At 70.9% G+C, this 54,847-nt stretch carries 58 protein-coding genes and 3 pseudogenes (1 of these 61 running past the window's edge); 37 read left to right on the forward strand and 24 right to left on the reverse strand.

Going from position 1 to position 54,847, the window contains the following annotated elements:
* The 3 genes in view from ABZ801_RS34080 to ABZ801_RS34090 are tightly spaced (at most 16 nt apart) and all read left to right on the forward strand, a layout consistent with a single transcriptional unit that may run on beyond the window.
* Positions 1–1,040, forward strand: partial view of an NAD(P)-dependent alcohol dehydrogenase gene (locus ABZ801_RS34080; protein ID WP_360705947.1) — the 3' portion only. The gene continues 10 nt to the left of window position 1, outside the view; only the last 1,040 of its 1,050 coding nucleotides appear in the window; its start codon lies off the left edge, out of view; its stop codon occupies positions 1,038–1,040.
* A gap of 9 nt (positions 1,041–1,049) precedes the next feature.
* Complete coding sequence (locus tag ABZ801_RS34085; protein ID WP_360705950.1) at positions 1,050–1,859, forward strand: DeoR/GlpR family DNA-binding transcription regulator; 810 nt, start codon at positions 1,050–1,052, stop codon at positions 1,857–1,859.
* 16 nt (positions 1,860–1,875) lie between these two features.
* Positions 1,876–2,877, forward strand: coding sequence for a zinc-dependent alcohol dehydrogenase family protein (locus tag ABZ801_RS34090; protein ID WP_360705953.1), 1,002 nt, complete (start codon positions 1,876–1,878; stop codon positions 2,875–2,877).
* A 12-nt stretch (positions 2,878–2,889) separates the two neighbouring features.
* Here the strand turns inward: ABZ801_RS34090 and ABZ801_RS34095 are convergent, their stop codons facing one another.
* Positions 2,890–4,110: an MFS transporter gene (locus ABZ801_RS34095; protein ID WP_360705955.1), complete on the reverse strand. Its 1,221-nt coding sequence runs from the start codon at positions 4,108–4,110 to the stop codon at positions 2,890–2,892.
* A 16-nt stretch (positions 4,111–4,126) separates the two neighbouring features.
* On the reverse strand, positions 4,127–4,675 hold the full coding sequence (locus ABZ801_RS34100; protein WP_360705958.1) for a CGNR zinc finger domain-containing protein: 549 nt from the start codon (positions 4,673–4,675) through the stop codon (positions 4,127–4,129).
* Positions 4,676–4,962: 287 nt separating this feature from the next.
* On the opposite strand from ABZ801_RS34100, the gene ABZ801_RS34105 reads away from it, so the two are divergent.
* Positions 4,963–5,592: an alpha-ketoglutarate-dependent dioxygenase AlkB gene (locus tag ABZ801_RS34105; RefSeq protein ID WP_360705961.1), complete on the forward strand. Its 630-nt coding sequence runs from the start codon at positions 4,963–4,965 to the stop codon at positions 5,590–5,592.
* A gap of 479 nt (positions 5,593–6,071) precedes the next feature.
* Here the strand turns inward: ABZ801_RS34105 and ABZ801_RS34110 are convergent, their stop codons facing one another.
* Positions 6,072–7,073 (reverse strand): pyridoxal-phosphate dependent enzyme, encoded by a 1,002-nt coding sequence (locus ABZ801_RS34110; RefSeq protein ID WP_360705964.1) that lies wholly within the window; start codon positions 7,071–7,073, stop codon positions 6,072–6,074.
* Between the two features lie 100 nt (positions 7,074–7,173).
* Between ABZ801_RS34110 and ABZ801_RS34115 the strand changes: the two genes are divergently transcribed.
* Together ABZ801_RS34115 and ABZ801_RS34120 are read left to right on the forward strand one after the other, a co-directional pair.
* A complete protein-coding gene (locus ABZ801_RS34115; protein WP_360705967.1) occupies positions 7,174–7,689 on the forward strand; it encodes an Lrp/AsnC family transcriptional regulator in 516 nt (171 codons plus the stop codon).
* 98 nt (positions 7,690–7,787) lie between these two features.
* Positions 7,788–8,327, forward strand: coding sequence for a hypothetical protein (locus ABZ801_RS34120; protein WP_360705970.1), 540 nt, complete (start codon positions 7,788–7,790; stop codon positions 8,325–8,327).
* 583 nt (positions 8,328–8,910) lie between these two features.
* Here ABZ801_RS34120 and ABZ801_RS34125 read toward each other — a convergent pair.
* Positions 8,911–9,234 carry a hypothetical protein gene (locus ABZ801_RS34125; RefSeq protein ID WP_360705973.1) on the reverse strand — a complete coding sequence of 108 codons (324 nt, stop codon included), beginning with the start codon at positions 9,232–9,234 and terminating at the stop codon, positions 8,911–8,913.
* Positions 9,235–9,501: 267 nt separating this feature from the next.
* Here ABZ801_RS34125 and ABZ801_RS34130 point away from each other — a divergent pair, with 267 nt between their 5' ends.
* Positions 9,502–10,044, forward strand: a complete 543-nt coding sequence (locus ABZ801_RS34130) for a HEAT repeat domain-containing protein (protein WP_360705976.1) — start codon at positions 9,502–9,504, stop codon at positions 10,042–10,044.
* 29 nt (positions 10,045–10,073) lie between these two features.
* Here the strand turns inward: ABZ801_RS34130 and ABZ801_RS34135 are convergent, their stop codons facing one another.
* A complete protein-coding gene (locus tag ABZ801_RS34135; RefSeq protein WP_360705979.1) occupies positions 10,074–10,250 on the reverse strand; it encodes a hypothetical protein in 177 nt (58 codons plus the stop codon).
* A 551-nt stretch (positions 10,251–10,801) separates the two neighbouring features.
* Between ABZ801_RS34135 and ABZ801_RS34140 the strand changes: the two genes are divergently transcribed.
* On the forward strand, positions 10,802–12,004 hold the full coding sequence (locus ABZ801_RS34140) for an erythromycin esterase family protein (RefSeq protein ID WP_360705981.1): 1,203 nt from the start codon (positions 10,802–10,804) through the stop codon (positions 12,002–12,004).
* On the opposite strand, the gene ABZ801_RS34145 is transcribed toward ABZ801_RS34140, so the two are convergent.
* Positions 11,982–12,536 carry a CGNR zinc finger domain-containing protein gene (locus ABZ801_RS34145; protein ID WP_344945708.1) on the reverse strand — a complete coding sequence of 185 codons (555 nt, stop codon included), beginning with the start codon at positions 12,534–12,536 and terminating at the stop codon, positions 11,982–11,984. The two genes, ABZ801_RS34140 and ABZ801_RS34145, sit on opposite strands and share 23 nt — an antisense overlap.
* Before the next feature lie 26 nt (positions 12,537–12,562).
* On the opposite strand from ABZ801_RS34145, the gene ABZ801_RS34150 reads away from it, so the two are divergent.
* From ABZ801_RS34150 to ABZ801_RS34160, 3 genes and pseudogenes are all read left to right on the forward strand, one after another.
* Positions 12,563–13,048 (forward strand): GNAT family N-acetyltransferase, encoded by a 486-nt coding sequence (locus ABZ801_RS34150; RefSeq protein WP_360705985.1) that lies wholly within the window; start codon positions 12,563–12,565, stop codon positions 13,046–13,048.
* A gap of 372 nt (positions 13,049–13,420) precedes the next feature.
* Positions 13,421–13,756: pseudogene (locus ABZ801_RS34155) on the forward strand (MFS transporter); the annotation flags it as partial.
* 181 nt (positions 13,757–13,937) lie between these two features.
* On the forward strand, positions 13,938–14,177 hold the full coding sequence (locus tag ABZ801_RS34160) for a hypothetical protein (protein WP_360706202.1): 240 nt from the start codon (positions 13,938–13,940) through the stop codon (positions 14,175–14,177).
* A 221-nt stretch (positions 14,178–14,398) separates the two neighbouring features.
* On the opposite strand, the gene ABZ801_RS34165 is transcribed toward ABZ801_RS34160, so the two are convergent.
* Positions 14,399–15,430 (reverse strand): saccharopine dehydrogenase NADP-binding domain-containing protein, encoded by a 1,032-nt coding sequence (locus tag ABZ801_RS34165; protein ID WP_360705988.1) that lies wholly within the window; start codon positions 15,428–15,430, stop codon positions 14,399–14,401.
* A gap of 112 nt (positions 15,431–15,542) precedes the next feature.
* On the opposite strand from ABZ801_RS34165, the gene ABZ801_RS34170 reads away from it, so the two are divergent.
* The gene (locus ABZ801_RS34170; RefSeq protein WP_360705989.1) at positions 15,543–16,523 is read left to right on the forward strand and encodes a helix-turn-helix domain-containing protein; all 981 of its coding nucleotides are present in this window, start codon (positions 15,543–15,545) and stop codon (positions 16,521–16,523) included.
* Positions 16,524–16,615: 92 nt separating this feature from the next.
* Here ABZ801_RS34170 and ABZ801_RS34175 read toward each other — a convergent pair whose 3' ends face one another.
* Positions 16,616–17,458 carry a helix-turn-helix transcriptional regulator gene (locus ABZ801_RS34175; RefSeq protein ID WP_360705992.1) on the reverse strand — a complete coding sequence of 281 codons (843 nt, stop codon included), beginning with the start codon at positions 17,456–17,458 and terminating at the stop codon, positions 16,616–16,618.
* A gap of 225 nt (positions 17,459–17,683) precedes the next feature.
* On the opposite strand from ABZ801_RS34175, the gene ABZ801_RS34180 reads away from it, so the two are divergent.
* From ABZ801_RS34180 to rox, 3 genes are all read left to right on the forward strand, one after another.
* Positions 17,684–18,715, forward strand: coding sequence for an aldo/keto reductase (locus tag ABZ801_RS34180; protein WP_360705995.1), 1,032 nt, complete (start codon positions 17,684–17,686; stop codon positions 18,713–18,715).
* A gap of 106 nt (positions 18,716–18,821) precedes the next feature.
* Positions 18,822–19,595: a hypothetical protein gene (locus tag ABZ801_RS34185; protein ID WP_360705998.1), complete on the forward strand. Its 774-nt coding sequence runs from the start codon at positions 18,822–18,824 to the stop codon at positions 19,593–19,595.
* Positions 19,596–19,998: 403 nt separating this feature from the next.
* On the forward strand, positions 19,999–21,426 hold the full coding sequence (rox, locus tag ABZ801_RS34190; protein ID WP_360706001.1) for a rifampin monooxygenase: 1,428 nt from the start codon (positions 19,999–20,001) through the stop codon (positions 21,424–21,426).
* 423 nt (positions 21,427–21,849) lie between these two features.
* Here rox and ABZ801_RS34195 read toward each other — a convergent pair whose 3' ends face one another.
* Positions 21,850–22,074, reverse strand: coding sequence for a hypothetical protein (locus ABZ801_RS34195; RefSeq protein ID WP_360706004.1), 225 nt, complete (start codon positions 22,072–22,074; stop codon positions 21,850–21,852).
* Between the two features lie 4 nt (positions 22,075–22,078).
* Between ABZ801_RS34195 and ABZ801_RS34200 the strand changes: the two genes are divergently transcribed.
* The 4 genes and pseudogenes from ABZ801_RS34200 (at position 22,079) to ABZ801_RS34215 (ending at position 24,614) form a co-directional block, all read left to right on the forward strand.
* Positions 22,079–23,254: a HEAT repeat domain-containing protein gene (locus ABZ801_RS34200; RefSeq protein WP_360706007.1), complete on the forward strand. Its 1,176-nt coding sequence runs from the start codon at positions 22,079–22,081 to the stop codon at positions 23,252–23,254.
* An 80-nt stretch (positions 23,255–23,334) separates the two neighbouring features.
* Positions 23,335–23,994, forward strand: coding sequence for a class I SAM-dependent methyltransferase (locus ABZ801_RS34205; RefSeq protein ID WP_360706009.1), 660 nt, complete (start codon positions 23,335–23,337; stop codon positions 23,992–23,994).
* Positions 23,995–24,167: 173 nt separating this feature from the next.
* Positions 24,168–24,474: pseudogene (locus ABZ801_RS34210) on the forward strand (IS701 family transposase); the annotation flags it as partial.
* A complete protein-coding gene (locus ABZ801_RS34215) occupies positions 24,471–24,614 on the forward strand; it encodes a hypothetical protein (protein ID WP_360706012.1) in 144 nt (47 codons plus the stop codon). The pseudogene ABZ801_RS34210 and the gene ABZ801_RS34215, both read left to right, overlap by 4 nt.
* Positions 24,615–24,701: 87 nt before the next feature.
* On the opposite strand, the gene ABZ801_RS34220 is transcribed toward ABZ801_RS34215, so the two are convergent.
* Both ABZ801_RS34220 and ABZ801_RS34225 read right to left on the reverse strand, forming a co-directional pair.
* Positions 24,702–25,118: a nitroreductase family deazaflavin-dependent oxidoreductase gene (locus tag ABZ801_RS34220; RefSeq protein ID WP_360706015.1), complete on the reverse strand. Its 417-nt coding sequence runs from the start codon at positions 25,116–25,118 to the stop codon at positions 24,702–24,704.
* A 423-nt stretch (positions 25,119–25,541) separates the two neighbouring features.
* Positions 25,542–25,901, reverse strand: a complete 360-nt coding sequence (locus ABZ801_RS34225; RefSeq protein WP_360706017.1) for a hypothetical protein — start codon at positions 25,899–25,901, stop codon at positions 25,542–25,544.
* Positions 25,902–25,991: 90 nt separating this feature from the next.
* On the opposite strand from ABZ801_RS34225, the gene ABZ801_RS34230 reads away from it, so the two are divergent.
* Positions 25,992–26,177, forward strand: coding sequence for a hypothetical protein (locus ABZ801_RS34230; protein WP_360706019.1), 186 nt, complete (start codon positions 25,992–25,994; stop codon positions 26,175–26,177).
* Positions 26,178–26,261: 84 nt separating this feature from the next.
* On the opposite strand, the pseudogene ABZ801_RS34235 reads toward ABZ801_RS34230, so the two are convergent.
* A pseudogene (locus ABZ801_RS34235) lies at positions 26,262–26,753 on the reverse strand (nuclear transport factor 2 family protein).
* A gap of 284 nt (positions 26,754–27,037) precedes the next feature.
* On the reverse strand, positions 27,038–27,832 hold the full coding sequence (locus ABZ801_RS34240; protein ID WP_360706020.1) for an AraC family transcriptional regulator: 795 nt from the start codon (positions 27,830–27,832) through the stop codon (positions 27,038–27,040).
* Between the two features lie 18 nt (positions 27,833–27,850).
* Here ABZ801_RS34240 and ABZ801_RS34245 point away from each other — a divergent pair, with 18 nt between their 5' ends.
* Positions 27,851–28,222, forward strand: a complete 372-nt coding sequence (locus ABZ801_RS34245) for a DUF4345 domain-containing protein (protein WP_360706023.1) — start codon at positions 27,851–27,853, stop codon at positions 28,220–28,222.
* Positions 28,219–28,446 (forward strand): hypothetical protein, encoded by a 228-nt coding sequence (locus tag ABZ801_RS34250; RefSeq protein ID WP_360706026.1) that lies wholly within the window; start codon positions 28,219–28,221, stop codon positions 28,444–28,446. Before ABZ801_RS34245 ends, ABZ801_RS34250 begins: the two co-directional genes overlap by 4 nt.
* Here the strand turns inward: ABZ801_RS34250 and ABZ801_RS34255 are convergent.
* Positions 28,413–29,828 carry a helix-turn-helix transcriptional regulator gene (locus ABZ801_RS34255; RefSeq protein ID WP_360706028.1) on the reverse strand — a complete coding sequence of 472 codons (1,416 nt, stop codon included), beginning with the start codon at positions 29,826–29,828 and terminating at the stop codon, positions 28,413–28,415. The genes ABZ801_RS34250 and ABZ801_RS34255 overlap by 34 nt on opposite strands.
* A 204-nt stretch (positions 29,829–30,032) precedes the next feature.
* Here ABZ801_RS34255 and ABZ801_RS34260 point away from each other — a divergent pair, with 204 nt between their 5' ends.
* From ABZ801_RS34260 to ABZ801_RS34275, 4 genes are all read left to right on the forward strand, one after another.
* The gene (locus ABZ801_RS34260; protein WP_360706031.1) at positions 30,033–30,302 is read left to right on the forward strand and encodes a hypothetical protein; all 270 of its coding nucleotides are present in this window, start codon (positions 30,033–30,035) and stop codon (positions 30,300–30,302) included.
* A 6-nt stretch (positions 30,303–30,308) separates the two neighbouring features.
* The gene (locus ABZ801_RS34265) at positions 30,309–30,509 is read left to right on the forward strand and encodes a hypothetical protein (protein WP_360706034.1); all 201 of its coding nucleotides are present in this window, start codon (positions 30,309–30,311) and stop codon (positions 30,507–30,509) included.
* 440 nt (positions 30,510–30,949) lie between these two features.
* Positions 30,950–31,999, forward strand: coding sequence for a ribosome small subunit-dependent GTPase A (gene rsgA, locus ABZ801_RS34270; RefSeq protein ID WP_360706037.1), 1,050 nt, complete (start codon positions 30,950–30,952; stop codon positions 31,997–31,999).
* Complete coding sequence (locus ABZ801_RS34275; RefSeq protein ID WP_360706040.1) at positions 31,996–32,502, forward strand: N-acetyltransferase; 507 nt, start codon at positions 31,996–31,998, stop codon at positions 32,500–32,502. The genes rsgA and ABZ801_RS34275 overlap by 4 nt, the downstream gene beginning before the upstream one ends.
* Before the next feature lie 37 nt (positions 32,503–32,539).
* Here ABZ801_RS34275 and ABZ801_RS34280 read toward each other — a convergent pair whose 3' ends face one another.
* The gene (locus ABZ801_RS34280; RefSeq protein ID WP_360706043.1) at positions 32,540–33,562 is read right to left on the reverse strand and encodes a polyprenyl synthetase family protein; all 1,023 of its coding nucleotides are present in this window, start codon (positions 33,560–33,562) and stop codon (positions 32,540–32,542) included.
* Positions 33,563–33,791: 229 nt separating this feature from the next.
* On the opposite strand from ABZ801_RS34280, the gene ABZ801_RS34285 reads away from it, so the two are divergent.
* Both ABZ801_RS34285 and ABZ801_RS34290 read left to right on the forward strand, forming a co-directional pair.
* Positions 33,792–34,883, forward strand: coding sequence for an undecaprenyl diphosphate synthase family protein (locus ABZ801_RS34285; RefSeq protein ID WP_360706046.1), 1,092 nt, complete (start codon positions 33,792–33,794; stop codon positions 34,881–34,883).
* Positions 34,880–35,830: a squalene/phytoene synthase family protein gene (locus tag ABZ801_RS34290; RefSeq protein WP_360706049.1), complete on the forward strand. Its 951-nt coding sequence runs from the start codon at positions 34,880–34,882 to the stop codon at positions 35,828–35,830. Before ABZ801_RS34285 ends, ABZ801_RS34290 begins: the two co-directional genes overlap by 4 nt.
* Positions 35,831–35,858: 28 nt before the next feature.
* On the opposite strand, the gene ABZ801_RS34295 is transcribed toward ABZ801_RS34290, so the two are convergent.
* From ABZ801_RS34295 to ABZ801_RS34305, 3 genes are all read right to left on the reverse strand, one after another.
* Positions 35,859–36,701 (reverse strand): ABC transporter permease, encoded by an 843-nt coding sequence (locus ABZ801_RS34295; protein WP_360706052.1) that lies wholly within the window; start codon positions 36,699–36,701, stop codon positions 35,859–35,861.
* Positions 36,701–37,690: an ATP-binding cassette domain-containing protein gene (locus ABZ801_RS34300; RefSeq protein WP_360706055.1), complete on the reverse strand. Its 990-nt coding sequence runs from the start codon at positions 37,688–37,690 to the stop codon at positions 36,701–36,703. The genes ABZ801_RS34295 and ABZ801_RS34300 overlap by 1 nt, the downstream gene beginning before the upstream one ends.
* 121 nt (positions 37,691–37,811) lie before the next feature.
* Entirely contained in the window at positions 37,812–38,777 is a 966-nt protein-coding gene (locus ABZ801_RS34305) for a YafY family protein (protein WP_360706058.1), read from the reverse strand.
* A gap of 153 nt (positions 38,778–38,930) precedes the next feature.
* On the opposite strand from ABZ801_RS34305, the gene ABZ801_RS34310 reads away from it, so the two are divergent.
* On the forward strand, positions 38,931–40,172 hold the full coding sequence (locus ABZ801_RS34310; RefSeq protein WP_360706061.1) for an amidase: 1,242 nt from the start codon (positions 38,931–38,933) through the stop codon (positions 40,170–40,172).
* A gap of 1 nt (position 40,173) precedes the next feature.
* Here ABZ801_RS34310 and ABZ801_RS34315 read toward each other — a convergent pair whose 3' ends face one another.
* Positions 40,174–41,937, reverse strand: coding sequence for an ABC transporter ATP-binding protein (locus ABZ801_RS34315; protein WP_360706199.1), 1,764 nt, complete (start codon positions 41,935–41,937; stop codon positions 40,174–40,176).
* Between the two features lie 128 nt (positions 41,938–42,065).
* On the opposite strand from ABZ801_RS34315, the gene ABZ801_RS34320 reads away from it, so the two are divergent.
* Positions 42,066–42,659, forward strand: a complete 594-nt coding sequence (locus ABZ801_RS34320) for a TetR/AcrR family transcriptional regulator (RefSeq protein WP_360706064.1) — start codon at positions 42,066–42,068, stop codon at positions 42,657–42,659.
* Between the two features lie 41 nt (positions 42,660–42,700).
* Complete coding sequence (locus tag ABZ801_RS34325; protein WP_360706067.1) at positions 42,701–43,930, forward strand: GNAT family N-acetyltransferase; 1,230 nt, start codon at positions 42,701–42,703, stop codon at positions 43,928–43,930.
* Positions 43,931–43,960: 30 nt separating this feature from the next.
* On the opposite strand, the gene ABZ801_RS34330 is transcribed toward ABZ801_RS34325, so the two are convergent.
* The gene (locus ABZ801_RS34330) at positions 43,961–44,791 is read right to left on the reverse strand and encodes an L-histidine N(alpha)-methyltransferase (RefSeq protein WP_360706069.1); all 831 of its coding nucleotides are present in this window, start codon (positions 44,789–44,791) and stop codon (positions 43,961–43,963) included.
* Between the two features lie 29 nt (positions 44,792–44,820).
* Between ABZ801_RS34330 and ABZ801_RS34335 the strand changes: the two genes are divergently transcribed.
* Positions 44,821–46,299 carry a PLP-dependent aminotransferase family protein gene (locus tag ABZ801_RS34335; RefSeq protein ID WP_360706072.1) on the forward strand — a complete coding sequence of 493 codons (1,479 nt, stop codon included), beginning with the start codon at positions 44,821–44,823 and terminating at the stop codon, positions 46,297–46,299.
* On the opposite strand, the gene ABZ801_RS34340 is transcribed toward ABZ801_RS34335, so the two are convergent.
* Positions 46,294–47,094, reverse strand: a complete 801-nt coding sequence (locus ABZ801_RS34340) for a site-specific integrase (protein ID WP_360706075.1) — start codon at positions 47,092–47,094, stop codon at positions 46,294–46,296. The two genes, ABZ801_RS34335 and ABZ801_RS34340, sit on opposite strands and share 6 nt — an antisense overlap.
* Before the next feature lie 483 nt (positions 47,095–47,577).
* On the opposite strand from ABZ801_RS34340, the gene ABZ801_RS34345 reads away from it, so the two are divergent.
* A complete protein-coding gene (locus ABZ801_RS34345; protein ID WP_344945801.1) occupies positions 47,578–48,435 on the forward strand; it encodes an SAM-dependent methyltransferase in 858 nt (285 codons plus the stop codon).
* 562 nt (positions 48,436–48,997) lie between these two features.
* Here the strand turns inward: ABZ801_RS34345 and ABZ801_RS34350 are convergent.
* The 3 genes from ABZ801_RS34350 to ABZ801_RS34360 all read right to left on the reverse strand — a co-directional run bounded on the left by ABZ801_RS34350 (position 48,998) and on the right by ABZ801_RS34360 (position 52,247).
* Entirely contained in the window at positions 48,998–49,780 is a 783-nt protein-coding gene (locus ABZ801_RS34350; RefSeq protein WP_360706079.1) for a DUF899 domain-containing protein, read from the reverse strand.
* Between the two features lie 969 nt (positions 49,781–50,749).
* Complete coding sequence (locus ABZ801_RS34355; protein WP_360706082.1) at positions 50,750–51,100, reverse strand: DUF1801 domain-containing protein; 351 nt, start codon at positions 51,098–51,100, stop codon at positions 50,750–50,752.
* Positions 51,101–51,422: 322 nt separating this feature from the next.
* The gene (locus ABZ801_RS34360) at positions 51,423–52,247 is read right to left on the reverse strand and encodes a metalloregulator ArsR/SmtB family transcription factor (protein WP_360706084.1); all 825 of its coding nucleotides are present in this window, start codon (positions 52,245–52,247) and stop codon (positions 51,423–51,425) included.
* Between the two features lie 249 nt (positions 52,248–52,496).
* On the opposite strand from ABZ801_RS34360, the gene ABZ801_RS34365 reads away from it, so the two are divergent.
* From ABZ801_RS34365 to ABZ801_RS34380, 4 genes are all read left to right on the forward strand, one after another.
* Entirely contained in the window at positions 52,497–52,844 is a 348-nt protein-coding gene (locus tag ABZ801_RS34365) for a metalloregulator ArsR/SmtB family transcription factor (protein WP_360706087.1), read from the forward strand.
* Positions 52,844–53,512, forward strand: coding sequence for a cation transporter (locus ABZ801_RS34370; protein ID WP_360706090.1), 669 nt, complete (start codon positions 52,844–52,846; stop codon positions 53,510–53,512). The genes ABZ801_RS34365 and ABZ801_RS34370 overlap by 1 nt, the downstream gene beginning before the upstream one ends.
* A gap of 532 nt (positions 53,513–54,044) precedes the next feature.
* Positions 54,045–54,323 carry a hypothetical protein gene (locus ABZ801_RS34375; RefSeq protein ID WP_360706093.1) on the forward strand — a complete coding sequence of 93 codons (279 nt, stop codon included), beginning with the start codon at positions 54,045–54,047 and terminating at the stop codon, positions 54,321–54,323.
* Positions 54,320–54,733 (forward strand): hypothetical protein, encoded by a 414-nt coding sequence (locus ABZ801_RS34380; protein WP_360706096.1) that lies wholly within the window; start codon positions 54,320–54,322, stop codon positions 54,731–54,733. Before ABZ801_RS34375 ends, ABZ801_RS34380 begins: the two co-directional genes overlap by 4 nt.
* Positions 54,734–54,847 lie beyond the last annotated feature (114 nt).

Raw genomic sequence — 54,847 nt, forward strand, 5'->3', positions numbered from 1 at the left:
CCATCCCCGGCACCCTTCCTGACACCATTCCCGCCACCATGCGGGTGTCGCTGCTGCGCGGGGTGCACGACCTGGTGCTGGACGAACGTCCCGTTCCCGAACCGGGGCCCCGCCAGGTGCTGGTACGGGTCAGCGCCGTCGGCACCTGCGGCTCCGACGTCCACTACTACGAGGAGGGCCGCATCGGGAACTTCGTGGTGCGCCGGCCCCTGGTCCTGGGGCACGAGTCCGGCGGCGTGGTCGCGGCGGTCGGGCCGGGCGTCACCCGCAACCACCCCGGGCAGCGCGTGTCCATCGAACCGGGCGTGCCGTGCTTCACCTGCGACCAGTGCCGCACCGGCCACTACAACCTGTGCCCGGACATGCGGTTCTTCGGCACCCCGCCGATCGACGGCGCGTTCAGCGAGTACGTCGTCGTGCACGAGGCCATGGCGCACCCGGTGCCGGACACCCTGTCCGACGAGGCCGCCGCGCTGCTGGAACCCCTGTCGGTCGGGGTGTGGGCGTGCCAGAAGGGGGGCGTCGGCCCCGGCTCACGCGTCCTGGTCACCGGCGCCGGACCGATCGGGCTGATCGCGGCGCAGACGGCGCGCGCGTTCGGCGCCGGCGAGGTCATGGTCACCGACGTGCGGCCGCACCGCCTGGAGCTGGCCGCCGACCTGGGCGCCGACGCCACCGTCAACGTCGCCGAACGTCCCGTGTCGGGCTTCGAACCCGACGTGCTGCTGGAATGCTCGGGCGTGCCCGCCGCGATCGGCGCGGCCATCCGCCTGGTCGGCCGCGGCGGCCGCGTCGTGCTGATCGGCATGGGCGGCGATGAGATCCCGCTGCCGCTGGACCACGTCCAGCGCCACGAGATCCAGGTCACCGGCACCTTCCGCTACGCCAACACCTGGCCGACCGCGATCGCGCTGGCCGCGTCCGGCAAGGTCGACCTCGACCGGCTCGTCACCCACCGCTTCGACCTGGCCGAGGCCGAACGCGCGCTCACCGTGGCGGCCCGCGACGAGACCGCGATCAAACCCGTCGTGCGCCCCTGAGAGGAGAGGGTGAACCGCAAGGGGCGTCCCTCCGAGGCCGCCGTGGAACGACGCCGCCAGGACATCCTGCGTCACGTCATGGAACGCGGCGAGGCGCGCATCGACGACCTGGCCGCGCGGTTCGGGGTCAGCCTGATGACCGTGCACCGCGACCTGGACGACCTGGTCGAGCGGCGGCTGCTGCGCAAGCTGCGCGGCCGGGTCGCGGCGCTGCCGTCGCTGACCGTCGAGCGCGCCGAACGGTTCCGCGAACGCCTGCACGCCACGGAGAAGGACGCCCTGTGCGCGGCGGTCGCCGGGCTGGTCCGTCCCGGCACCACCGTGCTGCTGGACGACTCCACCACCCTGCACCCGCTGGCCCGCCGCCTCGCCGGCGTCGAAGGGCTCACCGTGGTCACCAACTCGCTGGCGATCGCGATGATCCTCGGGCGCGCCGACGGCGTGGAGGTGGTGCTGCTCGGCGGCCGCTACCGGGGCGACTTCAACTCCTGCTCGGGCCCCGACGTGACCGCCGCGCTCGCCCGCATCACCGCCGAGCAGGCGTTCGTGTCGGCCACCGCCCTGCTGGAGGGCCGCCTGTTCCACCCCAGCCGCGACTCGGCCGAGGTCAAGGAGGCCATGCTCGCCGCGGCGCGCCGCAACATCCTGCTGGCCGACCACTCCAAGTTCGGCAAGACCGCCACCTACGCCTACGGCGACGCCGCCCGCTACGACCTGGTCGTGACCGACGCCGCCACCCCCGCCGAGGAGATCGACGCGCTGCGCGGCCTCGGCGTCCCCGTCCAGATCGTCCACCCGCCCGAAGATCCACCCCGCTGACAAGGAGCGTGCCGACATGCGAGCAGCGCTGATCGAGACCCCCGGAACCGTGGCCGTCACCACCGTGCCCGACCCCGCGCCCGGGCCCGGCCAGGTCGTCGTCGCCGTCGCCGCCTGCGGAATCTGCGGCACCGACCTGCACATCTTCGACGGCGACTTCGCACCCACCCCGTACCCGATCGTGCCCGGCCACGAGTTCGCCGGTGAGATCGTCGCCGTCGGCGCGGGCGTGGCGGGCCTGCGCACCGGCGACCGCGTGGCCGTCGACCCGTCGCTGTTCTGCGGCGCCTGCCACTACTGCGAACGCGGCCAGGGCAACCTGTGCGAGAACTGGAACGCCATCGGCGTCACCCGCGACGGCGCCTGCGCCGAGTACGCGCTCGCACCCGCCGCCAACTGCCACCGGCTCCCCGAACACCTGGACCTGTCGCACGCCGCGCTCATCGAACCGCTGTCGTGCGCGGTGCGCGGATTCGACCTGCTGCCCCGCCGCATGGGCGACCACTACCTCATCTACGGCGCCGGGACGATGGGCCTGATGATGCTGCAACTGGCCCGCCGCGCCGGAGCCGCCTCCATCTCGGTGGTCGACCTGAACGCCGCGCGGCTGCCGGTCGCGACCCGTCTCGGCGCCGACGCGGTGGCCGCCTCGGCCGACGAGTTCGACCGCCCGCAGGGCTGGGAGGTCGTCATCGACTGCACCGGCGTGGTCGCCGCCATCGAGGACGGCCTGACCCGCGTGCGCCGCGGTGGCACGTTCCAGCAGTTCGGCGTCGCGCCCGCCGACGCCACCGCCCGCTTCTCCCCGTTCCGCGTCTACAACGACGAGATCACCATCGTCGGCAGCATGGCCGTCCTGCACAGCTTCGGCCGCGCCGTGGACCTGATGGGCCGCGGCGTCATCGACCCCGACATCATGATCAGCGACCGGTTCGCCCTGGACCGCTACCCCGAGGCCCTCAACGCCTTCCGCGACGGCATCGGCCGCAAGCTGCAGATCCGCGCCGCGGCCGACTGAACGCCCACATCCTCACGTGCCGACGCCCGCCGCCCCGCGTCCCGGCGGCGGTGGCGGCGCGCCGCGGTGACGTGTCAGCAGCCGCATCGCGACGATCCCGCACAGCGGCCCCGGCGCCAGCACGGTGAACGCCCACTGCCACCCGACCGCGTCCGCCGCCGCCGGCACCAACCAGATCGTCACGCCGGTGAGGGTGAACCCGCAGGCCATCTGCACCGTCAGCGCGCTGCCGACGAGCCGCTGGTCGGCCAGCTCGGTGACCAGCGCCGAGAACTGCGGAGAGTCGGCGACCACCGTGAAACCCCACAGCAGCCCCGCCAGCGCCAGCACCCAGGGCGGCGCGTGCAGCAGCGAACCGATCAACATCGCGCAGGCCGCGGACCCGGCCATCATCCAGATCGCCGCGCGTTCACGGCCGAAGCGGTCGCCGAGGACACCGCCGACGTAGTTGCCCGCCCCGCCGGCCACGAAGACCGCGAAGGTGACGTAGGCGGCCAGCGCCGAGTCGTCCAGACCGCGCGGCCGCAGCGCCGCCGAGTAGAACAGCAGGAACCACGACCACATCGCGTACAGCTCCCACATGTGGCACAGGTAGCCCACCACCGCCAGCCGGGTGCCGCGGTCGGCCAGCAGCCGTCCGACGAGGCGCGACTCCAGACGGGCGCGCGGGAAGGGGTACGGGCCTTCGCGGACGGCGACCACCACGATCGTCCCACCGAGCGCGGTGAGCACCGAGGTCGCCCAGATGACGGTGTGCCAGTCCAACCCGCCCAGGCCGTTGACCAGATGCGGCGCCCCGGAGCTGACGGTGAGCGCGCCGACCAGCAGCCCCATGGCCGCGCCCAGGCCGGTCCGGTACCAGGTGGCGACGAGCTTGAGCGCCGGCGGGTACACGCCCGCGATGAAGAACCCGGTCGCGAAGCGCACCATGCTCGCCACGACGACACCGTCGGCGGCCAGCAACGCCGCGTTGGCCGCGGCCGCGCCCAGAGCACTGACGAAGATCAGCCGGACGGGAGCCATCCGGTCCGGCAGGCTCGTCGCCGCCGACACCAGCGCTCCGGCCACGAAACCCCACTGCACGCAGATGGTCAGCCAGCCGGCCGCGCCCGCCGACAACCCCCATTCGGCGCGCAACTGGGGAATCACGGCGGAGGCCGAGAACCAGGTCGACTTGAGCAGCAGCAGTGTCAGTGCGAGCGTGCACAGGTTGCGGCGGGCGGCACGGCTCATGGTCCTCCAGCGCGGTCTACGGCCCGGGCGTCCGCCGCCGGGCACGGAAGGCGGCGACGCCGCCGCGGTTGAGACAGGCCCGCGAGCAGTAGCGGCGCCGCCGTCCCCTGTTCAGGTCGGCGTACACCCGGTCGCAATCGTCCAGTGCGCAGACACCGAGCCGGTCGACGCCGTACTCGCACACCAGGGTCGCCAGCCCCATCGCGGTGTGCGCCCGGAGCCGGTCGGGCAACGCGGCACCGGACACCGCGTAGTGCATGTGCGGCCCCAGACCGTGGTCGGAGATGTGCGGCTGCATGGGGACGGCGGCCAGCAACCCATTGAGCAGGGCGACCGCCGCCGTCACGTCCTCGGCCTCGAAAACCGGCCGCAGGTCCCGGGCCCAGCGACGCAACGTCGATGCCTCCGGCGCCGACAGCTCCGCGGCCGCGTACTTGAAGGCCAGCAGAATCTCCCGCAGCCCTTCGTCAGAGGCGTGGGCGCCGCGGGCGGTGACCGCATTGACCAAGGCGACAGCGGTTCCCACCCCGTCGTTGCGGTACGCGTCCGCTCCCGAAGCACCCACACCGGCACCGTAATCGAATAGACGGCCGAAAAACCTTACATGGCCGGAAGCGGCCCCCCACGCACGTCGGCCACCCGAGTCACCTGACCGCGACCGGGCTGCTCAGGAACGATGACGCGGTGGCACCGACGGGATCACCCTTCGCTGGACGATGATGTTGCGGCATTCATCGAGACGCCGCATGCGTGGAACACCGCTCAGCCCCGAGCTCGGGGCTCGGACTCACGGGCCGATAGGGACTCCCAGGCCCTCGAACATGTGTTTGACCAGGTGGGTAGCATGAGCGCATGGAGAGCGCCCTCCAAGGTTCGATCTTCGACTCCTGGGACGAGGCGGGCCCGCGCGAACTCGGACATTCGGTCCGGCGCGTCCCGCTCACCCATGGGGCCTGGATCGACCTGCGTCCCAACTGGATCGCCGGCGCCGACGCGCTCTTCGAACGCCTGCTCACCGCGGTCCCCTGGCGGGCCGAGCGCCGCCACATGTACGACCGCGTGGTGGACGTCCCCCGCCTTCTCGCCTTCTACGACGAGGACGCCGAACTCCCCGACCCGCTCCTCGACCAGGCCAAGCGGGCCCTCAACGCCCACTATGCCGAGGAACTCGGCGAGCCTTTCCGCACCGCCGGTCTCTGCCTCTACCGCGACGGCCGCGACAGCGTGGCGTGGCACGGCGACACCATCGGCCGCGGCAGCACGGAAGACACGATGGTCGCCATCGTCTCCGTCGGCGCGCCCCGTTCCCTCCTGCTGCGCCCCCGTTCCGGCGGCTCCGCCCTCCGCTACGACCTGGGCCACGGCGACCTGATCGTCATGGGCGGCAGTTGCCAGCGCACCTGGGAGCACAGCATCCCCAAGAGCGCCAAGGACTCCGGCCCTCGAATCAGCATCCAGTACCGCCCAAGAGGCGTCCGCTGACAGACCGGGCACCGACGCCGGCGCGCCCCTCTGCTCGGCTCGCACGCGACCAAGGGAACGCCGCATCGGCCGCCTTGCCCGCCTGGCGACCGCCGGACGGTCCACCGCCGACCCGCAGACCAGGTCATGCCAGGTCACCAGTCCGCTTGCGCGGCGGCGGGCCCACCGTAGATCGGGGGCCTGGCGCGGACTAGGTGAGGTGATAGGGCAGTCCGGTGTTCGGAATGTCGAGCCTGTCGCAGTAGGCCGTGTTCAGTTCGTTCCAGCCATAGTTGACCGCGTCGGCGCCGCGAATGGGCGCGATGGGCGCCCCGTCGAGCAGGCGTTCCGCGACGTCGAGACCGTGCCGCGCCGGACGCGCGTCAGCCGTTCTCCGCAGCGCGGTAGGCGATCAGTTCCTCGGTCGTGTGATCGCCGAGAAGTCCGGCTCCGGCGGCCGCTTCACAGCAGTGGTCGCGCTCATGTCTTCTCCCTGTTGTTCAGAAGGTCGTGCGTCCGGCGGAACTCGACGTTCGCGCGGGGCACGTGAGCCGGGCCGCCAGCTCCCTGACCTGTTCGGGACGCGGGTTTGCGCCGGTCAGCACTGTCGCCAATCGGTCGCCGGCGACCGCACCCTCGGCGATCGCCGCCAGGCCCGCCGCCCCCGCCGGTTCCAGGACGATTCCGAGCGTGCGCGCCGCCACTTCCATGGCGGCGGCGATGGCCTCGTCGGTCACCAGGACGATCTCGTCCACCAGGACGCGGGCCCGCCGCACCGAAGCCTCCAGCGGACCGCGCACCGCGATCCCGTCGGCGAACGTGCGAGCGCGGTCGAGGCGGACCGCGCGGCCCGCGCGCAGGCTCTCCAGCATCGAGGGGGCGCCTTCGGCGTTGACCCCCACGATCCGGGTGCCGGGAGCGTGCTCCTTCATCCAGCGCCCCACGCCGTTGATCAGCGCACCGTCGCCGACCGGGAGCACGACGGCGTCGAAGCTCGGCTCACCTGCGTGGCGGGTCAATTCGAGTCCGATCGTTCCGGCGCCCTCGGCGATCGCCGCCTGCAGACCGTCCTGCAGGTAGACGCGGTCAGGATGGCGTTGGGCGTGGGCGGCTGCGGCCTTGCGTGCCGACGAACCGTCCGCCCCGGCCTCGACGACCCGGGCGCCGAGGGTCTCCATCCGCTCCCGCTTGGCGGGGTTGACCGTCTCGGGCACGAACACCTCGACCGGCATCCCGCGGGCCCGTCCCGCGTAGGCGACGGCCTGCCCGAAGTTGCCCGAGCTGGCGCATACCACCGGCGTGCCGGGGGCGAGTGCGCTCAGCATCAGATCGGCGCCCCGGCCCTTGAAGCTGCGCACCGGGTTGGCCGTCTCCAGCTTCACCGTCACCGTGCGGCCGCCCAGCGCCCGGCACAACTGCTCGTCGAGGTATTGCGGGGTGTTGAGGAACACCGGATCGATCACTCGCGTGGCCTGCTCGATCCGCGCCACGTCCAGGTCCATGCCTGTCGCCTTTCCTCAGCGGTTTGCCGACCCGGCCGACGTTATTCGAACTCCCGATCGAAGCGATTGAGAATATCGCGCCGCGACGCAATAATCTTGCATGCCCGAAGCACCGCCACCCCGCCTGGACGAGATCGACGCCCTGCTGCTGGACCTGCTCCAGCACGACGCCGGACGCACTCTGCACGACCTCGGGGAACAGATCGGGCTGTCACCGAGCGCCGTCCAGCGGCGGATCGCCCGCTACCGCAAGGACGGGCTCGTCACCAGGCAGGTCGCCGTCCTCGACCCGCACCGCCTCGGCCCCACCGTCCTGGCCACGGTCCTGGTGACCCTCGACCAGGAGTCCTTCGAGCACCACCGCGCCTTCTCCGAACGGATGCGCGCGGACCCGCAGGTCCAGCAGTGCTACCGGGTCGCAGGACCATGGGACTACGTGGTCGTCCTGGCCGCGCGGAGCATGCGCGAATGCGGCCGCCTCGGCGACCGCCTGTTCAAGGCCGACGACAACATCAGGCGTTACGAGACCCTGGTCGCCTTCGACACCATCAAGACCGGTCTGGCGCTCCCGCTACCCGCACCACAGTCCTCTCGCCCACAAGACGGCCCGCCATAAGCGAGAAGACCCTTGGACAGTTGGAAGCTGCGGCCGGATGGGGCGGAGCCCTGTAGCGTTCGTTGGTGGTCATGCACCCCTGCTGAGGGAGTGGCTCCTTGAACGTCGCGTATTCGCCGGTACCAGAGCTGAACCTGCTCATGGAGCTCCAACAACGGCTCGACGGCGAGTTCATCTCCGATGGGTTCGAGCTGATCGAGTTCGGCGAGCCCCGGCACGACGGGTGGTCGGACGCCCCCGAATTCCTGGAAGGCTTTCTGCCGTTCGCCTATGCCAACAGCTCCGGTTCGCTGTACGCGCTCTGGCGGATCGACCACCGCACCGATCTGGCGAGCCTGCCGATCGCCGTGTTCGGAGACGAGGGCGGCATTCACCTCACCGCTCTCAATCTGCGGGATCTTCTGCGGCAACTCGCGTGCGACCGGCCGATCTCAGTCGACTGGGGCGGGGCCGACTTCGGCGAGTATGAAGGCCACCACCGCGAGAGCGGCGGTCAGGGGCACCGGACATACCTCTCCTGGCTGGAGCAGCACTTCAGCCTCACCCCACCCGACGACCCCAACGACCTGGTGCGGGTCGCGCACGCGGAGCTCGGCGAACGGTTCGTCGGCTGGGTCGGGCGTTTTGTGGACCTCTGATCAAGAAAATGACAGCGGACGTCGGCACGTCGACGCCGCGTGCTGTCAGGAGACAACGAGCAGTTAGGAGCACCGGGCTCCGGTGCTCCGCGCAGGCCACGCGGCGCGCAGGTGCTGCGGGTGCGGGATGCGGGTGGTGCCCAGCGCCGTGTGCGCGAGTCGGCAAGGCGCTCGGTATCAGCCGAGGAGGTGGGGCTGACACACGTGTAAGGGCTGCCCCACACATTAGAGGTGCAGGAAGCTCCCGACCCTCCAGGTCGAGATGGAACTCGTGAGCCGAATCCCCGCTCGCCCTCTGGGAGAACCCGGTCATCCACCAGAGGACGGGGACGGATCTTGGAGGGCCACCTCGTCAACAACCCCGACCAGCCAGAAGACGACATGCAGACGGCGTCCCAACTGCGCGATGCAGCCGCTGCCGCCGTCCCCTCCGGGCGGGCGGCCAGACGGGGTCGGTCAGGCCGCGGCGGCGCCGCAGCCGCTGGTACCGGATCCAGGCGACCACGGTCAACGGGCCGCTGGCTCAACCACGCAGCAGCCGGGCCGGCGCCCCGTTCTGCAGAAGATCAGTGGGCGCCCTGGCCTAGCTGACCAGTCGGTCGACGGCGGGGTCCAGCTGTGGGGGCGCGGAGGAAGGGATCGGCTCGGCCGGTGCGGCGCGGCGGCGTGAGGAGCGTTTGGCGGTGACACCGCGGGCCTTGGCGTGGTGATGCGCGAGGTCGGTGTCGATCGCGGTGACGCCGGTGGTGGGGACCGGCGGGAGCCACGGCCAGGCGGTGACGCGGGCGGGTTCGGCCGCCAATGCGGGAGCCGGCGCTGCTTCCACGTCCCAGTCGGCGGGAGCGCCGCCGGGCAGGGTGGCGGTCAGCTGGTTGATGACGGCGGTGGCGGGCAACGCGTATCGCACAGCAGCTGCCCCGGCGCAGGTCGGCCAGTTCCTCGGCCTGGGCGTACAGCACCTGGCCGTAGCGGTCGGCGGCCGCGGCACGGCGAGCGTGCATCCGAGCCGGGGTATCCAGGACGGCTCCGACGCCGTGATCACATCAGCCACGCAGAGATCATCCCAGTGCAAGATCACGCACCGGGCCGCTTCGAGGGAAAGGGCTGTCTGCATGCCCCCGTAGGCGTGGAAAACCCTTTGCCGGGATTCGCCGGTTGACTCAAGACTGAGGTCATGCTCGGATTCGTCAGGACCGACAACGAAGCCCTCGTCTCATGCTTGGGCGATCCTCAGCGCACCGTTGCGGCATACCGAGAACTGCTGCGACGCGGGGAGAACGCAGTGAGCGCCATCCGCGCTGGCCTGCGTGACGAGAACCCGGCCGTCCGTGAGGGGTGCTGCCGCCTTCTCGACCACCTGGTCGACACCGAGTCGATGAACGAACTCGTCCTTATGGCAGACGATCCCGATGCACGTGTCAGGATCGCAGCCTTCCACGCTCTAGCCTGCGATCGGTGCAAGGGCGACACCTGCGCACCGGGCCCGGACCGGGTCCTCGAACCCGCGCTGCGCCACCTGGCCTCAGACCCCGACCCGCACGTCCGGGCCATGGCTGCCGAACTCGTCGGCAAGTTCGCCCATTCCGATGGGCGCGCCGTTGCTGCCTTGAGGGCGTCCCACGCCAACGACCCGAGTCCTGCGGTGCGCAAGAAAGCGGGTTGGTTCACGCCAGGCGGGACCATCTACGAACGAACCCTTCCGTCCGAGACCAGGTAACGGACAGCCCTTAGGGTGCGTCGTCAGTGTCATAGCCACATGTGTAGGGCGGCCAGGGTGACGGCGGTCTGGTAGGAGCAGGCGGTCTTGCGTTGGCGGGTGGCGATGCCGCGCCATTCCTTGAGCGGATTGATGCAGTATTCGACGACATTGGGCAGCCGGTAGACGCCCTTGTGGAAGGCGCGCGGGGCGGCTGCGCCGGGCACGGTTGCGGATCTGGCCGGCGCGTTGGGGAATGGGGGCGCTGATCCCGTGCTTGCGCAGCCGGGCACGGATGGCCTTGGCGCTGTAGCCCTTGTCCGTGATGAGGTGATCCGCGGGCCAGATGGATCTTGGTGGTCAGCGCGCCGCGGGACCGAGTCGGTAGCCGCATTTGCCTGGACTTGCTCGGCCGCCAACGCGTCGGCGGGGCCGGACGGGTAGCCGCAGACCGCCGCGCCCAGCCGGGGGCAACCACGCCTCACGACGAACGCCTCAACCGTGACTGGTGCCGCCGCACCGACGCGCCTGGGGCTGCTGGTCGAGTCGGTCGCCCAGCCGTTCTACCTCGGCTCCAAGTTGCGCAGCGCCGCCGCCTTCGACGTCCAAGCCCTCTAGCGGCCGTGGCCCCCCACCACCGCGGCGTCGGCAAGACCGCGCTGGGCCACGCGCTAGGCAAACCGGTCTGAGCCGTCCACCGGTTTGAAGGTTTTATCGAGAGTCCTGCTGGTTTTACTGAGCAAGTTTCACTCGAAAGTTCAACGATACTGTTGAAGGCATGGTAAGTGACATCAAGGACACCGCCCATGCCGTCGATGCCGCCGCCGTGATGAAACTGCTCCCGGCCCGGCCACGGGTGCTCGCACTGGGCGAGCCCATTCATGGCGAGGACACTCTGCTGGACCTGCGCAACGAGCTGTTCCGGCAGCTTGTCGAGCAGGAGGGTTACCGGTGGATCGCGATCGAGAGCGACTGCATGATGGGCCTGGTCGTGGACGACTACGTCACCTCGGGCACGGGCACCCTCGATGAGGTCATGGAGCGCGGATTCAGCCACGGGTGGGGCGCGTTCGCGGCCAACCGGGAGCTCGTGCGCTGGATGCGTGCCTACAACGACGGCCGGCCCGCCTCCGAACGGCTGCGATTCGCCGGTTTCGACGGCCCGCTGGAGATCACCGGCGCCGCGAGCCCTCGGCAGGCCCTCACCGCCCTGCACGCCTACCTCGCAACCTGGGTGGACACGGACCTGCTGCCCTGCACTACCGAAACGCTCGACCGCCTGCTCGGCGCCGACGACCGCTGGGCCAATCCCGCCGCGATGATGGACCCGTCCCGATCTGTGGGGCAGTCGGCCGAGGCCAAGCAACTGCGGCTACTCGCCGACGACCTGGTGGCCCTGCTCGACGCGCAGACCCCGCACCTGATCGAGGCGACCTCCCGGGACGACTGGGACCGGGCGTACCTGTACGGGCGCACCGCCATTGGCCTGCTGCGCTACCACTTCTGGATGGCCGACACCTCACCAAGCCGCATGACGAGGCTGGTGAGCGTGCGGGACCAGATGATGGCCGCCAACCTCCTCGCCATCGCCGAACAGGGCGCGACGCTGGCCCACGCCCACAACGGCCATCTCCAGCGGCACAAGTCCACGATGCGCATGGGCGACCTGCTGGCGGAGTGGTGGGGGGCCGGCGCGATCGTCAGCGCCCACCTGGGTCAGGAGTACGCCTTCCTGGCCACAGCCGTCGGCACGATCCGCCACCACGGCGTGGACGCCCCGCCGTCCGACACCGTCGAAGGGTTCCTCCACGCGTTCCCGGAGGACCACTGCCTTGTCGACACGCGTCGGCTGGCCGCCGCCTTCGGTGACGCGCGGCCCGCCCCCCGCGTGTCCCCCTACTACGGCTACTCCCCGCTGGACCCGGTGCACCTGGCCGGAAGCGACGGGACCGTGTTCGTCAAGGACGTTCCGCAGAGCTAGGCTCCCTCGCCGGCAGGCCGGCTCGCGCGCGGTGCCGGCGGACCGCGTCGCGGTTGGCGCACTGTTGGGTGCAGTAACGCCGCCGTCCTGTGCGGGACGTGTCGGCGAAGATCGTGGTGCATTCGGTCACGGCGCACCGCTGGAGCCGGTGCATGCCCCGTCCCACCAGATGCAGCGCGGTACCGACCGAGATCAGCGAGAACAGCACGGAGCCGAGCGGCTGCCCGTCGTCGCGGTAGTGCAGATGCCAGCCCTCGCCGGCGTGGTCGGTCAGCCTCGGATGGGAGGCGGACTCCGCCAGCATCCGGTTGAGCAGCTCGGCGCGCTCGTGCTCGTCGGTGGCGTCGACGACCCTTTCCCAGGCCGCCACCACGGTGCGGGCACGGTCCAGGTCCTGTGGCGTGACCGGGCACTCCAGCACGAGCCCGGCCGCGCGGCAGCGGTCCGCGAGCTCCTCGGCGCTCGCCGGGGGCCGGTTGGCCAGGTCCGCGGCCAGGTTCACGACCGCCTCGCCGTAAGGGTTGAGGTGCACAAGCCCATTACACCAGGCTGGTCGGCATGAGCACCGGAGACCACACCGACGTACGGCAGGCAGTCGAGGACGACGTCGCGGAACTGGTACGCCTGCGGGCACTGCTGTTCGAGACCCTCGGCGGCGACTTCTTCAACCCGCCGTCGGCGGGCGACGACTGGCGGGACGCCCTCGCCCGCGTCCTGGAGAAGAAACTGACCGAGGACGACGCGCGGATCCTGGTCGTGGACGGCGACAACGGTCTGGCCGCCTGCGGCATCGGCACCGTCGAGCAATGGTTTCCCGGCCCGCACTCGCACAACGGACGCGTCGGACACGTGATCGGCATGGTCACCGATCCGGCATACCGGCGACGGGGCCACGGCCGAGCGATCATGCATGGCCTGCTCGCCTGGTTCCGGCAGCGTGACGTCGCCCGCGTGGACCTGTACGCCTCCACCGACGGTGCTCCGCTCTACCGCGACCTCGGCTTCGTCGACCACCCCGACCCGTCGCTGTACTGGCGTCCGTAACAGACTGCTGGACCACTCCCAAGGCTCTGGCAGAACGCTCGCAGCTGTTTCTGCCCGACGAATGCAGCGCTGCCCGATAGGGCCCCTTCCCCTCCCCCGGACTCGGAGCGTGACATGCCCAAGGCACCCGCATCACCCTCGGCCGGCCCGGTGACATCCCAGCCGCGGCGAGGAGCCGCATGAGCGTCGGCGGCCCGCGATACCGCTGGATCGTCCTCGGCATCGCCACCTTCACCCAGGCCGCCTCCGCCTTCTTCGTTCAGGGCATCGGGGCGATGGGCATCCACCTTCAACGTGACCTGAACCTGAGCGCCGCCCCAGCTGGGGCTGCTGCTGTCGGCGGCCCAGCTGGTCCCGTTGATCGGGTTGCTCGTGGCCGGGGAGCTGCTGGACCGTTACAACGAGCGCTGGGTCGTCGGGGTCGGCGCCTGCGTGGTGGCCGCGGGCCTGAGCATGGGGAGCATGGCGCCGGGATATCTGTCGCTGCTGCTCGTCCTGCTGATCGTCGGCGCCGGGTACAGCACCGTTCAGCCCGGCGGAAGCAAGTCGGTGGCGTCCTGGTTCGGCGCGTCCCAGCGAGGGTTCGCGATGGGCGTCCGCCAGGCGGGCCTGCCGCTGGGCGGCGCGCTGTCGGCGGCCCTGCTGCCCTTCCTCGCCGAGACGTTCGGGTGGCGGGTGACGCTGGTGGCCGGTGGCCTGGTCGCGCTGCTGGGAGCCGGTGTCTTCATGGGCTTGTACCGTCCGCCGCCCACCCCGCCCGTCCTCCACGACGGGCCGCCGCACGCCTCGCTCACATCCCGGCTCGGCGCCCGGCTGCGGATGCTCCCGCCTTCTGTTCACCTGGCTCGGCTTCTTCAGCTTCGGCTGGTACGGCCCATGGGTTGCCTACGTGGCCGAATCGGCTCCACCCGCCAAGACGGGATTCGCTCTCGGCCTGGCCATGGCCGTCAACCAGATCGCCGTCATCCTCGCGCCGCCCGCGCTCGGCCTCCTCACCGATCTCACCGGCAGCTTCACACCGGCCTGGGGCCTTCTGTCCGCCATGACCGCGGTGGCCCTGACAGCCACTGCCCGCGCAGAACGCCTGAACACCGGACGAACACGCCGCAGCGAAACCGCTTCCCTCTAACGCGCCGCAACACCTCGCTCAGCCGAAAGGTGCGGGGCGCCCCGAAGGGCCGTCCGAACGGGACACGACCCCCCGGACCCGCCCCGCCGATCCGGATCGGCGGGGCGATCGACGCGACCGCCCGCGCCGCCGGGACGGGCGCTGGAACCGCGGCTTGGTTGCGGTGACGAAGACGTGCCGCAACCACAACCGCCCGGCGCGCAACGCGGGTGGTGGAGCCGCTACGAGCGCAGTTCCACGGAGATGTGCGGGGACAGCGCGCGGAGGAAGTCGGCGGCGTCGAAGATCTCGCCGGCGGAGGCGACGCCGACGGTCCTGGTCCGTCCGGTGAGGATGCGGTCGACCGCTTCCACCACGAGCGGGGCGGTGATGGCGTAGATGTCCTGGCCGCTTGCCACCGCGCGCCGTTCAGCGCCGCCGGAGCGCACGATGACGTCGACGAGGAAGGTCTGCGCGGATCGCCCCTGCTCGTCGGCCGGGGCCGGCGTCGGTGTGTCCGGGGCCGATACGTCCCTGGCCGCCTCGACCGTCATGTAGGTGCGCACTTCGGGGACTGACAGGTGGCTGGGGACGGTGACGACGTCGGCCATAGTGAACTCGCCGATGACGGCCCGCGGCCCCATCGGGTCCGGGAAGGGCCACTCCAGGGTGGGCGAGTCGTCGTCGCGGTACTCCAGCCCCCCGTTCGTGTAACGGACGCGTCGGCCGCCCCGCCGCTCCCGGGAGACCACGCCCGAGGCGCGCGTCCCGGCGGTGGGGTGCCAACCGCTCAGCCCGTACGCGATGTGCACCTCGTCGGCCGCCGTCCAGTCGCCCATCGCGGCGGTGGCCAGCAGGTCGCCGAGACCGCCGTAGAAGGCCATCGCGGGGACGATCGCCGCTCCGGCGGCGCGGGCGCGGTCGGTGAAGTGCGCGAAGGTGTCGACGTTGGCCTCGATCTCGGCCGCCACGTCCACATACGGGATCCCGGCGCGCAGTGCCGCCTCGATCACGGGGGCGGCCGTCGCGGCGAAGGGCCCGGCGCAGTTGATCACGGCCGCCGCACCGGCCAGTGCGCGGTCGAGCGAGGCCGGGTCGTCGACCGACGCCGGGCGCGCCTCCAGTCCGGATTCGGACTCCGCCAGCAGCTTCAGCTTGTCGGCGTCGCGGCCGGACAGAATCGGGACGAACCCGCGATCCCGCAGCTGCGCCACCACGAACCGGCCGGTGTGCCCGTATGCGCCGAACACCACCACCGTGGGCCCTGATCCCATGGGTTTCTCCCCCGTGCTCATATGACCTGCTGCGATCTGTCGTGAACATCCTGGCGAGGGCGGGCATCCCGCTGCGAGTGTCTGGAACGCCATGATCCGTACAATTTCGGACGTGGACACTGTCGCACTGGCCGTCACCGACGGAATGCTGCACTTCGAGCTGTCGTTGGCGTACGAGGTCTTCGCCGCCGCCCCGGCCGACGTAACGGTCCCCTGGTACGACGTCACCGTCTGCGGGCCGGTCGCCGTACGGGTCGGCCGGTTCCGGTTGGAGCCCGATCACGGCCTCGATGAACTCTCGCGCGCCGACACCGTGATCGTTCCGGGCTGGGCCGACGTCGATGTGGATCCACCCGCCGACCTGGTGGAGGCCGTGCGGGCGGCTCACGAGGCAGGTGCCCGCATAGCCTCCCTCTGCACGGGCGCGTTCGTGCTGGCCGCCGCCGGGCTGCTGGACGGGCGGCGCGCGACCACGCACTGGGCGCACACCCGGGACCTGGCCGCCCGCTACCCCCGGGTGGACGTGGACCCGGACGTCCTGTACGTGGACAACGGCAGCGTGCTCACCTCCGCCGGCAAAGCCGCGGCCATGGACCTGTGCCTGCACCTCGTCCGTCTCGACCACGACTCGTCGATCGCCAACACGGTCGCCCGCCGCCTGGTCGTGCCGCCGCACCGGGACGGCGGCCAGGCCCAGTTCGTCACCGCCCCGGTGCCCGCGCCGGACAACCACCCGCTCGCCGACCTGCTCCCCTGGGTGATCGAACGGCTGGACCAGCCGCTCACCGTGGAGGACCTGGCCCGCCAGGCGCGGATGAGCTCGCGCAACCTGGGCCGCCACTTCAGGTCGGTGACCGGTACCACCCCGCTGCAATGGCTGCTGACTCAGCGGATCCGCCACGCCCAGGAATTGCTGGAGACCACCGACGACAGCATCGACACCATCGCGGCGGCCACGGGCATGGGCACCGCCACGACCCTGCGCCGCCACTTCAACCGCACGGTCGGCGTGCCTCCGGACACCTACCGCCGCACCTTCCGCTCCCGGACCCGCCCCGGCCCGCACGACAGCAGGCAACGCCCCACAGTGTGATGGCCTTGACCCACTACGATCCAGCCGGGTGACCGCCCGTCAGGCGGGAGCGGTATCGCCACTGCGGGCGCCGGCGGACCGGGCGTGGCGGCTCAGCCGCGAGTCAGGTCCTGGAGGCCGACCACGCGCAGCAACGACAGCCGCTCGTAGGACGAGCTGCCCGGGCGGGCGGTGTAGACGATCAGCCGCTGGTCGTGCTCGGGACTCAGCAGTACCTCGCAGTCCAACTCCAGCAGGCCGACGACCGGATGCAGGAAGCGCTTGACGTCGGCGCGGCGCACGGCGACGTCGTGGGTGTCCCACAGCGCCGAGAACTCCTCGCTGCGGGCGCGGAGCCGGCGTACGAGCCCTGCCAGCCGCGCGTCGTCCGGGCGGCGGGCGAGTGTGGCACGCAGATCCGCCACCGCCGCGCGGGCGGCGCGGTCACGCTCCTCGGCCGGGAAGAGCTCCCGCGCGGACGGGTCCGTGAAGTAGTGCCAGACGACGTTGCGCTCCGCCTCCGGGCGGGCGGACACGTCACCGTGAAGTGCCTTGGCCATCGCATTCTGCGCGAGGACGTCGCCGCCGTCGCTCACCACCTGGGCGGGGGTGTCGGTCAGCCGGTCCAGGACGAGCAGCAGGCCGGGGCGGACATGCTGCGTGGCCTGCCGGTCCCGCGGCGGCTCCTCACCGGCCAGATGGAAGAGGTGGTCCCGTTCGTCGCCGGTCAGCCGCAGCGCGCGGGCGACGGCGGCGAGCATCTGACGGGACGGGCGCGAGCCCCTGGCCTGCTCCAGCCGCGCGTAGTGGTCGGTGGACATGCCCGCCAGCTGCGCCACCTCCTCCCGGCGCAGTCCCGGGGTGCGCCGCCGCGCGCCCTGCGACAGCCCCACGTCGGCAGGGGCGAGCCGGGCACGGCAGTGGCGCAGGAAGTCGGCCAGTTCGGTTCTGTCCACACCACCACCATGGCCCGGGACGCCGGACGCAGCCAGGGACTGCCCGTCCCCGGATAAGGGCGTCTCTCCCGCCAGCGCCGACACCGCAGCACGCTGGGACCCGGATCGGCGGACCGACGGCGCCGTTGCAGGGGTAACGAGACGAGCCACTGCAGGCCAGTTCTACGCGCGTCACCTGGGTCTGCCGACGCTACGAATTCCCCGGATCTCTTGACAAAGGAAGGCATGGTTCGCATGCAGTACCGCACGCTCGGCCGGACCGGTATCAAGGTCAGCCCCTACGCGCTCGGCGCACTGATGTTCGCCACGTCCATCGGCAACCCCGATCCCGACGACTCGGCCCGCATCATCCACAAAGCGCTGGACGCGGGAATCAACCTCATCGACACCGCCGATGCCTACGGCGACTCCGAAGAGGTCGTCGGCAGGGCGCTCAAGGGGCGACGGGACAATGTCGTCCTCGCGACCAAGGTGAGCCGCCCGATGGGTGACGATCCCAATCAGCAGGGCGCCTCCCGGCGCTGGATCATGACCGCGGTCGAGAACTCGCTGCGCCGCCTGCAGACCGACCACATCGACCTCTACCAGATCCAGCGGCCGGACCCCACCACGGACATCGAGGAGACACTCTCCGCGCTGTCCGACCTGATTCACAGCGGGAAGGTCCGTGCCATCGGAACGTCCACGATGCCGGCGTCCGACATCGTCGAAGCCCAGTGGGCCGCCGAGCGGCGCGGCCTGGAACGGTTCCACACCGAGCAGCCGCCGTACTCGCTGCTCAACCGCGCCATCGAACGCGAGGTACTGCCGGTCGCGCAGCGCTACGGGGTGGGCACCTTGGTGTGGGGACCGCTCGGGCAGGGACTGCTCACCGGGCGCGTCCGCAAGGGCCGGGAGAACGAACTGCGCCGCGCCGGCTTCTTCAAGCACCTCAACGACGAGCGCCGTCTCGACGCCGTCGAGCAGTTCGTCGCGCTCGCCGAGGAGGCGGGCCTGCCGCTGACCCACCTCGCCATGGCGTTCGCGATCACCCATCCCGGCGTGACCAGCGCGATCGTCGGGCCGCGCACGATGAGCCACCTCGACGACCTGCTCGCCGGCATGGACGTCGCGCTCACCGACGACATCCTCGACCGGATCGACGAGATCGTCCCGCCCGGCACCGACGTCGGCACGCTCGACCAGGCCTACGTGCCGCCGGCTCTCCAGCGGACCAGTCTGCGCCGCCGCCCCGCCGGCGAACGCACCGCCGCCTGACCCCCCCGCCCCCGACGGCCGGGACGCCGACGTCTTCGACGGCCGCTGCCTCGCCGTACCGAACAGCGGCCGGACCAGCCGGCCCGCTCCCGAGAAAGGCAGAATCATGCGCGAACTCGAACTCTCGTGCTTGATCGACGGTCGGCACTGTTGGCCTGAGCACCTCGCACGGGTTCAGCACGACCGCCATCTGCACGTCCTTCACGAGATGAAGCGCCTCGGCGCGGCAATCGGATATGCGGGAAAGTTCCTCTCTCACGACGACATCAACCGCCTGAGCGCCGAAGACGCACGCGAGGCGTGCATTGCGGCGCGACAGTCGTACGACGTGGACGGCATCAAGACCCTCTACAAGGAGCAACTGCGGATCTCCGACCAGATGTGGAAGGACGCCAACGACGCACCTGGTGCAGCTCCGATGCGGGCCGCCTTCGCCGATCTCACAGTGACTGGAATCACCATCGAAGAATTCCGCGAACACGCGACGGGCGGCGACTCCTTCCACTCGAATTACGCACGGATCAACCCTGACCACTATTTCCTGTATGGACACGAGACAGGCATGCGCGCCATGGAGACCTTCGGCATGTACGGCGGCCCGTCCGAGGTGAACGTCATCACCGACCCGGATATCAAGGTGCCCGTCGAGCGGGAAACCGGCTTTCGGCTGCTCACCGCCGGGTACACGACGTTGGCCGGCGACGGCACCGACATCAACGTCCTCGCGTACCACCAGTTCAAACCATTGGCCAACGGCCTGGCCGTCAGACTCGGCGCGTTCTTCCCGCCGAAGACGCCGAAGGATCTGGTCGACGGACACGCGGTGCACATGGCCATCGAGTTCTGGGAGACGTCGAAACTGCTCGCCGCGGCAGACTGATCTCGCCGCGGCCGGACGGAGAGCGCGTCGGGCGGCGACCGGCAAGCCGCACCCCGAGATGGGGCGACGTCGAACTTGGCTCTGAGCTGTCCGAGATAGCCGCGGAACGAAACGGTCGCGGACGTGGAGTTGGAAGCGCGTGGCACGGCGTCCCCAGCCCCGCGTCCGCACGCGCCGACACGTCCACAGCGCATGAAAAAAGGCAAGGAACCTACTCCTTGCCACTCTCAATGTATAGCGCACTGGGGGGCTTGCGGCAAGACCCGGGTCATGCCGCAGAATCTCCGGCTGAAGCCAGACCTGCGGAAATCGGGGATTCGCGAAGTACGTGTGCTCGCGGGTGTGCGCCGCCGAACCGTGCGGGGCAGCTGGCCGAAACGCACCCTCAGTGATTGGGCGATTCATGTTCGACGTGATCATTGCCGGCGGCGGACCGACCGGCTTGATGCTGGCCGGCGAGTTGCGGCTGCACGGTGTGCACGTGCTCGTGCTGGAGAAGGACGCGGAGCCGACCAGACATGTCCGCGCGCTCGGCCTGCACGTGCGCAGCATCGAGGTGATGGACCAGCGCGGTCTGCTGGAGCGGTTCCTCGCGCACGGCCGGCAGTACACGCTCGGCGGTTTCTTCGCCGGCATCGACAAGCCCTCGCCCGACCGGCTGGACACCGCGCATGCCTACGTCCTCGGTATCCCGCAGCCCATCACCGAACGCCTGCTGGCCGAGCGCGCCACCGAACTCGGCGCCGAGATCCGGCGCGGCTGCGAGCTGGTCGGGCTGGACCAGGACGACCACGGGGTGACCGCCGAACTGGCCGACGGCACGCGGCTGCGCTCGCGCTACCTCGTCGGTTGCGACGGCGGCCGCAGCACAGTGCGCAAACTGCTCGGTGTCGGTTTCCCTGGCGAGCCCACCAAGGTCGAGACGCTGCTCGGCGAGATGGAGGTGACCGAGGATCCGGCGACGGTCGCCGCCGTCGTCGCGGAAGTCCGCAAGACCCAACTGCGCTTCGGTGCCATGCCCCTCGGGAACGGGGTGTACCGCGTGGGCGTGCCCGCCGAGGGAGTGGCCGAAGACCGCACGGTCCCGCCGACTCTCGAGGAGTTCAAGCAGCAGTTGCGGGTGTTCGCCGGCACGGATTTCGGCGTGCGCTCACCGCGCTGGCTGTCCCGGTTCGGCGACGCCACCCGGCAGGCCGAGCGCTACCGGGTCGGCCGGGTGCTGCTGGCCGGTGACGCGGCGCACGTCCACCCGCCGACCGGCGGGCAGGGGCTCAACCTCGGCATCCAGGACGCGTTCAACCTCGGCTGGAAACTGGCCGCCGAGGTCAACGGCTGGGCACCGGACGGCCTGCTGGACAGCTACCACGCCGAACGGCACCCGGTGGCCGCCGACGTGCTGAACAACACCCGCGCGCAGATGGAACTGATCTCCACCGAGCCGGGACCCCGGTCGGTGCGCCGGCTGCTGTCGGAACTGATGGACTTCGAGGACGTGAACCGGTACCTGATCGAGAAGATTACGGCGATCGGGGTCCGCTACGACTTCGGCGGGGGCCACGAACTGCTCGGCCGGCGGATGCGGGACGTGGCGTTGAAGCGAGGGCGCCTCTACGAGCGGATGCACGGCGGCCGCGGGCTGCTCCTCGACCAGACCGGCCGGCTCTCGGTCGCGGGATGGGCAGACCGGGTCGACCACCTCGTCGACGTCAGCGAGGAACTGGACGTACCCGCGGCGCTGCTGCGACCGGACGGCCACGTGGCCTGGGTCGGCGAAGATCAAAATGATCTGCTCAGCCGGATGCCCGAGTGGTTCGGCACCGCCGTCAACTGAACGCGCAGTCGTGGTGCGAAAGGGGTCTGTCACCAGCCGAGTCCGACGCGGTCGCCGCGTGTCCGAGCCAACCGACCGTCGCAGACGTCGACGTCGTCATCGACTGGCCCGCCCAGCAGCCCATGCCCGTGCTGCTGACCGCCCGCACCGACCGGGCCAAACCCCTGACAGGATCCAGATCCGCTCCATCGCCGGCCCGGATCACCCCCCTGCCTCGTTCCTGCGGCGCGCGGCGAACCGCGACATCAGATCACGTCGGCGATCGGCGGCGCCACGTGCGAGGGACGGAACGGGAACCGCCCAACCTTCCCAGGCCGTCATGCGCCGCCTAGGCATGACCCGCGACCCGGCCGCGGGCCTGGCCACCGCCTACACCGCCGGCACCCTGCGCCTGCCCGGCTTCGGCTGGGGCAGCGGCCAGGGCTAGGTGACCACCGCCGACACCATGACCGAACTGCCGTCCCTGGCCACGCGGACCTGGGCGACCTCGGCTTCTACGTCCGCCTCGGCGAGGAGACCGCCGCCCGCATCACCGCGGAACACGATCAGGCGCCACGCCACCGTCGCCGCTGAGCGAGCCTGTGACTCGGGCTTGGCTTGGCCGCCCTCCCCATAGGCCACGACCTCGTAGATCGCTTCTATGATCACTGGGGTGGATCTCGACGGACTGATCAGGGACTTGTCGGCGCCGGATGAGGAGACCTGGAGACCCGCCTGGAACGCCTTCAAGGAACTCGGTGGCGCCGGGGTTGACGCGTTGGTGGCGGAACTGGTCGATGAGGAGTCGCCTCTGGACTGGGCCCGGGCGGGCACGCTGCTGAGGCAGCTGGGCGATCCGGCGTTCTGCGCGGTCCGTGACGCCGTCGCCGCCGACCTGCCGGATGAGCCGGCCCGCCGGGCACGCTGGACGTTCGGTGGTTTCTTCGGCGAGCACTGGGATCGCCTCATGGAGTCGCTCGAGCATCCCTCGCCCGACGTCCGGGCGAGTGCGGCCCTCTGCCTGCAGAGGATGGGCGAGGAGGCACTGCCCGCCTCCGACGCCCTGATCCGGCTGCTCGGTGACCCCGACGCGAACGTGCGACAGCGCGCCGCGTGGGCGTTGCAGGAGATCGGTCCCGGAGTGCTGGACGCGCTGCGGAAGGTGCGCCGCTCAGGTCCGGCCGCGTATCGCCCCGCCGCCTTCCGCACGATGGTGAACATCGGCGGACCTGACGTCCTCTCACCCGAGGACCAGGAACTGTGGCGGCGTTACCTCGGGGCCAAGGCCGCCGCCGACCGCCCGCAGTCGATCTGGGAGAACAGCTGCTTCGCCGTTCCCGGTGGTGAGCAGGAGGATATCCTGAAGACCCTGGAGTTCTCCGACCCCGGCCCGATGTACTTCGATCTGGGACTGGCCGTCGCCAGTGGATCGTGGTGGACGGCGCCACCGGTCGAGCATCCGGATCGGGCGGAGGCGTTCATCACTCCCGAACTCGACGGCTGGACGCTCATCGTCAGCGGCTGGTGCTATCCCGCATGGGATGAGAAGTGGTACGCCCGCACACGGGACGCACTGCGACGGCTGAGCACCCGGTTCGGCGTCGCCTGGGGATTCGCCGGCCGCGGCTATGGCGGAACGGCGGCGTGGGCCTGCGCCAAGAACGGTGAGCTCATCTGGGAACGCGAGGTCACCGATGACGACGAATGGGGCGAGGACGACCCCACCGAGGGCATCGACACGGACGAACCACTCGGCATCGATCCCACCGCACTGACCGAGGACACTCCCATGCACGGCACGGGCCTGCGCGCGCTGACCCCCTACGGGCGCGACGGCTCCACGCAGTGATGAATAACCCAGAGTTCCCTGACCGTTCTCAGGCAGAAAACCACTCGGCTAACAGCCCGGACGGCGCCTAGCCTGCCGCCATGGACACCGGCAGTGGAAGTGACCTCGTCCGAGCTGGCTACAACGCCCTGTCCCACCACTACCGCGGCGACGACGACGATCCAACGGAACAGTACGACGCCTGGCTGGCTGACCTGCGAACTCGTCTCCCCGGACACGCAGACGTCCTCGACGTCGGATGCGGATGCGGCATCCCAGTCGCCCGATGCCTCAGCACAGCCGGGCACCGTGTGACCGGCGTGGACGTCAGCGATGTTCAAATTGAGCGCGCCCGTCGCCTCGTCCCGGACGCCACTTTCATCCGAGCGGACGCCACACAGCTACGTTTCCCGAACGGCTCCTTCGACGCGGTGGTCTGTCTCTACGCCCTCATCCACATGCCGCTCGACCAACAACCCGGCCTTCTCCGGCGCATCGCCCAATGGCTACGCCTGGGCGGATGGCTTCTGACGACCGTCGGCCAAGACGCCTGGACCGGCGCCGAGGACAACTGGCTCGGCGGCCCCGCCACCATGTGGTGGAGCCAGGCCGACGCGGCCACCTACCGGTCATGGATCCAGCAGGCCGGCCTACAGGTCACCGCCCAGGACTTCATCGCCGAAGGAGACAGCGGCCACGCACTCTTCTGGGCGCGCCGCCCCTCCGGTTCCACCGAACCCAAGGGCCAGAACCGCCCATAGAGCCTGAGAATCCATGGGTTCATCGTGAGAACCCTTCAGTTCACTCGAACTCTGGGCCGAAGATCGACGAAACGACCCACGAAGGTTCCAGCGGGTAATAACCCCAGATCAAACCCCCACAGACAGTCGCGAACCCTTAGCGCACGATCTCGTGGAGATGTTCCTCAACCCCCGAGTACGACTGGGCGCGTATCCCGATCCGGATCGGCTGGGCGCGCGGGCGGAGACATTGGCTGCCGGCCCGCCGCGACCAGATCGCCTATTACGTCCGCTACGGCCCGCGCCAGCCTGGCCGACCTGGCCTGGAGCGCCGGGGCACGCTGGCGGATCGAAGAATGTTTCCAAAAAGGCCACTACCAGATCCGCAGCCGGCGGGCCTGGTACGCCCACATCACCTTGTCGATGCTCGCGCACGCCTGGCTCGCAGTCTCCCGTTCCCCGGCCATAAAGGGAGAACCGGCTCCGGCGAACCCAGCATGATCGCTTACACGCTACCGGAAATCCGCCGCTTGTTGATCAAGCTGGTCATCCACGGCGTTCACACCGCCGAACACGTCTGGTCCTGGTCGACCTGGCGTCGCAAACGCCAGCACCAAGCCCGCCTCAGCCACTACGGGTGACGTGGCTGCCCACTCACGTAAATGCCGTTGCGGTAGTAGCTGATGACCGCGTCACCTGTCTGACATCCACCGAGGAGCTGACCCGGCTCAGGCGCGGGTCAGTTCCACCACCGGGATGGTGCGAATGCCGGCGGTCTTCTTCTCGTAGTCGCGGAAGACGGGGTAGCGCTGCACCACGGTGGCCCAGATCCGGTCGCGTTCCTCGCCTTTCAGCTCACGCACCGTCACCGGATAGGTCTCGGTGCCGCTTTCGATCTCGGCCTTACCAGCGGTGGTGATGTTGTAGTACCATCCGGCGTTCTCGGGTGCACCCCAATTCGAGGCCATCACGAACACGACGTTCTCGTCGTCCGATGGCAGGTACACCATCGGGGTGACCCGCTTGATGCCGCTCTTGCGTCCTCGGTGGTGTAGCAGTAGCACCGGCATACCGGCCAGTTGGCCGCCGACCCGCCCCGCGTTCGCCCGGAACTCCTCGACGATCTGGTCGTCTATGTCGCTCATCGCCCCGCCTCTGGCCGCAGTCCGAGGTCAGCCTTTTACTATTCGTACGGTAGGGCCTCGGAGCAGCCTCCGAATGTAGCCTCGAATATCCACTTTGATCTTATCATGGTGGTCTCTTCCCAGGCGTCGGGCGGACACGACACGAGCTGTGGGAACCCGCTGGCGCGGATGATTTTGAGCTACGTGCGGGTGCGCCGCGCGGCACACGGCCAATGAGTGGACGGCCGCGGCGTGGATGAAGCGAGCGCTGTCTCGATGAGTTCCGGGCGAGGTACTCGGCACGGTCCGGGGACTGTGGCCGGTGCGACAGTCCCCCGGAATGTGGGTGACTCCACGGCGGACCGTGCCCCCCGGCACCGGCACATGCCGATGTGGGTTCGGAATCGTGGTGTACCAGGTCCACGACCAGGGCGCGGTCGGCGATTACCGATTCGTGGGTGCTGCGTCCACGGGAATGGTGGCGAGCAGCGCGCGGGTCTCGGCGACGACGCGGTCAGCGAAAGCGGGGTGACGCACTTGAGCGGAGCCAACCATCGGCTTGCCGTTCTCGTCGTAGTACACCCCGGTCCGATCCGACCCGTCGGTCAGTACCTCGGTGATCATCCGCGCGACACGCTTCGGGGGGCTCCAGTACTTGATGAGTGGCGCGAGCGGCGCGGCGACGTACTTCGCCAGAAAACGGGCGGCGGCGTTCGCGTCGCGGCCGAGGCCGGTGCCCGGATTGAAGCCCGGTTCGACCGCGTTGAACCGCAGCCGCGGAGTCTCACGCGCGAACGCGAGCACGGTGGCGAGGTTGCACTGCTTCGAGGTGGCGTACGCGACAGAGGGCAACTGCTCGACCTGTCGTTCGCCCTGCTCGACGAGGCCGGGATCATGCCCTACTGCCTCTACATGTGCGACATGATCCCGTTCAGCGAGCACTGGCGGCTGGCGGTCTGGGAGGCCCAGCGACTGCAGCACGCCATCATGGGCTACCTGCCCGGCTTCGCCACCCCCCGCATCGTGTGCGACGTGCCGTACGTGGGCAAGCGCTGCGACTGGTGGCACGGATCCGAGTAGAGGGCCTTCAACTTCGGGGCGCGGTGTCGTTAGCGCGCTTCACGTAGCCATGCCACAAGGTCTCTCGGAGTTGCGAGGGCTCTGCTAACGACGGTCTCCATTCTGATTCACTCCGTGCCCCGGTGCGGTGGTGCCCGTGTCCGCTTGGGCGGCGTCCGGGTGGAGGGGGGTGATCTCGGGCAAGGGGGCCTCCCACAGGGGTACGCCTTCCACTCGGGCGATCCGCCATCCTCGCGGGGTGCGGGCGGCGGTCAGGTGGTAGCGCTCGCCGAAGAATCGCCCTCCCTCTTCTGGCTGGCCGACGAAGACGGCGAGCAGGTTGGCGGTGATCGTGGCTGTGTCACCGTCCACGTCGATGAGGGGGTTGGTGATGAAGCTCTGGGTGAGCACGCCGACGGGGCGGACCCTGCGAGCCTTCTCCACGAGGGCATCGATTCCCTACACTGCACCGCTCGCAGTGCTGACCGACGCGTCGTCGGTGAAGACGGTCCGCACTTCCCCGAAGCGCTTCTCGTCCACACAGCGCCCGAGGCGGGCCACGAGGTCGGTGAGCTCATGACGGTCGACGTGATCCATGACTCCCCCACATTGTTGACTATTCCAACGTTGGCGTCGCCAATCATAAGCATTTGTAGGTCTCACCAACAACTTGGAGGGCTGACGGCCATGAGGACGGACGCCCAAGCACTGCCCATGCGTCTCAGCCCGGCTGGTCAACCGGGTCGGCGCGCACAGCCAACGAATGGTCTGGTGACAGAACGGTTCGCCGCTGCCAGCGCGTGCGGCGGACGTCGGCAGCGAGTGACGACGGGGGCGCCCGAGAGCAGCCTGGAGTCTGGTGGGCTCGGGCGGGCTCGGTGTCAGGTGGTCGTGCCGTCCACGATGGTGAGGCCGGTGGCCAGCAGTCGGCTGGGCTGGAGCCCGAACATGCGGTGGAACGCGTCGCTGAAGTGCGCAGAACTCGCGAACCCCGCGTCGGCCGCGGCGCTGGTGAGGTCCCCGCCCGCGCCGATCGCCCGGCCTGCGGCCAGCATCCGCGCCCACAGCCGGTAACGCCGGAAGCTCGTCCCAGTTTGCGCCTTGAACAGATGCAGGAACCGTGACGTGGACAGCCCGCAGGCGGCGGCGCCCTCCTCGGCGGTGACGGTGCGGTGGGTCTGCGCGAGCAGCAGTGCGGTGACGGCGCGAATACGCGGGTCCGTGTAGTGCGGCCCAGCCGGGTCGTCAGGGGCCGCCAGGTCCAGCCAGTCGCGCGCCGGGCCGACCGAGCGCAGGTCCGCCGCCAGGGCCATCAGGGCACTTTCGTCCCGGTGGCCGGTCCGGACGGGTGCGCCGCCGCCGGTCATGCGCCGCTCGCAGGCAACCGACCGGGGAGAGCCCGGGTCGAGATAGCAGAACAGCATCCGGTCGCCCTCCGCGGTCAGCCTGTGCCGCACGCGGGGCGCGATCAGCGCGCTGCGCGCCCGCACCGAGGCCGACCCGTCCGCCGCCCGCACCTGAAACGGGGCGTCGAGCCCGACGGCCAGGCAGGCGACCGAGCCCGCATGCGTGCCGAGCCCGAGCGCCGGCCCGGCGTAGATCGCCTGACCGGGCCACAGCCACAGCACCGGGCCGTCGTCGTCGCGGCACGTTCGTGAAAGCGGGGACGGGCGCACGGGCACCATCCTGGCGGCATGACGACATCGATCGCGATCTGCGCTGCCGTGTTCTTCTTCGGGATGGGCCTGTACGGCCTGGTGGCGCCAGCCGCGCTGGTCAGACCGTTCGGTATCACACTCGGCTCGGCCGAGGCCCGGACCGAGGTCCGCGCCGTGTACGGCGGGTTCGGCGTCGCCGTCGGTGGCCTGCTGATCTGGGCGGCGACCGCGTCCGGCACGGCCCGCCAAGGGGTTCTGGCGGCCGTCGGCGTCGCCCTGCTGGGCATGGCCGCAGGACGGTTGACCGCGCGGGCCGTCGAACGGCCGACGGCGTTCTACCCCTCGTGGCTGTACTTCTGGGTCGAGGCCGCCGGTGGCGGTCTCCTGCTGGCGGGGGCGGCCGCATGATCGCCCCCCGGCGGCACAGTCCCACCGACCAGACGATCAATGCCCGACAGGACTTGTCGAACACGTTCACGACGATGGCGATCGCCGCGTTGAGCTTTCGGCATGGCGGCGGTCAACGGGCCGGACGGGCGTCACTGCGCGAATGGGGGTCGGTGCAGAACACGACAACGCAGTTATTGCTGGACGACGGCTACACCGTGGTGAAGGGGACGGTGCGCAGGTAGTCGCGCCATTCCTTCACCACCGGCTCCCCGGCGTGCGCGTCGAGGTGCCGGTCGAAGTCCCGCACGAGTGCCGCTGGACGGGCGGACGGCAGCGTGACGGCCACATGCACGGCTGGGCGCGCGCATGCGATCGCCTCTTCCAGCTCTCCCTGACGCAGCAACGCCTCGCCTCGATGGACGAGCGTGAGATGGTGTCCGCGAACGTGTGCGGGATCGCCCGTGCGCAGAGAGACGTCGATGCTTGCCTCGGCCCGCTTGTGTTCGCCGATCAGCCGCCAGGTCCATCCCACTTCGGATGAGAATTCGGCGATGCCCTGGTCGGACGCCCAGTGCGGAATGCCGTCTCCGCCTGTCGCCTTGGCGAAGGTCTTCTCGGCTTCCGCGATCAGCTTTTCCACACGGCGAGTGGTGTGCCTGTCCGGAGTGTCGGCGAGATCGACGCCGAGTGCGGTGCCGCGGGCTTCACGGAGGATCAGGAACGCGCGAATCCGGGGATTGGCCTGCCGGGCCGCGTTCTGGGCGGCGCGGGTCAGCCGTACAGCCTCGTCCGGCTTCTTGAGGTCGATGGCCTGACAGGCCATCCAATGCAGCGTCCACGCCGCGATGAGTGGATCGTCAGCGGCCTTGGCCAGCCGGAGCGCCTGACCGTAGTGCGCTTGGGCCAAGCCGTGCTGGTGCAGGTCGTAGGCCGTCCATCCGGCCAGGTAGCTCATGGTGGCAGCCGCCGTCATGAGCTGCCCGCCCACCTCGTCGGTGTAGCCGCCGTTCAGCAGTGGCTTCAGTTGGCTGTCCATGAAGGCGACGACCGCCGGGCGTACCAGGCCGCTGCCGTGGTGACGGTCCATGACGTTGAAGGCGTCATAGGCGTCACGTACGCGTTGAACGTCGGAAAGGCCGACGGTGCGGCCGTTGGACGAACTGTGCGCGCGGCTTTCCACACCGGGATCGAGCGTGTAGGAGAGCAGCCATTCCGACAGGACCGCGGGCATGAATGGCAGGGCACTGAGGAGGCCACGTCGGATCGGGTCCACGTCCCACTCCCACAACTCGCTGGCGTCCTCCACAGTAGCCGCCAGCGAGATGCGTGTGACCCCCTCACACAGCCAAGGGAACGGCTGGTACTCGGCATGCTCGTCTAGCCAGGACGCGACCTGGTCGAGTGTGGCGGCGAAGGCCAGGGCGATGCGCGCTCGCTGAGTCGCGTGAGGGTCCACCTTGCCCTGCTCCCAGCGCGCCCAGGTGGAGGGCGACACTCCCACTCGTTCGGCGGCCTGCTCCTGGGAAAGGCCGAACCGTTTACGTGCTGTGATCAGCCCGGGTCTTGGGCGAAGGATCCGTACCGCCATGACTTCCCCACTCTTCGTGATCAAGTTCTCACTCATTGTCCGATGAGGCTGGTGAGAGCGGCTGAACTCTCCGCGAAATGCTCAGCAAATGCCTAGGAGGCGGCCGCCGTATCGAGTGATGAGGCGCCGGACGCTCTCCACGTCGATGGTCCGGATCGTCACCCTGCGTGAGTGTCGGTCGTCGGTCGTGAGGGAGGAGTTGGGATGTCGGTGGGAGCGGAGACGGACGAGGTTCGGCACTTGGAAGACCTTCGTCTCGCGCTTCGGGAGGTGGCGCCGGAGTTCTACGCCCGGCTGCACCGGCCGTGGCGGAGGCCGGCGTTTCTGCACGTCAACAATCCGGCGGCTGCGGGACGGTTCGCCGAGGACATCACCGTGCAGCCCGGCGACGGGCTAGAGACGTGGTTCGCGTGGTCGTGGGGCGAGCGGATCACCCCCACCACCAACCCCGAGATCGCCGCGCAGGCGGTGGTGCGTGTGCTGGCCGTCGAGAACCCGGGCGGACGGTGAGGCGCGGTGGAGGACGACCGGGCGCCCGACGACATGGCGATGCTGTGGCGACTGCGCCGGGCGTATCCGCACTGGGCGTTCCTGCACGACACGCGTACCTCTACCTGGACCGCCCTGCGAGGACGCGACATGACGATCGTGCGGCGCGACCCCACATCGTTGTGGTTCGCCGTGGATGTGGCGCAGAGCCAGTACTGGACGCGGTGATTGGCTTTGACGGGACGCACGCGCCGCCTTTCGGCTCCTGGCGGAAGCGGTGGGCGGCGCGGCTGCTGAACCGGCTCGTCCGGGTGATGCGCGCCACGGCCGGACGGCGACGCGTCACCACGGCGAGCGCGTGTGCCGTGTGGCGGTGAGACGTGACGGTGGCCCGGGGCGGCCGGGATGGGTGGTGGTAGGAGTCGTCCCACCCGGTTCGTGCCGTGATGTCGGACGGGCCGCCGAAGAGGTCGCGGTGTTGGCCGAAATGGGAGGCGTGGTGCGGGTCGGAGGGCTACAGTAGGGCGTTGGAACCGAAGGGAGGTGTGGTTTATGGCCGTCGCTGTGGTTGTCGCTGCCCGCGACTTCGAGGCCGACCACATTTCCCGGGTCGCCGGCTGACGCATTCCCGCGCGCCGGGCGGCCCCTTCACACAAGGGCTCCATCCATTGTTCGACTCTTCTGACGTCCTTGCCGCCTACGGCTGGGACGAGTACTTCGATGACGCCTTCACGGCGTACCGTGCCGAAGGGCTGGTGCCCGCCCGTGTCGTCCGCGTCGATCGCGGGCGTTGTGACGTCGTCACCGAGCACGGGCCCGCGCGCGCCGACACCTCGCGGGTGGACGGGCCGTGCACGGGTGACTGGGCTGTGCTGCGGCCCGGTGACCAGCCGGTGGTCACGCACCTGCTGCCGCGTCGTACGGCGATCGTGCGGTCGTCGGCGTCCGGCCGCTCGCAGGGCCAGGTGCTGGCCGCCAACGTCGACACGGTCGCGGTGACCGTGTCGCTGGCCGTCCCGGTGGACCTGGGACGCATGGAGCGGATGCTCGCGCTGGCCTGGGAGAGCGGGGCCCGTCCCGTCGTCGTGCTCACCAAGGCCGACCAGGTCGTCGACACGTCCGAGATCGAGGCGGAGGTCGCGGCGGCCGCGCCCGGCGTGGACGTGGTGGCCGTCAGCGCCGCCACCGGGTTCGGCGTGGAGGCGGCCGCCGCGCTGCTCACCGGCACGGTGGTGCTGATCGGGCCGTCCGGCGCGGGCAAGTCCACGCTCGGCAACGCACTGCTCGGCGAGGAGCGGCTCGCCACCGGTGCCGTGCGCGCATCGGACGGCAAGGGACGGCACACCACCGTGCACCGCGAGCTGCTGCCGCTGCCCACAGGCGGCGTGCTCATCGACACGCCGGGGCTGCGCGGCGTCGGCCTGTGGGACGCGGCGGACGGGCTGGAGCAGACGTTCGCCGACATCGAGGAACTGGCCGCAGACTGCCGTTTCGCCGACTGCGAGCATCGCGCCGAGCCGGGATGCGCCGTGCTGGCGGCCATCGAGGACGGTGTGCTGACGCGTCGCCGTCTCGACAGCTACCACAAGCTGGTCCGCGAGAACGAGTGGATCGCCTCGCGCAGCGACGCGCGTCTGCGCGCCGAACGCGAGAACCGGTACAAGGCGATCAGCAAGTCGCTGCGGCAGAAGTACAAGCACGACGGGAGGAAGCGATGAGCGGCTGGAAGACGCGGACCGAGACCTCCCAGGACGCCGCCGGGGTGCGGCGGGTGCTGCGGGCCGCCTTCCCCACCGCCGAGGAGGCCGATCTGGTCGAGGCGTTGCGGCGGGACGCGGCGTGGCTGCCCGGCCTGGCGTGGGTGGCCGAAGGCCCCGGCGGCGAGGTGGCCGGGTACGCGCTGCTGACGCGGTGCCACGTGGGTGACGTGCCCGCGCTGGCGTTGGGGCCGGTCGCCGTGCTGCCCGCGTTCCAGAGAAGGGGCGTGGGCGAGGCGGTCACGACCGCCGCGTTGCGCGCCGCCAAGCAGCGGGGCGAACGACTGGTGATCGTGCTTGGGCATCCGGAGTACTACCCGAGGTTCGGGTTCACGCGGGCGTCCGGGTTCGGCATCGGGGTGTCGTTCGAGGTGCCGGACGAGGCGCTGATGGCGCTCGTCCTCGCTGAGGGAGCCGACGTGCCGCGAGGCGTCGTCCGGTATCCGGCGCCGTTCGGGGTGTGAGTGAGACGGCCCGGCCGGCACCGGCCGGGCCGTCGCCCTACGGGGCGGGCAGGGGCATGGCGGCCAGTTCGGTGCGCGCGCGGCTTTGCGGCAGCCGGTTCAGGGCCTGGAGGGCTCGGCCCCAGTACTGGTCGGCCATGTGGTGGGCGCGGGCCAGGGCGCCCGTGTCGTGCAGGATCTGATGCACCTGTTGCAGGGACGGGGCGCGGCGGGTGAGCGCGCGTCGTAGTGTGCGGCGCTGCTGGCCGGTGCCGCGCTGGTAGGCCAGCAGGAGCGGGAGGGTGGGGCGCCGGTTGCGCAGGTCGCTGTCGGCGGGCTTGCCGTTCTTGGAGGTGGCGTCGCCGGTGCGGTAGGCGAGCATGTCGTCGCGGATCTGGAAGGCCATGCCGTACTGCTCGCCGTAGGCGGCCAGGGCGTCGACCTGCTCGGGGCCGGCGCCGCCGAGCACGGCCCCGGACTGGCACGCCGCGCGGGTGAACACGGCGGTCTTGCCGTGCGCCATGGCCAGGTACGTGTCGACCGGGCAGTCGAGCCGTCCGGCCAGCGCGAGTTCGTCATAGGCGCCGCGGCAGGCGGCGGCGCCGGCGTCGGCGGCGATCCGCATCGTCTCCAGCACGGCCTGGAGCGGCACGCCTCGGTCGGCGACGCGGACGAGCGAGCCGAGTATCTCGATGAGCAGCGAGTTGCCCGCGATGATGGCCGGTTCGACGCCGAAGGCGATGTGGACCGCGGGACGGGATCGGCGGATGTCGTCGCCGTCGATGATGTCGTCGTGCATCAGGCTGGCGGTGTGCGCGGCCTCGCTGCCCACCGCCACGGGCAGCACGTGGTCCAGGCGGCCGCCGACCGCCAGGGCCGACCAGACCGTCAGCAGCGGACGCACCAGCTTTCCGGGCGGGATCAGCGCATAGCGCTGGACGCGGCCGAGGCCGTGGAGCGTGGCGGGCCAGCGTTCGGCGAACTCGGCCCGCAGCGCCGCGTCGACCTCCTCTGGAGTCCACTCGTGAGGCTCCTGTTCGCGGCCCGCTGACCTGGCCGATCGCACGACATGGTTGATCACGATGGTCTCCAAGGAAAACGGGGGGTACAGCGGGCGGTGAGCTGTCGGGGGGCATCGTGGCTGGCGATACCCGCCCGGTTCACTCGTCAGCCCTTCCGTTCGCTGAGTCGTGTCACTGTCGGCGCGTCGACGCCGATACCGCCGTGGGGATACATGGCGGGTGCCGCAGCGGCCCCTAAGCTGCGTTACGCAATCAGATCACTACGGTTCGCGGCACTCTGGAGAGCGCATGACGGAGCCGCCCGCGGGGCATGTCGCCTGCATCATGGACGGCGGTCCCCCTTGGCCCCGGGACGTTGAAATCGACCGCCTCCACGTCCAGCCCGCTGTGGAAACGGGATTCGCCGCGGCGGTGGACGCCGCGATCGAGGCGGGAGTGCGATGGCTGACGTTGCTTCCCGCCCCCGGTTCGGGTGGTTCGGAGGAAACGGCGTGGAAGGTGCTGGAACCGGTACTGGACGCGAACGCCGAGCATTTGCACGGCCACGGTGTACGAGTCGGGTTGCTGGGTGGCGAAGAATCCACGCTCACGGACGATGTGGCGCATCGGCTCCGCCGCGTCCGGGAACTCACCGCCGGTAACACCGGCCTGCGTCTGACCTTGGCCCTGACCCACGACGGCGGCGAGGCGCTCCCGGCCGCCGTCCGTGCCCTGATCGCCGGTAGCGGGTCAGGTTCCCAGAGGGCTGGCGATGCCGCGACCGGCGGGATCAGCGTCGGTGCCCTGGCCGAGCGGCTATGGCAGGACACCGGGCTGCCCGAGGTCGACATGCTGATTCGCACCGGTGGCCGCCATCGCCTGTCAGGCGCGCTGCCCTGGCACTGCGCCGACGCCGAGCTGGTCTTCCTGGACGTGCCGTGGGCCGATTTCACCGCCGAGCACTTCCGCCAGGCGCTGGAGCTCTACCGGCTGCGCCGTGCTCTGGACGAGCCACAACCCCCGGACGAAGCGATCACCCCCACGGTCGACACCGCTCTGGCCCGTTCGTCGGCGGCCTCTCTGCTGGGGGCGGCGGTCAAGGCCACCGGCCTGTTGAGGTCGTCGGCCGTCGCGGTCCCGGCGCGCGTGCCCGGGCTGGGCAGGCTGCCCGCCGGTGCCGGGGTCCTGGTGACACTGCCCGCTGAGGTCGCCGGGCGCCTGATGGGCGACCTGTGTGACACCGCCCGCTTCGCCACGTCCCGCCTCACCGGGATTCTTCTCGACCACGTGGCCGACACGGCCGCCGAGCGGGACGCCGTCCTCGCCGACGCCTCCGAATCCGAGAGGTGGAACGAAGGGGCGAACGTGCCCGGGCCAGGCTTCGACCGAGGTGAATCGTGAGTCTCGCGCCTGGCTGGGAGCACTCGCTGACCGCCGCGCGCATCGTCGGTGACCGGTTGCGCGCCGACTACACCAGCGCGGCCGACATGGTGCGGCGCAGGTATCCCGATATCTTCCTGCTGATGCGTCTGGGGGTTCCGGCGGAGATCCAGCCGCATCTGGTGGCGTTCGCTTCTTTCTGCGTCAAGGGTGACGCATTGGTGGACCTGCCCGTCGGTGAGCGCGACCCCGCGCGTTTCCATGCCTGGGCCGACCAGGTCCGGGCGGCGCTGGCGACGGGAACGGCCGAGGAACCGTACCTGCGCGCGTTCCTGCACACGTTCGCCGTATGCCGTGTTTCCCACGGCGACGTGCTGGCTCACCTGAGGGGGCAGGCCGTCCACCTTTACGTCACCGGCTACGCCACCGAACAGGAGTACTACGACGATCTCGCGCGGGTGGTCATGACCACCGCCCGGTTCGTCGCGGCCATCTGGGGCACGGAGGTGTCCCCCGCGGAGGAACGCCTGACGTGGCTGGTCATCGATGCCGCCCAACGCGTCGATCACCTGGTCGACCTCGCGGAGGATCTCCGCGACGGCCGTCTGACCATTCCCCAGACCGAGCTGTTGCGCTTCGGTGTCACACGCGCCGACCTGGAGGCCGCCCGCGACACTCCCGCGGTCCGGGCCCTGATCGCCCACCGGGCCGCCAAGGCCCGCGTCCTGCTGCGGGAGATCAGGACCCGGCTCGACCACGCCCGTCAGCCGATGAAGCTGTGCTACCAGTGCATGGTCCTGTACTACGACCAGCATCTGGACGCCGCCGAGCGTCGCGGAGCCGCGATCGACCGCGGTCTGCTGCGGTATCTGCGTCCCCGCCCTGCCGCCCTGGGCAAGGGCCTGACGGACATACTGCTCAGCCGCCTCATCGTCGGAGCGACGGCCGCCTCGAGAAACCGCGCATGAGCGTCCCCCGGCGGGAACGGCGCGTCGGTCAGCGGCCGCGGCGCTGGTAGGTGCGGACCGACAGCGGCACGAACACCGCCAGCAGCACGGCCGACCACAGCAGGACCGCCGCGACCGGGTGGGCCAGCGGCCACGGCAGGTCGTCTCCGGCGGGGGCGCCGGGGTTGCCGAACAGGTCGCGGCAGGCCGCGGTGATCGCGCTGACCGGGTTCCACTCGGCCACCACGCGCAGCCAGGCGGGCATCCCGTCGGTCGGGACGAACGAGTTCGACAGCATCGAGAACGGCAGCGACAGCGGGACGAACTGGTCGGCGGTCCGCTCGTCGCGCACCACCAGGCCCAGGTAGCAGCCCACCCAGCTCAGCGCGTACCGCAGCAGGAGCAGCAGCGCGAACGCCTCGGCGGTGGCGACCGGCCCGTTGTGCGGGCGCCAGCCGACCAGCAGCCCGGCACCGACCATGATCACCAGGGCGAGCAGCCCGCCCACCAGCGTGTCCGCGCCGACCTGCCCGAACGGAACCGCGGAACGCGCCATCGGCATGGAGCGGAACCGGTCCATGACGCCGAGGGAGGCGTCGGTGGCCATCTTCATCATCACGGCCATCACCGAGGTGAACGTGATCATGGAGAACAGCCCGGGCATCAGGTACTCGCGGTAGTCGCCGCCGCCGGGCACCTGGATGGCGCTGCCGAACACATAGCCGAACATCACCACGAGGATCCCCGGGAAGATCAGCGCGGCGACGAGCTGGCCGGGTTCCTGGCGGATCCTGCCCAGCTCCCGGCCGACCAGCACGGAGCCGTCGGCGAAGGTCCAGCGCAGCCGCCCGGCCAGGGACGTGGGCGGGGCGGGCATAGTCGGAGCGGTCATCACACGGCCTCCTTCACGGGCGCCGGCTCATCGGCATCGTCGGCCTGTTCGGTGGCGGGGCGGCCGGTGAGGCTGAGGAACACCTCGTCCAGCGTCGGGCGGCGCAGGCTGACGTCGGCGGCGGCGACCCCGGCGCGGTCGAGTTCGCGCACCACGTCGGCCAGGCGCACGGTGTCGCCCGTCAGGGCGACGCCGAGGCGTGCGTGTTCGGCGTCGACGGCGGGTTCGGCGCCGGCGAGCCCGGCCAGCACGGACGCGCCGCGCTCCAGCAGCGCGGGGTCGCGCAGGACGACGTCGAGCCGGTCGCCGAGCCGGGCCTTGAGCGCGTCGGGCGTGCCGGTGGCGATGACGCGGCCGTGGTCGACGACGGCGATGTCGTCGGCGAGCCGGTCCGCCTCGTCCAGGTACTGCGTGGTCAGCAGGACGGTGGTGCCGTCGGCGACCAGCTCGCGGATGCTGTCCCAGATCTCGCCGCGGCTGCGCGGGTCCAGGCCGGTGGTCGGCTCGTCCAGGAACAGCACCGCCGGGCGCAGGATCAGGCAGGTGATCAGGTCCAGCCGGCGCCGCATGCCGCCGGAGTAGCCGCCGACCTGCCGGTCGGCGGCCTCGGCCAGGCCGAACCGTTCCAGCAGCTCGTCGGCCCGCCGGTGCGCCTCGCGGCGCGGCAGGTGGTACAGGCGGCCGAACATGCGCAGGTTGCCGCGGCCGGTCAGCTTCTCGTCGACGGCGGCGTACTGCCCGGCCAGCCCGATGCGCGCCCGCACCCGGTCGGCCTCGCGCACGACGTCGTGCCCGGCGATGCGGGCCCGGCCCCCGTCCGGGTCCGCCAGCGTCGCCAGGATCCTGATCAGCGTCGTCTTGCCCGCCCCGTTGGGGCCCAGCACCCCGCACACCGTGCCCGCCGGGACGGCCAGGTCCAGGCCGCGCAGTGCCTGCGTCGTGCCGAAGCGTTTGCGCAGCCCCTCGGCCACGACGATCGGCTCCTCCATCACCCCTCCAACTGGGTACGCCGTACGCGGTCAATGCCCACGAGCGTAGATAACCGGGTACGGCGTACGCAACTCGGTTGAAGGGACCCACCGGCGGGCGGCATCCGCGGCGGGATCGCCCTCACATCGGACTGACGGCGCGGGCGGTGCGGGCGCTCAGCTCGCGCAAATACGCGATGAGCTCCGGCGGTTCGTGCACCTCGAACTCGCAGCCCAGCATGATCAGCCGGGCGGCGAGCCATTCCAGGGTGTCGGTGTCGCTGCGCACCCGGCACCGGTTGTCGTCGAGCGGCTCGACCGCGTCGGGACCGTCGCCGACGCGGCCGCGGGCCCGATCGGCGGGCATGTGCAGCGTGACCACGGCGGTGTAGGACGGGAGCAGCGAGTTCATCTTGCGGGTCAGGAACGCGGCCGCGTCCTCCCGGCCGGGCAGCTCGCGCGCAGCGCAGCGCTGGCCGGTGCGGTGCGGCCGCCGGACCCGGTCGACGCGGAAGATCCGCCAGTCGTCGCGGTCGTTGTCGAAGGCCACCAGATACCAGCGGCGTCCCGTGGCGACCAGGCGATGCGGCTCCACCAGCCGCCTGCTCTCGGTGCCGTCGCCCGCGCGGTAGCCGAACCGCAGGCGTTCGCGGGCGGCGGCCGCCGAGGCCAGCACGGCCAGGTCCTCGGGGTTCACGCTGGGGCCGTCGCCGGCGGGCAGGGGGACGGTCGCGGAGGTGAACGCGCCCACGCGGTGCCGCAGCCGCGACGGCAGCACCTGCTCCAGCTTGGCCAGCGCCCGCACCGACGCCTCCCCGATCCCCTCCACCGGGTTGCCCGCCGCCGTGCGCAGCCCGACCGCGATGGCCACGGCCTCCTCGTCGTCCAGCAGCAGCGGCGGCATGGCGGTGCCCGCGACCAGCCGGTACCCGCCGTCCGGGCCCATCGTCGCCTCCACCGGATAGCCCAGCTCGCGCAGCCGGTCGATGTCGCGGCGGATCGTGCGGGTGCTGACGCCCAGCCGCGCGGCCAGCTCGGCGCCCGGCCATTCGCGGGGAGTCTGCAACAGGGACAGCAGGTTCAACAGCCGCGCCGACGCATCCGCCATGCGTCCATCGTCCCCGAGGTCCAGGACGGGATCCGACCTACACTCATGGGTTCGGCATCGTCACCGTCGGCGGGCGCGCGTAGTCTGTCGGACTCATCGAACTCGACAGCGATCGCGTCCTGGGGGCGGGGCCGCAAGTGAAGGCAGGGGCGCATGGACGACGGCCTGGCGGCTATGGACGACGGCCCGGCGGCAATGGACGCGACCGCGGTGGCGGGGATGGTGACGCGGCGCGAGGCGTCGGCGGTCGACATGGTGACCGCCGCGCTGGCACGGCTGGACGACGTCGACCCGCGGCTGCGCGCGTTCCGCGACACCTGGCCCGACCAGGCCCTGGCCACCGCGCGGGCGGTCGACCGGGCGGTGGCCCGCGGAGAGCGGCCGCGGCTCGCGGGCGTGCCGATCGCCGTCAAGGCCTGGCAGCGGATCCAGGCGCCGCAGACCGAACGGCTGCGCCGCGAAGGATGCGTGGTGGTGGGGCTGACGTCGGTGCCCCGGCCGAGCACCGACTGGCAGACCTGGGGACACACCGACCGCGGCCCCACCCTCAACCCGTGGCGCGCCGACCGCACGCCCGGCGGCTCGTCGGCCGGTTCCGCCGCGGCGGTGGCCGCGGGGATCGTGCCGCTGGCCACCGGCAGCGACGGCGCCGGCTCGCTGCGCATCCCCGCCGCCTGGTGCGGGGTGCTCGCGCTCAAGCCGACCAACGGGCGCGTGCCCACCCGCGACCCGTCAGGGCTGGCGGCGCTCGGCGCGGTGGTCCGCACGGCACGCGACGCCGCCCTGCACCTGTCGGTGCTGCTGGACGAGCCGTTCACCGTCGACGACGACGTCCCGGCCGGGCTGCGCGCCGCCTGGTCGACGTCCCTGGGGTTCGCCGCCGTCGACCCGGAGCAGGCCGCCGTCGCCCGCGCCGCCGCCGACCGGCTGAGCGAGGCGGGCGTGATCGCCTGGCGGCCCGGGCCCGTCCGGCTGCTGGACCCCGAACCGGCGTGGCGGGAGATGCGGGAACGGCCGTCCCCGTCGGCCGCCGCGCAGCTTCGGTCGGTCAATGACGCCCGCCTGCGCGAGGTGTTCGACCGGGCCGACGTGCTGCTGACCCCGGCGACACCGATCCCCGCGCACGGGCACGCCGGGCCCGGCACGGCCCTGAGCGTCAGCCTCACCTGGGGGTTCAACGTCAGCGGCCACCCCGCCATCAGCATCCCCGCCGGGTTCGGCCGTGACGGCACGCCCGTCGGGCTGCAGGTCGTCGCGCCGCACGGCCACGAGGCCACCCTGCTGCGCGTCGCCGCCGCCGTGGAGCGGCACGCGCCCTGGCCCGTCCTGGCCTCCGCCTCAACCTCCGCCTCCGCCCAGACCTCCGCTCCGGCCAGGCCCGCCGCCCGCTACTAGGCTAGGCGGCGCCCGAGCCGTGGGGTGCGGCGGCGCGTTCGGCGATGCGAAGCGCCTCGACGAGTTCCCGGTACAGCGCGTCGGTGGCCAGCAGTTCCTCGTGGCCGCCGCTGGCGCGGACGCGGCCGGCCTCCAGCACCACGATGGTGTCCGCGTCGATCACGGTCGACAGCCGGTGCGCGATCGTCACCACGGCCCCGGAGTCGGCGCGCGAACGGATGCAGTCGTGGACGGCGGCCTCGGTGAGCCCGTCGAGCTGCGCGGTCGCCTCGTCCAGCAGCAGCACGTCCGGCGTGCGCAGCAGCGCGCGGGCGAGCGCGATGCGCTGGCGCTCCCCGCCCGAGACGGTCGTGCCCGACAGCGGCGTGTCCAGGCCGTCGGGCAGGCCCTGCATCTTGGCGTCGAGCCGGACGGCCGCCAGTACCCGCCTGACCTCCTCCTCGGACGCCTCGGGATGGGAGAACAGCAGGTTGTCGCGGATGGTGCCCGGCACGATCGGGGTGTCCTGCTCCACGTAGGCCAGATGGGACCGGATCTCGTCATGGGCGAGGTCACGGTACGGGCGGCCGTCGAGCAGCAGTTCGCCGTCCTGTGGTTCCAGGAACCGCAGGATGAGGGAGAACAGCGTCGTCTTGCCCGCCCCCGACGGGCCGACGATCGCGACGTGCCCGCGGCGGGGAATCGCCAGGTCGACGCCGCGCACGGCCGGAGCGGCGTCCGGTCCGTAGGCGGCGGTGACGTTCCGCAGCTCCAGGACGGGCCCCTCGGCATCGCGGCCACGGGCGGTCGCCGGCCGCGGCTCGCGGACGGGCCGGTCCCGGGCGGCGGGCTCGATCTCCAGGTCGTCGATCTGGCGGATGCGTTCGGCGGCGGCGATCCCCGACTGCAGCGCGGTGAGGTTCTGGCTCAGCTCCGTGATCGGTTCCATGAGCCCGAACGCGTACAGCAGGAACGCGATCAGGCTCGACACCGGCAGCTGGCCCTCGGCCGTCCGCCACGCCCCCACGGCCAGGATCAGGATGATCGCCATCTGGATGCCCGACCACGAGATCGTCCAGGCCAAAGCCTCGCGGCGCACCGCCCGCACCCCGAACTCGGCCGACGAACGGGCGTCGGCCACGATCCGCTCGGCGGTGCGGTGCTCGGCGCGGCTCACCTTCACGGTGCGGACGGCGCGCAGCGTGCCCTCCAGCACCCCGCCGAGCCGTCCGATGTGCTCCTGGGCGCGCTGCTGCGACTTGGCGATGCCCGGCATCAGCACCCCGAACAGGACGCCGACCAGCACGACCGCCGCCACGGTGGTGGCCAGCAGCACCAGGTCGAGCACCGCCATCAGCGCCAGCGTGCCGACCAGCATCACCGCCCCGTTGATCAGGCCGACCAGCGCGCCCGTGGCGGCCTCGCGCAGCAGCACGGTGTCGGAGGTGACCCGGGTGACCAGCTCGCCCGTGGGGTGGCGGGTGACGGCGGGCACGGTGGCGCGCAGGAAGCGCCGCACCATGGACTCGCGGGCCTCCAGCACCACGCGTTCCCCCAGCGTTCCCAGCAGGGTCCACTGCAAGAACGCGACCAGGCCGCCGACCGCGAACAGCACCAGCAGCGTCACGACGGGACCGGTCAGCGACGCCGACTCGCCGAGCGCGTCCAGCACCCACTTGGTGACCATCGGCGTGGCCAGCCCGAGCCCCGAGCCCAGCAACGCCAGCAGCAGTCCCAGCACCAGCGTGCCGGTGTGGGGGCGCGCGAACGACCACAGGACGCGCATGCGCCTCATGGACGTCCGGTGATCCGCGGCCTGACGACCGCTTGGAACAGTCATGCCGTCGATTGGAACATACTTGTTCCATAGAGGGCAAAAGAGTTTCGAACTTGAATACGCGCTACCGTATGCGCATGGGCGACACACGGACGGAAGCGGACAGGAGGTCGGCGCAGCCCGAAGGCGGAACGCGGGCGCGGACGCGACGGGCCATCCTCGACGCCGCCGTCACCGTGCTGTCCACCGACCCGGGCGCCTCCCTCAGCGACGTCGCGGCCGCCGCCGGGGTCGGCCGCACCACCGTCCACCGCTACTTCCCCGAGCGGTCCGACCTGCTGGCCGCGATGGGCAGGGACGTCCTCGACCGGATCGCCGAGGCCACCGACCGCGCCCGCCTCGACGACGGCCCGGCGCCCAAGGCGCTGGAACGGCTCTGCCAGGAGTTCTTCGAGCTCGGCGACCGCCTCATGCTCGCGTTCGAGATGCCGCAGCTGATGGACTGGTCCGGCTGGGACGAGTGCACCCCGGCCGACCTCGCGCTGAGGGGCCTCATCGAACGCGGCCACGCCGAGGGGACCATCGACCCGGAGATGGACGTCGAGTGGATCCCGAACCTGCTGTGGGGGCTGCTCTACACGGCCTGGCAGCACGCCCGCGAGCACAAGATGCCCCGCCACGCCGCGCTGACCCTGTGCCTGCGCACCCTGCGCAAGTCCATCGCCCCGTAAATCGCTGGAGGCGGCGGCCGGTGGACGCCTAGCGTTGACGGGTGACCGACCTGCGCATCCGACCCGTACCCGAAAGCGACCTGGACAAGGTCCTCGACCTGGCCGACACCGTCTTCCACCAGCGCACCGACGCCGACGCACGCGAACGCCTGACCTGGTTGCCGCGCCGCGCCGACCGTGTCGGCGCCTACGAGGGCGACGAGCTGGTCGGCTTCCTGGCCGCCGTGCCGCTGCGCCTGTCGGTGCCCGGCGGCGAACTGGACTGCGCGGGCGTCACCCTGGTCGGCGTGCTGCCCACGCACCGTCGGCGCGGCGTGCTGACCGCCATGATCGACCGGCTGTGGGAGACGGCCGCCGAGCGCGGGCAGCCGCTGGCCGCCCTGTACGCCGCCGAGGCCGCCATCTACGGACGCTTCGGCTTCGGCGTGGCCACCCGCGCCCTGTCGGTCGAGGTCGACTCCTCCCGTCCGCTCGGCCTGCGCGTCGAACCCGACCCGCGGCCGCTGCGGATGGTGCCCTACGAGCGCGCCGCCGAGGTGCTGGGCCCGCTGTACGAACGCGCCGTCGCCCGTCGCCCCGGCCAGCTGCGCCGCGCCCCCGAGTGGTGGTCGCACATGACCGTGCCCCGGCTCTCGCAGGACGACGAGGAACGCACCGTCCCGCGCGTCGTCGTCCTGGACGGCGACCCCGGCGGCTACGCGATATACCGCACCCGTCACGGGGACGAGGACGCCGGCACGCCCGCCGTCGTCCACCTGGAGGAACTGGAGGCCGACGACGCCCGGGTGCACGCGGCGCTGTGGCGCTATCTCGTCTCCATCGACCTGACCGAGCAGGTCAAGGGCTGGTCGCTGCCGGTGGACGAGCCACTGCCCCTCATGGCCGCCGACCCCGACCAGGTCACCGTGATCCGCGACCGCGGCATGCTGTGGCTGCGGCTCGTCGACGTCCCGGCGGCCCTGGCCGCACGGGGCTGGGCCACCACCGACGAGCTGGTGCTGCGCGTCCACGACGACCGCCTGCCCGCCAACCAGGGGACGTGGCGGCTGCGCACCCGTCCCGGCCGGGCCCAGGCGGCGTGCGAACGCGTCGACGCCGCCCCCGACCTCACACTCGACGTGCGTGACCTGGGCTCGGTCTACCTGGGCGGCTTCCAGGCCACACAACTGGTGCGCACCGGGATCGTCACCGAGCACACGCCGGGCGCCGCCGCCCGCCTCGACGCCGCCCTCGCCGTTCCGCTGGCCCCCTTCTGCGCCGACGACTTCTGACCGGCACAGATCCTCACGGCACGGGACGCCCTACCGCGGGTTGACGGCGACGGCCTTGAAGAACGTGTAGTGGAAGGTGCCGTTGGGGTCGGCGGTACGGCGCAGGTCGGCGATGCCGCGGTCCCATTCGGGCGACGTGATCAGCCCGGCGGCCAGCGCGTCGTCCCGCACCGACTCGACCATCGCGATGAAGGTGTTGCGGGTGAAGCCCTCCACCAGCGCGGGACGGGTCCGGTCGGCGTAGACGGTGCGCGGGCCGACCGCGACGTCGGTGTACCCGGCCTCGAACAGCAGCGGCTGCAACCGCCGTCCCACCAGGGCGTCCCCGCCCGCGGCGGCCTGCAGGCGGACCTGGCACTCGATCGTCGCCTGCGCGTAGCGGCTGTCGGGGTGGAAGATCGCCGAGCCGTGGTCCCCTTCGATCACCGTGATCGTGCCGCCCGGTGCCAGCACGCGCCGTAGCCCGGCCAGTGCCCGCGCCGGGTCCCGCAGATGCTCCAGGACGAAGCACACGAACAGGTGGTCGAACGCCGCGTCGGGGAACGGCAGGTCGAACAGGTCGGCGTGATGCCATTCGACGCGGGCGCCGGGCCTTTCGGCGGCGACGCGCGCGCGGGCCCGCTCCAGCGAGTCCTCGGACACGTCGACCGCCACGATGTGCGCGCCCGGGCTGCCCGCCACCAGGTGCACGGTCTGCGCGCCGACGCCGCAGCCCACCTCCAGCACCCTGCTGCCGTCCGGGTAGGCGGTGCCGGAGTGCAGCAACGTCGCCAGCGTGTCGGCCTGATCGCCCAGCCTGTGCATCTCGTGCTCGGAGTATCCGTGGACGTAGCGTCTGCCCGGGAGGATGTCAGTGTTCATGCCTGCCACCCTGCTGGCATTATGGCCCGATGCCCAGGTCCAATCACGACCAGGTCGACCGGTCCATAACGGCCGGCGCCGACTTCCTCCAACTGGACGTGCGGGACGCGCCACCCGGCGGGCTGTCGGACTGGCTGGCGCGGCGCCTGCGGCTCGCCATCGCCGACGGACGGCTTCCGGTCGGCAGCAGGCTTCCCGCCACCCGCGTGCTCGCCGCACAGCTGGGCGTGTCACGCGGCGTCGTCACCGAGGCCTACCGGCGGCTCGGCGAGGACGGTCACGTCGCCGGCCGCGGACGCGCGGGCACGGTCGTCGTCGCGGCCCCGGTGTCGACTTCGGGGACGGCGGCGCCGGAGCCGACCGTCGTCCCACGGAAGACCGCCGTGTTCGACTCCACCCCCGGCGCCGACATCTTCGACGCGCTGCGCACGTCCCCCGCCCGGATCGACCTGTCCCCCGGCCTGCCCGACCTGGCCGCGTTCCCCCGGTCGGCGTGGCTGCGCGCCGAACGCGCCGTCATCGGCGAACTCCCGGCGGCCGACTTCGGCTACGGCGACCCGCGCGGAACGCCCGCGCTGCGCCGCGCCGTCGCCGCCTGGCTGGCCCCCAACCGCGGAATCAAGGTCGACCCGGAGGAGGTCATCATCGTCGCGGGCACCAGCCAGGCGATGGGCCTCATCGCCCAGGTGCTGCGCGACGACGGGATCACCGCCATGGCCGTGGAGGACCCGGGGTCGCTCGGCGCGCGCATGCACCTGCGGTACTGGGGCCTGGACACCCCGCCCGTCCCCGTCGACTCCGAGGGCCTGCGGGTGGAGGCGCTGGGGGACGCGCCGTCCGTCCTGCTCACCCCGGCGCACCAGTTCCCGATGGGCGTGGTGCTGGGCGGGGAACGACGACGCGCGCTGATGCGGTGGGCCGCCGCCGGAGGCCTGATCGTCGAGGACGACTACGACGCCGAACACCGCTACGACCGTCCACCCGTCGCCGCCGTGCGCGCCATGCTGCCCGAACGGGTCTTCTACGCCGGGACCGTGTCCAAGCTGCTGGCGCCGGCGCTGCGCATCGGCTGGCTGCTCGCGCCGCCCAGATACCGGGACGCGGTCGTGGACGCCAAACGCTTCAACGACCTGGGCAACGCCGCGTTGCCGCAACTGGTCCTGGCGCGGCTCATGCAGTCCGGCGACATGGAACGCCAACTGCGCTACCTGCGCCGACGCCACCGCCGGCGCCGCGACGCCATGATCCGGGCGATCGGCGCGCACCTGCCGGACGCGTCCGTGCACGGCGCCGCCGCGGGCCTGCACCTGACGATGACCTTCGACGGCGCGTTCTCCGACGTGGCCCTGGCCGCGGCGGCGCTGGCCCGCGGCGTCAAGACCCAGCCGCTGTCCTGGCACGCCCAGCGGCCGCACCGTCCCGGGCTCGTCCTCGGCCACGCCGCCAGCACCCCGACCGACATCACCGAGGGCGTCGCTGTCATCGGCGAGGAACTGCGCCGGCTATGACACCTCGGTCGGGAACGTCAGCCTGTCGACCGCATTGCGCCGCTGCCGTTCGGGCCTGCGGTCGTACCGCGCCGTCGTCGCCGGAGACGCGTGCCCGACCAGCTGCTGCACGGTCGCCAGATCGACGCCCTGGTCCAGCAGGTCGCCGATGAACGTGCGCCGGAAGTCGTGCGGCGTCATCGGCGGCAACCGCGCCTCCCGCCGCCGTTTGACGACCGCGTTGCGCACGGCCGCGTCCGTCATCGGCCGCTGCTGGATCGCCCCCGACTTGTGCACGGGCGTGAACATCGGCCCCTTCGTCCGTTCACTGAGCGCCAGCCACGCGCCGAGCAACACCGCCGCGCCCTCGTGCACGTACTCCATCCGCTCCTTGTCGCCCTTGCCGACGATGCGCAGCGAACGCTCGCCAGGGTCGTAGTGCTCACGGCGCATCGCCGCCACCTCGGCCCGCCGGGCACCCGTGGTGTAGAGGACGGCCAGCAACGCCGCGTCCCGCCGCCCCGCCGGAGACGGATCGTCGGCGCAGACCTTCAGCAGGGCGGTGAACTCGGCGGCGTGCACGCTGCGCCCGGCGGGCAGCCGCGCCCCCCTGAAGTTCTTGACGGCCTTGGCCCGCTGGTAGTCGTCGGTCGACATCTCCCCCAGCCGCCACGCCGTCTGCAGAACACCGCGCAACGCCGACAGGTGCTGGTTGCGGTAGGCCGGCGACCACGGACGCTCCTCACCGTCCGGCCCGGGCGTGGTCTGCGCCGCGATCAGCGACCGCAACGCCGCGGTGTGCTCGGCCCGCAACATCGCCCACGGAAACGTCTCAGCGGGCGAGGGCCCGGGATCCCGCCCCGAAGCGGTGTGGAACAACGCCGCCAGCCTGTGCAGACACGCACTCATCGCCCGCCGCGACCGCGGACTCTCCAGAGACGCCACGTACACCAGGAACGGATTGCGTCCCGCGTCCACCAGAGCGGGCTCCCGCGCCCCCGCAACGGTGATCGCAACCTCCTCCACGGACGCCCACCCTAACGACTCCCCCGCCCCTCACGCCCCAACGCCGTACCCGCGGCCTGCACGTGGGACAGGCGTGCCCGGCGATCGTCGCCGTCGGCGAGCCCTGGGAGAGGCGGCGGTGGGGCACTTCACCACCGCTCGGTATCGATTCCCCAGCCCGGAAGAGTGGCCCACTGCACACCGGAATCGCTCCACAAGATCACGAACTTCGGCCGGACGGAGTACCGTTCTGGAAGACATTCGAGTCCCACGATGCTCAATACGGAGTGCGCAGTGGCTGAAGAGCAGATTCTGCCCGGCATCTCGAGCGACGTGCCGACCTCGGCGCGGGCGTACGGGTGGCTGCTGGGCGGCAAGGACAACTACGAAGTCGACCGGGAGTTCATCAAGGCGCAACTCCAGCATTTCCCGGCGGGCTTGGACATCACCCGGCAGAACCGGCTCTTCCTGTACCGCGCCGTCCGGTACCTGACCCGTGAGGCCGGGATCCGGCAGTTCATCGACATGGGCTGCGGACTTCCCACCGACAACAACGTCCACCAGGTCGCGCAGGGCATCGCACCCGAATCCCGCGTCGTGTACGTGGACATCGACCCGATCGTGCTGGTGCACGGCCGCGCACTGCTGGCCGACAACGACGCCACCACCGTGATCACCGCCGACATGCGCGACCAGGACGAGATCCTGAACCACCCGGACGTCCAGCGGCTCATCGACTTCGACGAGCCCGTCGGGGTGCTGTTCTTGTCCGTCGGCCACCACCTGCCCGACGAGTTCGACCCGCGCCGCATCCTGACCACGATCCTCGACCGGGCCGCCGCCGGGAGTCACCTCACGTTCTCCCAGGTGGTGTGCGAAGACCCGGCGGAGGGTGCGCTGATGACCGAACGCGTCACCGCCGCGGGCATCCCCTGGCAGACCCGCACCCCCGACGAAGTGGACCAGCTGCTGTCCGACCTGGAGCCGGTGGAGCCGGGGCTGGTGAACCTGGCGGAGTGGCGCCCCATGGACCTGCAGCCTCCCCTGCCTCCCGTGCCCGCCGAGATCGCCCAGTACGAAGGCGCGTCGAAGCTCAACCCGAAGGTGTACGAATACGGAGGCGTCCTGCGCAAGCGGACCCCGACCCAGTGACTTCGGAGCGCCGGCTCCAGCCGACACCGCGCACGTTCGGCCATGGCGAAGACTCAAGACCGGCTGCTCGAATGATTTCCGTGCACCTCTTGGCAGCCCAGACGCCGCACCCACGCTCGACGGGATCCGTCTGACTCACCCAAATCCCAACGCACTTGAGGAACGCCCATCCATCCTGGCCTCTTGTTCACAAATCATTGCGGCGAAGTCACCTTCACCGTCGTCCTGCATATTTGAGGTGCCGGATCAACGGCCAGAATCTTTGGAGCAGCCACCTTCTCCCCCCACGCCCTTCACAGAGAAACTCCGCACACCCGTGGTCACCTGTGAGTGACATTGCGACTGCGCGGGGTTCGCACGGATTTCAGTGAGGCGGTCTTCAAGGGCCGGTGACGGCGCACGGTATTCAGACGCGCACCGACAGCGTTGCCGAGACAAAAATCGTCGCCATGAAGGAAGGCGGCTCTGACCGTTACCCGCACCTGCGCCGCTGGCTGCGCGCGGGGGCGTTCGCGTCGTCCGGGGGTTCCGCCCGGCACACGACACTTTTTGAGACGGCGGGTCAGTGGTGGTGGCCGTGCCGGCCGAGGGTCTCCACGGGGATCGCCCCGGGGCGGGTCCACTGCGGCACGGGGCGGCTGGTCGGGCCCCAGGTGGCGTTCCCGTCCGCATCCGAGCGCCAGAACCAGCACGAGCTGTGCCCCTCGGGCCAGCCCTCGGGATTGTCCTCCCACGCCTCGCCGCGGCCGTAGGGCGTCATGTCGAGCAGGCCGAGGGACCCGTTGACCGGCTCGTTGCCACGACCCGTCGTGGAGTAGGTGAGGAACACGCGGTCGCCGTCGCGCAGGAAGCAGGTGATGTAACCCATGCTGCCGCCGACCGGCGCGTCCACGTCGCGCACCGAGTACCAGGGCTGGGTGTAGCCCATGAACTCGACGTAGGAGGCCACCTCGTCCCACCGGCCCGTGGTCACGATGGCGAACGAGACGCCGCGGGCGTTGAGGTAGACCGCGTCCTTCAGGTGCCAGGCCGTGGTGGTGCAGCCCTCGCACTGCCCCTGATGCGGTGCGCCGTCGTACCACATGTGCTTGTAGACCACGAGCTCGTCGCGGCCCTGGAACAGGTCCAGGAAGGGGACCGGGCCGTCGGGTCCGATGACCTCGACCGTCCCGTCGAATTCCACCATCGGCAGCCGGCGGCGTGCCGCGGCGATGGCATCGCCTTCGCGGGTGTGGGCCTTCTCTCGGACCAGAAGCTCGTCACGCGCCGCCTGCCAGGTGGCCAGGTCAACGACGGGCGGGCGACCGGGCAGCGCGGCGGCCGGGTCATTCGGCGTGGTCGTCATGGTGTCCTCCGGGTGTCTCCAGCCGGGCAGCGTCGTAGGACGCTCACCAGAACAGACTCGCGACACGGCCGGAACTCACCGCGGCAGGAGCGCCCTCGGCCGAGCCTGCACGGTCGGGCTGACGACTTCACAAACGATGCCCGCCGCCTCGTCTGTCCCCTCCGCGCTGTTCGTGCGCGTGCACAATGCCGGCTGGCCCGGCCGCCTTCCGCACAAAGGTCCAGGTCCGTTCCGCCAGATCCGCCCCCGCCGACGCCATGAACCCGGCCGTGGCGGAGGCCATGAGAGTTCGGTGTCGACATCTCTGCGGAGACGGTCCTCACAGCCGAGGCGGTGCGGTCCTCCACGTGATGATCGCCATGGGAGCGGAGACGCCTGCCCGTACTTCCCCGGCAAGCGGTACCTGTGGCCGCCGCCCCCGACGTCGCCGCAACGGTGACCGTGGACGACGACGCGGTCGCCCTCACCTCCGGCGAGGAATGGCGGGTGGAGTTCCTGGCCGGGGGACGGCGGCTGACCGGCTTCAAGGCCACGGCCGTCATCGGCACCGACGACGGCCGCCACTACGTGCGCGGACTGGAAGCGGGACGCCCCCTCCGGGCAGGGCGTCGATGCGATCCGCCCCACCCGCGACGAGATCGACCGCCGGGGACGCCGACCGCGCACCGAACTCGGCATCCAAGCTCAGGAGTGACCAGCCCCGACGCCGGCACAGGGCCGTGGCCCAGAGCTCCGCCCCGGTGCGCGTCCATGGCCAAGCCCGAACCCCGCGCGCAAGCCTGCGGCCTGCCGCTGTGCCAACTACACGGTTTGGCACGGCGGCAGGCCGAGGGAATCAGCAGCGTGAAGCGCACGGACGACTTCACCGCCCCACGCGCCCTCAGCGAGGAGAATGCATGGCCTGCGCAGACGGATTCTCCATCCATCAGGTCGAGTGCGCCGACGTCTTGCCCGCGAGCGACGGCGACGTTACTGCTGGTCCAGCGCGACGGCCTGGTTGATGTAGTCGCGCAGGGCATCGGGCCGGATGTCCTCGGGCTTCTTGATCTTGACGTGCCGGGTCTTCTTGCCGACGCCGTCCAGCAGGCCGTGGGCGTCGGTGAACTCGGCGCCCCGGTCGAAGGCCAGGGTGATGTGGGTCTTGCTGGCGCTGATGATCGCCAGGTTCTTATTCCCCCGCCAGGCCGGGGATCCGTACGCGATGACCTCGCGGGCGTTGGGGGCGTGCTGCTTCATCAGTTCGCGAAGGGCGGCGACGGTGGGCAGGTGGACGGGCGCGACCCGATTCTTGACGTACTCGTCGACGGCCTGGTCACTCACGGTCTCTCCATTCATTGGTAACGGCGGGGGGCGTTTCATCCGTCAGCAGTCGGTGGCTCTCCGCACAGAGCCGTGGGAAGCGGTGGGCATAGCGCCGGCGAGGCGCCGGGCAGGCCGACTCAGGGTGAAGCGCCGCCCTGGGGGCCGAAGCCGTAAAGCGCGCCATGCCGGCCGGCCTGCAGCGGGCCGCCACCGGAGAGTGCCAGGTGGGTATCCACTGGATCACCCCGAAGGATGCCCATCCCGATCAAGCTCGGCCCTCAGTGCCGATGAACCAGGAGGTTGCCCTGGTGCGCTCCGGCCACGGGCGACGCGGTGCAGGTCAGTTGTAGAGGGACTGACCGGTCTCCAGCAGGGTCTTCAGGTCGCTGAGCACCTGGTTCCATCCGCCGCCCGCCTGGGGAATCTGACCGGCTCCCTGCGCCGCGGTCTGAGGCGCGCCCGTGACATCGTGGGTGACGGTGAGCGTGCAGACCCCGCTGCCGTCTTCTTCGATCTCGTACGTGAGCCGGGTGAACCCTTCTCCCATGAACAGCGCCCGCCAGGTCTGCACGAGCCGTCGGGGCGGGTCCGCCTCGATGACCTCACCGTCGAGCACGACGTCCGGGGCGCCGTGCTGCTTCATGGCGTCGCTGGCCATGGCGCGGAACGTGCCGCCGGGACGAAGGTCGTACTCCACCGGTGACCGGAAACCGAACTTCTCGGTCCATTCCGGCTTGGTGATGGCGTCCCAGATCGCCTCCGGTGTCGCCCTGATGTACACCCGGTAGACCTGCACGACGGCGTCGCCCTCGACTGTGCCGCTACCCGTGTCGGTGGTCGTGGCCATGGCCTGCTGCTCCAGTTCTCTCTTGAGGTCGGCGAGCGCCGCCGCGGATTGCTCGGTGTACTTGTCGATCCACCGGTCGTGGATCAACCGGATCGGCACCGGGTTGAGGAAGTGCAGCTTCTCCCGGCCCGAACGACGGGTGACCACCAGGCCAGCGTCCTCCAGCACCCGCAGATGCTTGGCGACGCCGAACCGGGTCATCGCCACCTGCGATTCGAGTTCACCCAGCGTGCGCCCGTCCCGGGCGAACAGCAGGTCGAGCAGGAATCGCCGAGTCGGATCGGCGAGCGCCTTGAACGCAAGGTCGTCATCGGTCACGTCCGCAAATTATGTGACCAAAAGGTCACATGCAAGGATGGGACGAACACCCAGGTCAACCCCAGCCAAGCCACTCGACTGTGTAGACGGCGCGTAGGGGTGCGGGGCATGGGGGCGCGGGGACCATGATGGACGCCTACGGATAGTTCATAGGTTTGTGAATTCAAGAATTTGTGTACCGTGGTATCCATGTCGAGCCCTTCCTCCGATGTGAGTCCTGATCCGGCCCCGGGCGTGGCCGGTGGCGTTGTGACCGAGCCGACTGCGCAGCTGGCCACCGAGTTGGACGCCCTGACCCGGTTCGGCCGGGCGCTGGCCGACCCGATCCGGTGCCGCATCCTGCTGGCGTTGCGCCGATGCCCCGCGTATCCGGCCGACCTGGCCGAGGCGCTGGCCATCTCCCGGACGCGGCTGTCGAACCATCTGGCATGCCTGCGTGACTGCGGCCTGGTGGTCGCCGTCCCCGAGGGCCGCCGGGTCCGTTACGAGCTGGCCGACGCCCGGCTGGGCCACGCCCTGGAGGACGTGCGCACCGCCGTGGTGGCGGTGGCCGCCGAGGCCACCTGCCCGGATGCCGAGCGGGAAGGCTGCTGCTGATGGCCGTCGAGCTGTCACTGGGGCCGGGGCCGACCCGGCGGGCGGTGCTGGCCCGCCGGGTGCGGTGGCTGGTGGCGGCCACCATCACCTACAACGTGATCGAGGGAATCGTCGCGACCACCGCCGGGACGCTGGCCTCCTCCGGCGCGCTGGTGGCCTTCGGGCTGGACTCGATGATCGAGGTCGCCTCGGCCGCCGCGGTCGCCTGGCAGTTCGCCGCGCGCGATCCGCAGGTGATCGAGCGGCGGGAGAAGACCGCGCTGCGGATCATCGCGATCTCGTTCTTCGTGCTGGCCGCCTACGTGACCGCCGACTCGGTGCGTACTCTGCTCGGCTCCGGTGAGGCCGAGCATTCGGCGTCCGGGCTGGTGCTGGCCGCCCTCTCCCTGGCGATCATGCCCGGGTTGTCCTACGCCCAGCGCCGCGCCGGCCGCGAGCTGGGTTCGGCGACCGCGGTGGCCGACTCCAAGCAGACGCTGTTGTGCACCTACCTGTCGGCGGTGCTGCTGGTGGGCCTGGCGCTCAACAGCCTGCTCGGCTGGTCCTGGGCCGACCCGATCGTCGCGCTGGTCATCGCCGCCGTCGCGGTCAAGGAAGGCCGCGACGCCTGGCGTGGGGATGCCTGCTGCCCTCGCCCCCACCAACGAGGGCGCTGCCACGGCGAATGACGGTGGCTGCGCCGACGGCTGCTGCCAGAGCGACGCCCCCGCCGTCGTGAGCATCGACACAACGATCAGGACAAACGCCGCCAGCCACACAGAAGGAGAACACAAGCGGTGAAGGTCTCGACAGTGCGGATGCTGGCCGGCGCCCGCCGCGCCAAGGCGGGCGGCGAACAGGCCATGGCCTCCCGGCAGCAAGCTCGCCTGGCCGGACTCGTGGCCTGGGCGCGCACCCGCTCGCCCTACTACCGGCACCTGTACCAGGACCTGCCTACCGACCTGGCTCACGGGGCGGCAGACCTGGCCGACCTGCCCGTCACCCGCAAGAGCGAGCTGATGGCCGCCTTCGACGACTGGGTCACCGACCCCGCGGTCACCCCTCGCCCAGGCCAGGGCGTTCGCCGACGACCCCGCGCGCATCGGAGAGCCGTTCGCCGGCCGCTACACGCTGACCACCACCTCCGGCACCACCGGCACGCACGGCATCTTCCTGCAAGACGACCGCGCGGCCGCGGTGACCGGCGCGATGATGGCGCGCATGCTGCTCACCTGGCTGAACGCCGGGGACGTGGCGCGCATCGTGCGCGGCAGCGGGCGGATGGCGCTGGTGGCGCCGGTCGGCGGGCACTTCGCCTCCACCGTGGCCGCCGCCCGGCTGCGCGGCCGGTCCCGCATCGCCTCCTTCAGCGTGCAGCAGCCGATGGATGAGCTGGTCGCCCAGCTCAACGTCTTCCGTCCGGCGGTGCTGGCCCCCTACGCCAGCATCGGCGCGCTGCTGGCCGGCCGGGACGGCTACGCATCGCCCCCGCCCTGGTGACGCTCAGCGCCGAAGGCCTGCCACTGCCGGAGTACGCCCGCATCGCGGCCGCCCTGAACACCAAGGTGCGCACCAGCTACGCCGCCAACGAGTGCCCGTTCCTGTCCTACGGCTGCGAACAGGGCTGGATGCACCTCAACGCCGACTGGGCCATCCTCGAACCCGTCGACGAGCAGTATCGGCCGGTACCACCCGGCCGCCCCTCCCACACGGTGCTGCTGACCAACCTGGCCAACCGCCTCCAGCCGATCCTGCGCTACGACCTCGGCGACGCCGTCCAGCAGCGTGACCGCCGCGCAGCGTCCGGCCACGTGATCCGCATCGCCCGGCGCGGAGACACCTGCTGTAGGCCCTTCGCTCGGGTCCGTGCGACCAGCCCCAAAGTAACTCTGTGTAGTTGCAGTTGGTGATCATGAGGCGGCGGTCTGGGGTTCGCCATGGAGCGCCTCGCCGTCGGCCCGGGTGGGTTTCCTCAAGTCGGTGGGCGTTCCGGGGTGAGCCGGCCCCGTCGCGTCGGCTCCCCT

Source organism: Actinomadura sp. NPDC047616 (assembly GCF_040642915.1).
Taxonomy (GTDB): Bacteria; Actinomycetota; Actinomycetes; order Streptosporangiales; family Streptosporangiaceae; genus Spirillospora; species Spirillospora miaoliensis.

Coding starts and splice junctions, on each gene's coding strand:
- ABZ801_RS34305 (WP_360706058.1), bottom strand. CDS start 38,777: ATGGCGGATGCGTCGGCGCGGCTGTTGAACCTGCTGTCCCTGTTGCAG.
- ABZ801_RS34340 (WP_360706075.1), bottom strand. CDS start 47,094: ATGTTGCGGGCCGAGCACACCGCGGCGTTGCGGTCGCTGATCGCGGCG.
- ABZ801_RS34115 (WP_360705967.1), top strand. CDS start 7,174: ATGCCCGAAGCACCGCCACCCCGCCTGGACGAGATCGACGCCCTGCTG.
- ABZ801_RS34220 (WP_360706015.1), bottom strand. CDS start 25,118: ATGAGCGACATAGACGACCAGATCGTCGAGGAGTTCCGGGCGAACGCG.
- ABZ801_RS34150 (WP_360705985.1), top strand. CDS start 12,563: ATGAGCACCGGAGACCACACCGACGTACGGCAGGCAGTCGAGGACGAC.
- ABZ801_RS34165 (WP_360705988.1), bottom strand. CDS start 15,430: ATGGGATCAGGGCCCACGGTGGTGGTGTTCGGCGCATACGGGCACACC.
- ABZ801_RS34275 (WP_360706040.1), top strand. CDS start 31,996: ATGAGCGGCTGGAAGACGCGGACCGAGACCTCCCAGGACGCCGCCGGG.
- ABZ801_RS34320 (WP_360706064.1), top strand. CDS start 42,066: ATGGGCGACACACGGACGGAAGCGGACAGGAGGTCGGCGCAGCCCGAA.
- rox (WP_360706001.1), top strand. CDS start 19,999: ATGTTCGACGTGATCATTGCCGGCGGCGGACCGACCGGCTTGATGCTG.
- ABZ801_RS34090 (WP_360705953.1), top strand. CDS start 1,876: ATGCGAGCAGCGCTGATCGAGACCCCCGGAACCGTGGCCGTCACCACC.
- ABZ801_RS34205 (WP_360706009.1), top strand. CDS start 23,335: ATGGACACCGGCAGTGGAAGTGACCTCGTCCGAGCTGGCTACAACGCC.
- ABZ801_RS34300 (WP_360706055.1), bottom strand. CDS start 37,690: ATGGAGGAGCCGATCGTCGTGGCCGAGGGGCTGCGCAAACGCTTCGGC.
- ABZ801_RS34215 (WP_360706012.1), top strand. CDS start 24,471: ATGATCGCTTACACGCTACCGGAAATCCGCCGCTTGTTGATCAAGCTG.
- ABZ801_RS34140 (WP_360705981.1), top strand. CDS start 10,802: ATGGTAAGTGACATCAAGGACACCGCCCATGCCGTCGATGCCGCCGCC.
- ABZ801_RS34130 (WP_360705976.1), top strand. CDS start 9,502: ATGCTCGGATTCGTCAGGACCGACAACGAAGCCCTCGTCTCATGCTTG.
- ABZ801_RS34285 (WP_360706046.1), top strand. CDS start 33,792: ATGACGGAGCCGCCCGCGGGGCATGTCGCCTGCATCATGGACGGCGGT.
- ABZ801_RS34250 (WP_360706026.1), top strand. CDS start 28,219: ATGATCGCCCCCCGGCGGCACAGTCCCACCGACCAGACGATCAATGCC.
- ABZ801_RS34095 (WP_360705955.1), bottom strand. CDS start 4,110: ATGAGCCGTGCCGCCCGCCGCAACCTGTGCACGCTCGCACTGACACTG.
- ABZ801_RS34180 (WP_360705995.1), top strand. CDS start 17,684: ATGGTTCGCATGCAGTACCGCACGCTCGGCCGGACCGGTATCAAGGTC.
- ABZ801_RS34230 (WP_360706019.1), top strand. CDS start 25,992: ATGCCCTACTGCCTCTACATGTGCGACATGATCCCGTTCAGCGAGCAC.
- ABZ801_RS34255 (WP_360706028.1), bottom strand. CDS start 29,828: ATGAGTGAGAACTTGATCACGAAGAGTGGGGAAGTCATGGCGGTACGG.
- ABZ801_RS34350 (WP_360706079.1), bottom strand. CDS start 49,780: ATGACGACCACGCCGAATGACCCGGCCGCCGCGCTGCCCGGTCGCCCG.
- ABZ801_RS34310 (WP_360706061.1), top strand. CDS start 38,931: ATGGACGACGGCCTGGCGGCTATGGACGACGGCCCGGCGGCAATGGAC.
- ABZ801_RS34370 (WP_360706090.1), top strand. CDS start 52,844: ATGGCCGTCGAGCTGTCACTGGGGCCGGGGCCGACCCGGCGGGCGGTG.
- ABZ801_RS34105 (WP_360705961.1), top strand. CDS start 4,963: ATGGAGAGCGCCCTCCAAGGTTCGATCTTCGACTCCTGGGACGAGGCG.
- ABZ801_RS34330 (WP_360706069.1), bottom strand. CDS start 44,791: ATGAACACTGACATCCTCCCGGGCAGACGCTACGTCCACGGATACTCC.
- ABZ801_RS34110 (WP_360705964.1), bottom strand. CDS start 7,073: ATGGACCTGGACGTGGCGCGGATCGAGCAGGCCACGCGAGTGATCGAT.
- ABZ801_RS34375 (WP_360706093.1), top strand. CDS start 54,045: ATGCTGCTCACCTGGCTGAACGCCGGGGACGTGGCGCGCATCGTGCGC.
- ABZ801_RS34315 (WP_360706199.1), bottom strand. CDS start 41,937: ATGCGCGTCCTGTGGTCGTTCGCGCGCCCCCACACCGGCACGCTGGTG.
- ABZ801_RS34185 (WP_360705998.1), top strand. CDS start 18,822: ATGCGCGAACTCGAACTCTCGTGCTTGATCGACGGTCGGCACTGTTGG.
- ABZ801_RS34335 (WP_360706072.1), top strand. CDS start 44,821: ATGCCCAGGTCCAATCACGACCAGGTCGACCGGTCCATAACGGCCGGC.
- ABZ801_RS34295 (WP_360706052.1), bottom strand. CDS start 36,701: ATGACCGCTCCGACTATGCCCGCCCCGCCCACGTCCCTGGCCGGGCGG.
- ABZ801_RS34245 (WP_360706023.1), top strand. CDS start 27,851: ATGACGACATCGATCGCGATCTGCGCTGCCGTGTTCTTCTTCGGGATG.